At 71.1% G+C, this 55,349-nt stretch carries 54 protein-coding genes, 1 tRNA gene and 2 pseudogenes (1 of these 57 running past the window's edge); 35 read left to right on the forward strand and 22 right to left on the reverse strand.

Annotated elements, in window-relative coordinates; all coding sequences use genetic code 11:
• Positions 1-57 precede the first annotated feature (57 nt).
• From ACGFYH_RS26945 to ACGFYH_RS26960, 4 genes and pseudogenes are all read right to left on the reverse strand, one after another.
• Complete coding sequence (locus ACGFYH_RS26945) at positions 58-837, reverse strand: IS3 family transposase (RefSeq protein ID WP_393805755.1); 780 nt, start codon at positions 835-837, stop codon at positions 58-60.
• 119 nt (positions 838-956) lie between these two features.
• Positions 957-1,250 (reverse strand): group II intron maturase-specific domain-containing protein, encoded by a 294-nt coding sequence (locus ACGFYH_RS26950; RefSeq protein WP_393805756.1) that lies wholly within the window; start codon positions 1,248-1,250, stop codon positions 957-959.
• Positions 1,251-1,362: 112 nt separating this feature from the next.
• Positions 1,363-2,565, reverse strand: a pseudogene (ltrA, locus tag ACGFYH_RS26955) (group II intron reverse transcriptase/maturase); the annotation flags it as partial.
• Between the two features lie 341 nt (positions 2,566-2,906).
• Complete coding sequence (locus ACGFYH_RS26960) at positions 2,907-3,086, reverse strand: transposase (RefSeq protein WP_393805757.1); 180 nt, start codon at positions 3,084-3,086, stop codon at positions 2,907-2,909.
• A gap of 76 nt (positions 3,087-3,162) precedes the next feature.
• Between ACGFYH_RS26960 and ACGFYH_RS26965 the strand changes: the two genes are divergently transcribed.
• The 5 genes from ACGFYH_RS26965 to ACGFYH_RS26985 all read left to right on the forward strand — a co-directional run bounded on the left by ACGFYH_RS26965 (position 3,163) and on the right by ACGFYH_RS26985 (position 5,097).
• A complete protein-coding gene (locus tag ACGFYH_RS26965) occupies positions 3,163-3,582 on the forward strand; it encodes a hypothetical protein (protein WP_393805758.1) in 420 nt (139 codons plus the stop codon).
• A 5-nt stretch (positions 3,583-3,587) separates the two neighbouring features.
• Complete coding sequence (locus ACGFYH_RS26970; protein WP_393805759.1) at positions 3,588-4,022, forward strand: hypothetical protein; 435 nt, start codon at positions 3,588-3,590, stop codon at positions 4,020-4,022.
• A 236-nt stretch (positions 4,023-4,258) separates the two neighbouring features.
• A tRNA-Leu gene (locus ACGFYH_RS26975) sits at positions 4,259-4,333 on the forward strand.
• 69 nt (positions 4,334-4,402) lie between these two features.
• Entirely contained in the window at positions 4,403-4,822 is a 420-nt protein-coding gene (locus tag ACGFYH_RS26980; RefSeq protein WP_393805760.1) for a hypothetical protein, read from the forward strand.
• Positions 4,819-5,097 (forward strand): hypothetical protein, encoded by a 279-nt coding sequence (locus ACGFYH_RS26985; protein WP_393805761.1) that lies wholly within the window; start codon positions 4,819-4,821, stop codon positions 5,095-5,097. Before ACGFYH_RS26980 ends, ACGFYH_RS26985 begins: the two co-directional genes overlap by 4 nt.
• A gap of 67 nt (positions 5,098-5,164) precedes the next feature.
• Here ACGFYH_RS26985 and ACGFYH_RS26990 read toward each other — a convergent pair whose 3' ends face one another.
• Positions 5,165-5,338 (reverse strand): hypothetical protein, encoded by a 174-nt coding sequence (locus ACGFYH_RS26990; RefSeq protein ID WP_393805762.1) that lies wholly within the window; start codon positions 5,336-5,338, stop codon positions 5,165-5,167.
• Between the two features lie 331 nt (positions 5,339-5,669).
• Between ACGFYH_RS26990 and cutA the strand changes: the two genes are divergently transcribed.
• Positions 5,670-5,990: a divalent-cation tolerance protein CutA gene (cutA, locus tag ACGFYH_RS26995; protein ID WP_393805763.1), complete on the forward strand. Its 321-nt coding sequence runs from the start codon at positions 5,670-5,672 to the stop codon at positions 5,988-5,990.
• On the opposite strand, the gene ACGFYH_RS27000 is transcribed toward cutA, so the two are convergent.
• Positions 5,987-7,291, reverse strand: a complete 1,305-nt coding sequence (locus ACGFYH_RS27000) for a helix-turn-helix domain-containing protein (protein WP_393805764.1) — start codon at positions 7,289-7,291, stop codon at positions 5,987-5,989. The genes cutA and ACGFYH_RS27000 overlap by 4 nt on opposite strands.
• A 183-nt stretch (positions 7,292-7,474) precedes the next feature.
• Here ACGFYH_RS27000 and ACGFYH_RS27005 point away from each other — a divergent pair, with 183 nt between their 5' ends.
• From ACGFYH_RS27005 to ACGFYH_RS27040, 8 genes and pseudogenes are all read left to right on the forward strand, one after another.
• Positions 7,475-8,023: a hypothetical protein gene (locus tag ACGFYH_RS27005; RefSeq protein WP_393805765.1), complete on the forward strand. Its 549-nt coding sequence runs from the start codon at positions 7,475-7,477 to the stop codon at positions 8,021-8,023.
• 43 nt (positions 8,024-8,066) lie between these two features.
• On the forward strand, positions 8,067-8,561 hold the full coding sequence (locus tag ACGFYH_RS27010) for an ATP-binding protein (protein WP_393805766.1): 495 nt from the start codon (positions 8,067-8,069) through the stop codon (positions 8,559-8,561).
• 93 nt (positions 8,562-8,654) lie between these two features.
• Positions 8,655-9,770 carry a radical SAM protein gene (locus ACGFYH_RS27015; RefSeq protein WP_393805767.1) on the forward strand — a complete coding sequence of 372 codons (1,116 nt, stop codon included), beginning with the start codon at positions 8,655-8,657 and terminating at the stop codon, positions 9,768-9,770.
• A 5-nt stretch (positions 9,771-9,775) separates the two neighbouring features.
• The gene (locus ACGFYH_RS27020; protein ID WP_393805768.1) at positions 9,776-9,976 is read left to right on the forward strand and encodes a hypothetical protein; all 201 of its coding nucleotides are present in this window, start codon (positions 9,776-9,778) and stop codon (positions 9,974-9,976) included.
• Positions 9,977-10,066: 90 nt separating this feature from the next.
• Positions 10,067-10,939 (forward strand): GNAT family N-acetyltransferase, encoded by an 873-nt coding sequence (locus tag ACGFYH_RS27025; protein WP_393805769.1) that lies wholly within the window; start codon positions 10,067-10,069, stop codon positions 10,937-10,939.
• 32 nt (positions 10,940-10,971) lie between these two features.
• Positions 10,972-12,018 carry an NAD(P)H-dependent glycerol-3-phosphate dehydrogenase gene (locus ACGFYH_RS27030; RefSeq protein ID WP_393805770.1) on the forward strand — a complete coding sequence of 349 codons (1,047 nt, stop codon included), beginning with the start codon at positions 10,972-10,974 and terminating at the stop codon, positions 12,016-12,018.
• Between the two features lie 736 nt (positions 12,019-12,754).
• A pseudogene (locus ACGFYH_RS27035) lies at positions 12,755-12,940 on the forward strand (FAD-dependent monooxygenase); the annotation flags it as partial.
• Positions 12,941-13,197: 257 nt separating this feature from the next.
• Entirely contained in the window at positions 13,198-14,118 is a 921-nt protein-coding gene (locus tag ACGFYH_RS27040) for a Bax inhibitor-1/YccA family protein (RefSeq protein ID WP_393805771.1), read from the forward strand.
• 106 nt (positions 14,119-14,224) lie between these two features.
• Here the strand turns inward: ACGFYH_RS27040 and ACGFYH_RS27045 are convergent, their stop codons facing one another.
• On the reverse strand, positions 14,225-14,455 hold the full coding sequence (locus ACGFYH_RS27045; RefSeq protein WP_393805772.1) for a DUF4287 domain-containing protein: 231 nt from the start codon (positions 14,453-14,455) through the stop codon (positions 14,225-14,227).
• Between the two features lie 133 nt (positions 14,456-14,588).
• Between ACGFYH_RS27045 and ACGFYH_RS27050 the strand changes: the two genes are divergently transcribed.
• Positions 14,589-14,870, forward strand: a complete 282-nt coding sequence (locus ACGFYH_RS27050; RefSeq protein ID WP_393805773.1) for a hypothetical protein — start codon at positions 14,589-14,591, stop codon at positions 14,868-14,870.
• 39 nt (positions 14,871-14,909) lie between these two features.
• On the opposite strand, the gene ACGFYH_RS27055 is transcribed toward ACGFYH_RS27050, so the two are convergent.
• The 3 genes from ACGFYH_RS27055 to ACGFYH_RS27065 form a co-directional block, all read right to left on the reverse strand.
• A complete protein-coding gene (locus ACGFYH_RS27055) occupies positions 14,910-15,728 on the reverse strand; it encodes a hypothetical protein (protein ID WP_393805774.1) in 819 nt (272 codons plus the stop codon).
• Positions 15,729-16,012: 284 nt separating this feature from the next.
• Positions 16,013-17,233, reverse strand: a complete 1,221-nt coding sequence (locus tag ACGFYH_RS27060; protein WP_393805775.1) for an acetyl-CoA C-acetyltransferase — start codon at positions 17,231-17,233, stop codon at positions 16,013-16,015.
• A 223-nt stretch (positions 17,234-17,456) separates the two neighbouring features.
• Positions 17,457-18,479, reverse strand: coding sequence for an SGNH/GDSL hydrolase family protein (locus ACGFYH_RS27065; RefSeq protein WP_393805776.1), 1,023 nt, complete (start codon positions 18,477-18,479; stop codon positions 17,457-17,459).
• A gap of 167 nt (positions 18,480-18,646) precedes the next feature.
• Between ACGFYH_RS27065 and ACGFYH_RS27070 the strand changes: the two genes are divergently transcribed.
• The gene (locus ACGFYH_RS27070) at positions 18,647-20,032 is read left to right on the forward strand and encodes a cystathionine beta-synthase (protein ID WP_393805777.1); all 1,386 of its coding nucleotides are present in this window, start codon (positions 18,647-18,649) and stop codon (positions 20,030-20,032) included.
• Positions 20,033-20,577: 545 nt separating this feature from the next.
• Here the strand turns inward: ACGFYH_RS27070 and ACGFYH_RS27075 are convergent.
• Positions 20,578-21,003, reverse strand: coding sequence for a hypothetical protein (locus ACGFYH_RS27075; RefSeq protein ID WP_393805829.1), 426 nt, complete (start codon positions 21,001-21,003; stop codon positions 20,578-20,580).
• A gap of 163 nt (positions 21,004-21,166) precedes the next feature.
• Here ACGFYH_RS27075 and ACGFYH_RS27080 point away from each other — a divergent pair, with 163 nt between their 5' ends.
• Positions 21,167-22,054, forward strand: coding sequence for a MurR/RpiR family transcriptional regulator (locus ACGFYH_RS27080; RefSeq protein WP_393805778.1), 888 nt, complete (start codon positions 21,167-21,169; stop codon positions 22,052-22,054).
• A 237-nt stretch (positions 22,055-22,291) separates the two neighbouring features.
• Positions 22,292-22,879, forward strand: a complete 588-nt coding sequence (locus ACGFYH_RS27085; RefSeq protein WP_393805779.1) for a hypothetical protein — start codon at positions 22,292-22,294, stop codon at positions 22,877-22,879.
• Between the two features lie 86 nt (positions 22,880-22,965).
• Here the strand turns inward: ACGFYH_RS27085 and ACGFYH_RS27090 are convergent, their stop codons facing one another.
• Positions 22,966-24,396: a diaminopimelate decarboxylase gene (locus ACGFYH_RS27090; protein ID WP_393805780.1), complete on the reverse strand. Its 1,431-nt coding sequence runs from the start codon at positions 24,394-24,396 to the stop codon at positions 22,966-22,968.
• 218 nt (positions 24,397-24,614) lie between these two features.
• On the opposite strand from ACGFYH_RS27090, the gene hutU reads away from it, so the two are divergent.
• From hutU to ACGFYH_RS27115, 5 genes are read left to right on the forward strand one after another with little or no spacing between them, the layout of a single operon-like run.
• Positions 24,615-26,315, forward strand: coding sequence for a urocanate hydratase (gene hutU, locus ACGFYH_RS27095; RefSeq protein WP_393805830.1), 1,701 nt, complete (start codon positions 24,615-24,617; stop codon positions 26,313-26,315).
• Entirely contained in the window at positions 26,312-27,529 is a 1,218-nt protein-coding gene (locus ACGFYH_RS27100) for an allantoate amidohydrolase (protein ID WP_393805781.1), read from the forward strand. The genes hutU and ACGFYH_RS27100 overlap by 4 nt, the downstream gene beginning before the upstream one ends.
• On the forward strand, positions 27,526-28,875 hold the full coding sequence (locus tag ACGFYH_RS27105; RefSeq protein ID WP_393805782.1) for a formimidoylglutamate deiminase: 1,350 nt from the start codon (positions 27,526-27,528) through the stop codon (positions 28,873-28,875). The genes ACGFYH_RS27100 and ACGFYH_RS27105 overlap by 4 nt, the downstream gene beginning before the upstream one ends.
• Positions 28,876-28,916: 41 nt before the next feature.
• Complete coding sequence (gene hutI, locus ACGFYH_RS27110) at positions 28,917-30,092, forward strand: imidazolonepropionase (protein ID WP_393805783.1); 1,176 nt, start codon at positions 28,917-28,919, stop codon at positions 30,090-30,092.
• Between the two features lie 46 nt (positions 30,093-30,138).
• Entirely contained in the window at positions 30,139-30,456 is a 318-nt protein-coding gene (locus ACGFYH_RS27115; RefSeq protein ID WP_393805784.1) for a hypothetical protein, read from the forward strand.
• A gap of 97 nt (positions 30,457-30,553) precedes the next feature.
• On the opposite strand, the gene ACGFYH_RS27120 is transcribed toward ACGFYH_RS27115, so the two are convergent.
• The gene (locus ACGFYH_RS27120) at positions 30,554-31,480 is read right to left on the reverse strand and encodes an RNA polymerase sigma factor SigF (RefSeq protein WP_393805785.1); all 927 of its coding nucleotides are present in this window, start codon (positions 31,478-31,480) and stop codon (positions 30,554-30,556) included.
• 240 nt (positions 31,481-31,720) lie between these two features.
• Between ACGFYH_RS27120 and ACGFYH_RS27125 the strand changes: the two genes are divergently transcribed.
• Together ACGFYH_RS27125 and ACGFYH_RS27130 are read left to right on the forward strand one after the other, a co-directional pair.
• Positions 31,721-32,098 carry an STAS domain-containing protein gene (locus tag ACGFYH_RS27125; protein WP_055417279.1) on the forward strand — a complete coding sequence of 126 codons (378 nt, stop codon included), beginning with the start codon at positions 31,721-31,723 and terminating at the stop codon, positions 32,096-32,098.
• Between the two features lie 196 nt (positions 32,099-32,294).
• A complete protein-coding gene (locus tag ACGFYH_RS27130) occupies positions 32,295-32,879 on the forward strand; it encodes an ATP-binding protein (RefSeq protein WP_393805786.1) in 585 nt (194 codons plus the stop codon).
• Between the two features lie 106 nt (positions 32,880-32,985).
• Here ACGFYH_RS27130 and ACGFYH_RS27135 read toward each other — a convergent pair whose 3' ends face one another.
• From ACGFYH_RS27135 to ACGFYH_RS27150, 4 genes are all read right to left on the reverse strand, one after another.
• Positions 32,986-34,446 (reverse strand): APC family permease, encoded by a 1,461-nt coding sequence (locus ACGFYH_RS27135; RefSeq protein ID WP_393805787.1) that lies wholly within the window; start codon positions 34,444-34,446, stop codon positions 32,986-32,988.
• Positions 34,443-36,011, reverse strand: coding sequence for a GMC family oxidoreductase (locus ACGFYH_RS27140; RefSeq protein WP_393805788.1), 1,569 nt, complete (start codon positions 36,009-36,011; stop codon positions 34,443-34,445). The genes ACGFYH_RS27135 and ACGFYH_RS27140 overlap by 4 nt, the downstream gene beginning before the upstream one ends.
• A 36-nt stretch (positions 36,012-36,047) precedes the next feature.
• Positions 36,048-37,514 carry an aldehyde dehydrogenase family protein gene (locus ACGFYH_RS27145; protein ID WP_393805789.1) on the reverse strand — a complete coding sequence of 489 codons (1,467 nt, stop codon included), beginning with the start codon at positions 37,512-37,514 and terminating at the stop codon, positions 36,048-36,050.
• 251 nt (positions 37,515-37,765) lie between these two features.
• The gene (locus ACGFYH_RS27150; protein ID WP_393805790.1) at positions 37,766-39,262 is read right to left on the reverse strand and encodes an oligopeptide:H+ symporter; all 1,497 of its coding nucleotides are present in this window, start codon (positions 39,260-39,262) and stop codon (positions 37,766-37,768) included.
• Between the two features lie 527 nt (positions 39,263-39,789).
• Here ACGFYH_RS27150 and ACGFYH_RS27155 point away from each other — a divergent pair.
• Positions 39,790-40,467, forward strand: a complete 678-nt coding sequence (locus tag ACGFYH_RS27155; protein WP_393805791.1) for a response regulator transcription factor — start codon at positions 39,790-39,792, stop codon at positions 40,465-40,467.
• A 34-nt stretch (positions 40,468-40,501) separates the two neighbouring features.
• A complete protein-coding gene (gene draK / locus ACGFYH_RS27160; protein WP_393805792.1) occupies positions 40,502-41,776 on the forward strand; it encodes a two-component system sensor histidine kinase DraK in 1,275 nt (424 codons plus the stop codon).
• 30 nt (positions 41,777-41,806) lie between these two features.
• Here draK and ACGFYH_RS27165 read toward each other — a convergent pair whose 3' ends face one another.
• Positions 41,807-42,385: a GtrA family protein gene (locus ACGFYH_RS27165; protein ID WP_393805793.1), complete on the reverse strand. Its 579-nt coding sequence runs from the start codon at positions 42,383-42,385 to the stop codon at positions 41,807-41,809.
• Positions 42,386-42,552: 167 nt separating this feature from the next.
• Between ACGFYH_RS27165 and ACGFYH_RS27170 the strand changes: the two genes are divergently transcribed.
• The 4 genes from ACGFYH_RS27170 (at position 42,553) to ACGFYH_RS27185 (ending at position 46,706) form a co-directional block, all read left to right on the forward strand.
• Positions 42,553-43,692 carry a 5-(carboxyamino)imidazole ribonucleotide synthase gene (locus ACGFYH_RS27170; protein WP_393805794.1) on the forward strand — a complete coding sequence of 380 codons (1,140 nt, stop codon included), beginning with the start codon at positions 42,553-42,555 and terminating at the stop codon, positions 43,690-43,692.
• On the forward strand, positions 43,689-44,231 hold the full coding sequence (gene purE / locus ACGFYH_RS27175) for a 5-(carboxyamino)imidazole ribonucleotide mutase (protein WP_393805795.1): 543 nt from the start codon (positions 43,689-43,691) through the stop codon (positions 44,229-44,231). Before ACGFYH_RS27170 ends, purE begins: the two co-directional genes overlap by 4 nt.
• Before the next feature lie 5 nt (positions 44,232-44,236).
• Positions 44,237-45,457 (forward strand): dipeptidase, encoded by a 1,221-nt coding sequence (locus ACGFYH_RS27180; RefSeq protein ID WP_393805796.1) that lies wholly within the window; start codon positions 44,237-44,239, stop codon positions 45,455-45,457.
• A gap of 118 nt (positions 45,458-45,575) precedes the next feature.
• Positions 45,576-46,706 (forward strand): dipeptidase, encoded by a 1,131-nt coding sequence (locus ACGFYH_RS27185; protein WP_393805797.1) that lies wholly within the window; start codon positions 45,576-45,578, stop codon positions 46,704-46,706.
• 446 nt (positions 46,707-47,152) lie between these two features.
• Here ACGFYH_RS27185 and ACGFYH_RS27190 read toward each other — a convergent pair whose 3' ends face one another.
• A complete protein-coding gene (locus ACGFYH_RS27190) occupies positions 47,153-47,512 on the reverse strand; it encodes a VOC family protein (protein WP_393805798.1) in 360 nt (119 codons plus the stop codon).
• Between the two features lie 99 nt (positions 47,513-47,611).
• Here ACGFYH_RS27190 and ACGFYH_RS27195 point away from each other — a divergent pair, with 99 nt between their 5' ends.
• Positions 47,612-48,121 carry a CGNR zinc finger domain-containing protein gene (locus ACGFYH_RS27195; protein ID WP_393805799.1) on the forward strand — a complete coding sequence of 170 codons (510 nt, stop codon included), beginning with the start codon at positions 47,612-47,614 and terminating at the stop codon, positions 48,119-48,121.
• A gap of 106 nt (positions 48,122-48,227) precedes the next feature.
• Here ACGFYH_RS27195 and ACGFYH_RS27200 read toward each other — a convergent pair whose 3' ends face one another.
• Positions 48,228-49,571, reverse strand: a complete 1,344-nt coding sequence (locus ACGFYH_RS27200) for a UDP-glucose dehydrogenase family protein (protein WP_393805800.1) — start codon at positions 49,569-49,571, stop codon at positions 48,228-48,230.
• Positions 49,572-49,748: 177 nt separating this feature from the next.
• Between ACGFYH_RS27200 and ACGFYH_RS27205 the strand changes: the two genes are divergently transcribed.
• Positions 49,749-50,906 carry an acyl-CoA dehydrogenase gene (locus ACGFYH_RS27205; protein ID WP_393805801.1) on the forward strand — a complete coding sequence of 386 codons (1,158 nt, stop codon included), beginning with the start codon at positions 49,749-49,751 and terminating at the stop codon, positions 50,904-50,906.
• A 150-nt stretch (positions 50,907-51,056) separates the two neighbouring features.
• Positions 51,057-52,097: a vWA domain-containing protein gene (locus tag ACGFYH_RS27210; protein ID WP_393805802.1), complete on the forward strand. Its 1,041-nt coding sequence runs from the start codon at positions 51,057-51,059 to the stop codon at positions 52,095-52,097.
• Positions 52,098-52,196: 99 nt separating this feature from the next.
• Here the strand turns inward: ACGFYH_RS27210 and ACGFYH_RS27215 are convergent, their stop codons facing one another.
• On the reverse strand, positions 52,197-52,763 hold the full coding sequence (locus ACGFYH_RS27215) for an acyl-CoA thioesterase (RefSeq protein WP_393805803.1): 567 nt from the start codon (positions 52,761-52,763) through the stop codon (positions 52,197-52,199).
• Between the two features lie 120 nt (positions 52,764-52,883).
• Here ACGFYH_RS27215 and ACGFYH_RS27220 point away from each other — a divergent pair, with 120 nt between their 5' ends.
• A complete protein-coding gene (locus tag ACGFYH_RS27220) occupies positions 52,884-54,167 on the forward strand; it encodes an LCP family protein (RefSeq protein WP_393805804.1) in 1,284 nt (427 codons plus the stop codon).
• Positions 54,168-54,186: 19 nt separating this feature from the next.
• Here the strand turns inward: ACGFYH_RS27220 and ACGFYH_RS27225 are convergent, their stop codons facing one another.
• Positions 54,187-55,349, reverse strand: the 3' portion of a protein-coding gene (locus ACGFYH_RS27225) for an LCP family protein (RefSeq protein WP_393805805.1). 214 nt of this gene lie beyond the right edge of the window; the window shows 1,163 of its 1,377 coding nt (coding positions 215-1,377); the start codon falls outside the window, past its right edge; the stop codon is at positions 54,187-54,189.

Raw genomic sequence — 55,349 nt, forward strand, 5'->3', positions numbered from 1 at the left:
CGCGCGACGGCGCAGCTCAAGCGGATAACGGGAAGGTCGTGCCATGACTCGATCCTTTCATGAAATCGAGTCTCTACTGGAACCGGTGCGGTTCAAGGTGCGGGTGCCGATCTCTTCTTTGAGCAGGGCCCAGAAGCTCTCCGCGGCGGCGTTGTCGAAACATGACCCGGTGCGTCCGCAGCTCTGCCGCAGCCCGAACTTGCCTATTCTTTCCCGGAACTGGGTCGACGTGGATTCGCTGCCGCGATCGCTGTGAACCACGCAGCCGGGCTCGAGTCCGCCGCGGCCGTGGGCCATGTCGAGGGCGTCGACGACGAGGTCGGCGCGGTGGTGGTCGGCCATGGCATAGCCGACGACCTCGCGGGTGGCCAGGTCAAGCCGGCAGGCGAGGTAGAGCCAGCCCTGGGCGGCGGGCAGGTAGGTAATGTCGCCGACCAGCTTGGTCCCGGGACGCTTGGCGTGGAAGTCACGGCCGATCAGGTCGGGGGCCGGCTTCGCCTTCGCATCCGGCCGGGTCAGCGAACGGCGCTTGCGCCGTGTGACGCCGCGTATGTCGCGCTCGCGCATCACGCGGGCCACACGCTTGCGGTTCACCCGCCGGCCTAGGCGGCGCAGTTCGGCGTGGATGCGCGGGACGCCGTAGGTGCGACGGGAGGCGATGTGCAGCACGGTGATCTCGTGCGCGAGCACGTCGTCGGCGGCCTTTCGGGCACGACGGGTGGCCTCGCCCTCGCACCAGGCGTAGTAGGAGGAGCGGGCGACCTTCAGCACCCGGCACAGCAGGACGATCGGATAGTTCGCCTTCTCCGCGTGGATGAACCGGTACAGCTCGCTCACCGGTCGTTCTCCTTCACGAAGAAGGCCGTCGGTCGGGTGGCCCGGGGGGGGATTTCACCCCCGGACTCCCACAGATCCCGGCGTGACAGTCTCCCGTCACCGGGCTCCTATTATCCTGGTCACCAGATCGAGTGGACCCATTTCCAGTGGGCGAAGAAGAGCGGGTACGCGGTGGTGACCTGCTTCCATCGCCGGTGAAAATTCTTGAAGGTCTTCAGCCTTCGGTATTTCTTACGGACCCAGCGCATCAGGTAGTAGTTGATGCGCTTGAGGAGGGGATACAACTCGGTGCGATAGAAGGCACCGTAGTACTGCATCCAGCCGCGGATGATGGGGTTGAGCCATCGTGCGAACTCGCCGAGGGTGTAGCCGATGTGCATATGGAGCCGCCAGGAACGGACCTCCATGCCCATCTTCTTGAGGGCGTCCTTGCTGGGCGCCGGAAGGAAAGACGTGAAAATCTTCCCGTTCCGGTCTCGCGTTGGGCGACGCCCGGAACGTGAAACCGAGGAAGGTGAACGACGTTGCCGCGACACCGTCGTGACGCCCGTCTCTTCCGCAGTACACGATCCGGGTCTTGGCCGGGTGCAGTTGCAGGCCGACCTCTTCCATCCTGTCCCCGATCGCCTTCAGGACCTCACGGGCCCGGCGCTCGGAGTCGCAGTGCACGACTGCGTCATCTGCGTAGCGTTCGAACTGGACGTCCGGAAAGTTCCGGGAGAGCCACAGATCGAATGCGTAGTGCAGGAACAGGTTCGCCAACACGGGAGAAACCGCTGAACCTTGTGGGGTTCCGCGGTCTCTCTGCCGCAAGGTGCCGTCGGGAAGTTGCAGCGGAGCGGCAAGCCACCGCTTCACATACAACACGACCCACGCGGCATCGGTATGGGTCTCCACCGCCTTGATAACGAGGTCCCAGCGGACGCTGTCGAAGAATTTGGAGACATCGAGATCGACGGCCCACTTCTTCTTCCAACACCGCCGCCGGCATGCTTCGACCGCGTTCAGAGCTGACCTGTTCGGCCGGTAGCCGTAGGAGTCCGGGTGGAACACCGGTTCCACCCGCTTCTCCAAATGAGCGGCCACCACCGTCTGGGCGATTCTGTCCGCGACCGTGGGCACACCGAGCAAACGAACCCCGCCGCCATGCGACTTCGGGATTTCCACGCCTTTCACCGGAGGGGGGAAGTAGCTTCCTGAGGACATTCGATTCCAGATCTTATAGAGGTTCCTCTTCAGATCCTTCTCGAAATCCTCGATCGTGCACCCATCCACCCCCGGAGCACCCTGATTGGCCTTGACCTTCAGGTACGCCTCCCAGACCTCCGTCTTTGAGATCTCGAACGACTTGATCTGTGACTTCAGCTCGCCCACGCAGCTCCTCCCAGGGAACTCCTGGTTGACCGAACAAACGAACCACGGACAATCCGGTCCCTTCGCTCCGCTCCCATCGCGCCCAGCAGGAAATTCACCGCTACTACGAACCGGTCCGCCAACACACTTCGCATCGGTACTCAGTTCCTCACGGGTTGTCCGCTTGGAAGGCTCCCTTTCACAACACTGCATGAAGAATGCAGAGTTGAGGCATCGAAGTGTGTCTTCCCGCGTTCCGCACGAAAGCAGCAGACCAGATTCACGTCGCCTCCACGCCGGACACCACCTGGCCAGTAAACGGGTTTCCGCCAGACTCATCCCGGGCCAAAAAGTAACACCCGGTTCTGATGCCATTTAATCAATAACGACGCGTCAACAGCGCTCCCCTGCAAGGGAACTGCGCTCCGTCTCTCTGATCCCCACCTGACGCCTCACGGACGCCTTTCCACAGTCGCTCACCATGGTCGCGTCACCGCTTCCGCAGCATGTGGCGGTTTGAAGCCTCCCCCCGCAGGGCGACTCCGAAGGGCCGAAAGTCCTTCATCTCTCGTGCAGCACCGCGTTCAGCTACTCAACTACCGCAAGCAGCCTCCCGCGTTCGTGGCACACCTTTTTTCAGCATCTCGATCGTCTGCTGCTGTTCACGGACCTCCTTGCGCAGTCGCTTGAGCTCCTCGCGCTCGCCGCTGGTCAGCTCACCGGACTCGCCCTCGCCCCGGTCCGCCTTCGCCCGCCGGGTACCAGCCCCGCAGAGACTCGGAGCTGATGCCGAGCTCCCGGGCGACGGCAGTGACCGTCCTGCCCGAGGAGTCGACGAGCGCGATCGCATCCCGCTTGAACTCCTCGGTGTACCGCTTCGTGTACTTGCTTCCCACCTGGTGCTACTTCCTCTGGAACCTCGAGGTCCCAGTCTCCAGGTGTCCACGATCAAGGGGAAGGTTCACCCCTACCGTGACCCCTGAGTACGTCAACCTCGGCCTTGCCCGCTCCTACCAGCTCGCGCCGGACCTGTGGGACGACGTCGAGTTCACCACCGAGTGGAACGACGAGCCCGACGATCACGCCCTCAACTCGCCGACCTTCGTGAAGGGCGCCGCCCGGTTCACCGGCTCGCTCAGCCTGCGGTTCGAGGGCCTGGCCGTCGGCGAAGTCGTCCAGGTCCGCATGAGCGAACACGACGACGCCGGACAGCAGCAGCACACCCATCCACCCCACGAGGTCATCGGCACCTCTGGCGGGACGTACTCCTGTGTCCCGCTGACCAAGCGCCTGGGCGCCGGGCGGACCATGCGGGTGCAACTGCTGAACCAGGGCGCCGACAGCATCGAGGTCGCCAGCGCCGTCCTGACCGCGCTCGTGTGGGGGGAGTAGAGGCGATGGGCAGCGTCTCCACAGGCAACACGGCTGTGGACATGGTGATGCTGTACGGCGGAGCGGTATCGCTCGCTCTGGGCCTCGGGACGGCCCTGTGGCGTGTGGGCCGGTCCGTCATGCACCTGTTCCGGCGCGCGAGCCAGTTCTTCGACGACTGGTACGGAGAAGACGAGCGTCCAGGAGTTCCTGCGCGGCCCGGAATCATGGTGCGGATGGCCGGGATGGAGACACGGTTGAGCCAGGTCTGGTACGAGGTGTTCCCCAACGGCGGCGGAAGCCTCCGCAACGCCGTCGACCAGGCGAACGGACGCTTGGCCGTCCTGTGCCCCGACGTCGACCCGTGTACGCCTCAGCCTCCCGCCGACCCGCCCGGACCGTCCGGCCCACCGGTGGTGCCGCCTCAGCCGGATCCACCGGACGAGCCGTCCGGCCCCTGATCGGATGCCCGCCCCCGTGCGCCGGGACGGGCGTCCTCCCCTTTGCGTCAACCGTTGACCGATTTCGCCCCTGTGTCAGCGGCGTTCGCACGAGAGGCTATTACCGCCGGGCCTGACGGCTCGGTGAACGGCAGAGCGCACGCCCGGGTGCGGCACGGACGATCCGCCCCTTCTGGCGGAATGTGAGTGGCCGTCACCTGATCTCGGTAGTGTCGTCCGTGCACGTCTCCGTTCTGGCCCGGGTGGCGCAACTGGCTAGACGCAGCCGCCTTAAACGCGGTCAAGTGTGGGTTCGACTCCCACCCCGGGCACCGGCCCGCCCCCAGGGGCGGGCTCTCCTGTTTGTGGCATTCTGTCCGCCGCCTGAGACGGAGGACACCGTGACCACCGACACTGACCTTGACGCCATGCTCGCCCAGCTTCCGCAGCGCTCGACGCGCGAGTGTTTCGCCGAGATCGAGGCCGCCCGCCGGACCGAGATGGCCCGCCCGCCCGTACGAACGATCATCCCGGAACCGGAGCTGCCGCCCCTGTGGCCGCACCCGGACAGCGGCACCGTCCGCTTCCGCTGCGCTCTCGGGCCGGCCACCTGCCTGTGGGCGTACGAGCACAGCATCTACGACGACGACACGGAGCCCCTCAGCGTGCCGCTGAGCGCTGACACGGGCGAGATCGGACGGCTACTCACCGAGCGGGCCGAGCGCCGCTCTACAGAGCTGCGAGCACGCGTCGAACAGGCCGTCCGCGACCACTTCGCCCAGGCGCACCCCGGCCAGAGCATCCCGGAGCGGACCGTATGACCTGTCCCGGTTGCTGGCACCCGGTCACCGGGCACGCCATCCAGGGCGGGCACGCGGTATGCACCCGCGGCGTGGGCCGGGTTTCCTGCCGGGAGTGCGCGCACGCGATGGCGAACCTGTCGCTGGAGCGGTACGGGAAGAACGTCGCCGAGGGCATCGCCGCTGGCCTGCGGCGTGGGCAGGGGCTGCGCGTGCCGCGCAGTTACGCCCTTGCACGGCCTGTCGTCGCCGGATGGTCACCTGCGGGCGGTACGGTCGGACCGTCCACAGCTTGAGTGTGCTACTCGCGGAGTCCTGGACACGAGGCCCCACCCGAACCGGCCCGGCACGGGTGGGGCTTCGTCATGCCGCCCGCTCGAAGTCGCCCCGGGTCGCCTCCGCCCACAGGGCGAGGAGACGCTCGTACTCAGTGGTCCGGCTGCGGCTGGCTGGCTTGCCCATCAGCAGGCGAATCAGGGCGTTGATCTTCTGGGCATCTGGGCGCGAGGTATCACGGATCGGGATGGGCCGGGGCATATGTGTAACCGTACGGGCTGACAGTGACAACGCGGACTGACCGGCATCGTTCTATTCTCGTTCGAGAGGGCGGCTGCTCCCCGTCCGGAAAGGGAACTCACGATGACGACTGCTGTGCCCCCGGTGACCGAGCCGGACACCTCGGCTCGCACGTGCCCGGGGACCAGATCGGTCCCTGTGCGAAGTGCCGAAGGCCGACCCACAAGTACGGGGTCGGCGCGCGCAGCCCTCTGTGCGAGTACTGCGACGCCGAGGCCGTGACGACGTGGGGCAGGGCCCTGCGCGCGGTTCGCCCCTCCCCGTGAGCGGACGCGATGGCTAGTCTCGCGGCATGACTGACTTTGTGCAGGTGTCCACCGCTACCCCGGAACGTGAGCAAGCCGTCGCCCTCGCCCAAGGGGCCGTGCGCGCACGCCTGGCCGCAGGTGCGCAGATCACCGGCCCCGTGGTGTCGGTGTTCTGGCACCTCGGCGAATTCGGGGAGGGCGAGGAGTGGAAGCTCCAGCTCACCACGACCCGGGACCGGTACGCGGAACTGGAGAAGCACCTCTTGGACAACCACCCGTGGGACAACCCGGAGGTGATCGCTGTTCCCATCGAGGGCTCAGCCGGCTGCCTCAAGTGGATCAAGGACTCCGTCGAGCCGGTCTAGGCACCGGCCGCCTGGAGGACGTTCTGGACAGCGCTGACGCTCCGGTACTGGTGAAGCTCTCGCAGTACCGGGGCCAGGCGCTGTCGAGGCCGTACGGACGCCACCCCGGACGCCAGGGTCAACGCGCGGCCGGTCACCGCCGCGGCCTCCTCCACCTCCCCGGCCGCAAGGTAGGAGTCCGCCAGCCACGACAGGTAGAGGGCCTTGTCCCGGGCGTGGTGGTCGTCGTACTGGGTGAGCGCCCGGATCAGCACGGGGACCGCCCGCAGCGGGCGGCGCAGTTCCGTCCAGCAACGCCCGCTCATGATGTCCAGCTCCGTCTCGTCGACCCACGCGGCCCAGTCGGGCTGCGGCTCGTCGGCCGGCTGTTCCTCCAGCGCGGCCCGCGCCGCGCTGAGCGCACGCTCTGTCCCGGAGGCGTGCCCTGCGACCGCGCAGGCCCACGCCAGACGCTCATGGAGGAGGGCGCGGACACCGGCAGGCGAGCCGGGGCCGATCCCTTCGCAACTGCTCGCCGCGATCTCGACCGCCACCCGCGGGTCGGGTGCCTGGTAGGCGAGGAACGCGAGGGCGTTGCCGTGGAGGTCTGGGTCACCGGCTTCGAGGGCTGCCTCCTTGCTCTCCTTGTACAGGCCCTCGGCGTCGGCCTGCCTGCCGCCGTCGAAGGCGGCCCATCCTGCCTGCTGGGCTTGCTCGGCGAGCAGCGCGACCAGCCTGAGCCTGGAGGACGGCGTGAACGTAGCGTCGCGCAGCAGACCCTTGGTGGCCTGGTATTCGCCCAGGTAGACCCGGTAGGTGTCGCCGCCGCCGAGGATCTCGTCCAGACGCCGAAGCCGTGCGGTGCGCTGCCGTAGCTCGTCGACGTAGCCGTTCGCCACATGGAGCGGGGCGGCAGGTCGGTGCAGGGCTGGGAGCGCAGCAGCGAGGCCAGCAGTCGAAGCGGCTTGAAGGACGGTACGGCGGCGCACGGTGGATCCGTTCTCTGGAGCGTGCTCGTTCCCAGGAGAGCCGCTGTCCTCCCACGGGCGGGGCGACAGCCCGACCATGCGTCCCGGCACGCGCAGCGCGTCGGCGATGGCGACGACCTTCGCGAACGACGTGATCCGGCCCTTACCTCGCGCCACCTCGCCGACCCGGATCGGCTTGATGTCGCATTCCTCGGCGATACGCGCGTACGAGATGCCAGCACGGCTCCGTGCGATACGGAAGACGGCCCCGAAGTCGTGTTCTCGGAGGGCGCGTTGCAGCTCCTCGTCGTTGAGGAGATGTGCGGGCAGGGCTGTCGGTGGCTGGTAGGGCATGCGGCACTTCCTGCTGGCCTGAGTGTGCGCGACTGCTCATCAAGTCGAGTACCCATCATGGGTATACCCGTGACTGGGATGTGCAGACTTCGGCGAGATTCCACCCTGGTCGGCGTTAGAACCCCGGGCGGCCGTGTCGTGTCGGCCGGCCCGGGGTCGGACGACTGTGGAGGAGTCGCCACCGTGGTGGAGCGTACCCAAGAACCGTCGAGAACAGTGGCGTTGAGTAACTCGTCTGGCACTGGTGCGGTAGTCACTGGGGCGGAGCGCCAGCATGCCATCGAGCAGTGGCTATTGGCGGCGGCCGACGATGAGCTAACCGCCCGGCAGCAGTGGCGCAAAGGCGGCATCGCCCTGTTGCGCTGCGGCAAGTCGTTCGACGCTGTCCGCGTCCCCCTGGTGATCGTCGAGGCCGCCGCAGGCATGACGGAACACATCATGATCGCGGCCTACTTGCACGAAGCGCTCCTCGGCGGGCCGGCCTTCGTGGACGCGTCGTCGAACCTCGTCTACTGCCTCGTCGTACCCTCGACGGGCCACTGGCGGGAGCCCGACACCGAGTACCTCGGCGCCGACAGCTATCTGGGCGTTCCGGTGCTTCGCGCTCCGAGCAGCGCCCGATCGTGCTGGTTCCTCGAACCGGACTGGCCCGGCATGGTGTGCCGGCCGGACGCCGTGAAGCAGATGGTGACGTTCGGGCGCTTCCGCGCGGCGATGGGGACCAGTGCTTGACGTCCTGGCGGGCCGCCGAACGTTAGGCGAAGACGGTTCGCTCATGGTGACGAAGTCCTTCCTGAGGGACGCCGCATCGGTGGCGGAAGCCCGCGAGTTCGTACGCGCGGCTCTCGACGACTGGAACCTGCCCAGCCTCACCGACACGGCCGAGCTGGTCGCCTCCGAGCTGGCCACGAACGCGGTCCTGCACGCGCGCTGCGCCGCATACCGGGTGACCGTCACCCGGCCGCAAGGCGACCAGGTGCGCGTCGCGGTCACCGACCGCAGCCGCGCCCTGCCCAGGGTGGCCGACCCGGGTGACGAGGACGATCACGGGCGGGGCCTGGCCCTCGTCGACGCGGTCGCCGAGAAGTGGGGCACCGACCGGCTGAACTGGGGTAAATGCGTGTGGGTCGACCTGGAGGCTCCGCCGATCCCGGAACCGCCCGTGACGGAGGCGTCGATGTACGGCAGGCGTCACGCCCAGCTCGTCTACGCCCTGATACTCGCCGCGGTGGCCGGTGCCCTCGCCGTCGGCATGTTCGCGTCGCGCTGACGGCGCACCCCCAAGACCCCGCCCCGGCCTGGACCAACACTCCAGAGGTCTCCCCCTCGGCCGGGGCGGTCCAATTCCGCGACTGGAGACGCCATGCATGTCATCGCCAGCCCGTTCCTGGAACAGCACGTCCTCGTCCGGCCGGGCAGCCGGGGCGGCGCCCTGCTGCCCGAGGCCAGGTACGAGGAACTCCGCGCCCTCGACACGACCGAGCCGCCCCCGGCCTGGCTCGCCGACGCCCTCCGGGCCCAGTGGGAAGACCTGGACGTCACCGTCCGCCTGGTCGACGACTTCCTCCTCGTCCGCCAGCCCTCGTCGTGGGGCTACAGCAAGGCGAGCTGGGAGATCAATCTCGGCTGCAACTACGACTGCAAGCACTGCTACCTCGGCCAGAAGATGAAGGCCGGGATGCCGTGGGAGGACAAGCGGCGCTGCCTGGACATCATGGCCGAGGCCGGGGTGCTGTTCCTCCAGATCACTGGCGGCGAGCCGACCATCGACCGGGACTTCATGCGCGCCTACCGATACGCGTGGGAACTCGGCATGATGATCACGGTCTCCACGAACGGATCGCTGCTGTGGCGTGAGAACGTCCTCCGCCTGTTCCGGGAGTGCCCGCCGTACCGCGTCACCGTCTCGATGTACGGGGCGACGAAGGCCAGCTACGACGAGCTGACGCAGCGCCCCGGCGCCTGGGACCAGTTCGTGCAGGGAATGAACGCCGGCCGCCACGCCCGTCTGCCGCTGCGGATGAGCATCGTCGTCACCGATGACAACGGGCACGAGGAACAGGCCATGCAGGACCTGTGCGAGTCGTGGGCCGTCGAGTACGAGGTCTTCACGAACATGACGCCCACGATCTACGGCGGCGGTGAGGTCCTCACCGCACAGTCCAAGGAGCACCTGCGGGTGCGCAAGCAGTTCACGGGCTGCAACGCCGGACACACCTTCTTCCACATGGACCCCTTCGGGCTGGTGTCTATCTGCAAGATCGGCCGCGACGACCAGATCAGCCTCCCCCACGAGGGGATCGAGGGCCTTGCCCGGCTGGGTGCCATCGCGGACCGCCTCATGCTTCGCACCGGCGGCTGCTCGGGATGCAGCATCGCTGGCACCTGCCGCGTGTGCAGGCCCCTGGCAAAGCACTACCAGGAGGCGAAGGCCCCGCTGGCGGCTTACTGCCAGCACGGAGACAAGAAAGCAGGGTGATCTGAATGACCGCTGTAGCTGTCGAGATCTCGCCGAGGCGCCCGCTGCCGAGCGACGGGCCCGGTGACAACGGGCTGCCGTACCTGACGCGGCCGGTCCTGGAGCCGGCGCAGCCGGTGACCGTCATCACGAGCGTCCCCGACATGGACACCGTCATGGACAGCGCGAAGTGCTCGTGCGCGGCCGGAGACGACAACCCGCACTAGTCCGCGCGGTTGATCGGTGAGTGATCCGTAGGCCCCGGCTTCTTCGTGCCGGGGCCTGCGGCGTGTGGTCGACGTGAGTAGCGTGCGGCTATGCGCTTCTCCTGGGACCTGATCGAGCCCGTGATGCCTGTGCCGTACGTGCCTACCCTCGGCCCCCTTCGCCGGGACGATCCGGTGCGAGACCTCTTCGAGGCCGTCGTCGAGACCGCGGGCACCGACCGCTTCCTGCCCTACGACAAGGACCAGCGATGGTTCGAGAGGAAGACCGAACGCGTCATGGTCGACGCCATCGAGCATGACCGGCACCTGACCCTGATCCCCACGCTCGCCGAGCGCGCCGGGGGCGTCGTCAAGGTCCACGTGTACGGGTCGGCCCCGGACAGCCTGTCGGCCGGCTCCGACCTGGCGCGTAAGCTCGCCGCTGCCCACGGTGCGCAGAAGGCGCGGCTCGTGTGGTTCCTCGGCCCCGACCAGCCCGAGGCGTACGCCCGTGGGGTCGGAACCCGGGTCCAGCTCAAGGAGTTCACCGGCGACCCGGGCGACGCCCCGGACGTCCAGGTCGTGGAGTACGAGCAGCTCGACGAGCCAGAGCGGTTCGGGGTCTTCGCGGACCTGATGGCGGCGGACGGCTTCGCGTTCCTGTACGAGCAGATGGTCGACGGGGCCGTGGGCCCGGTCCTCCTCGTCCTCGACGAGGGCGCGGTGGCCGGCGCCATCGGTCCGATGGAGACGATGACCGACGCGGCCGGGCGGGAGCGGCTGCTGCCGCAGTACTTCGGTGTCCTGCCGCAGTACCGGGGTGTCGGCTATGGGCGGACGTTGTGGCGGGCGGCAATGCGGTGGGGCCACGAGCACGGCGCCGACTACCAATTGCTCCAGACCGAGGTCGGCGGCGCCTCCGACCGGCTGTGCGCCGCCGAGGGCCTCACGTCACTCGGGTTCGTCAACCAAGCGGCTGCATGACCGAACAGAACAGTGGGATGGCTTTGGGATGCATGACCAGTCGTGTCGCTGTCTACGGAGCCGGATCGTGGGGGACCGCGTTTTCCCTCGTCCTCGCCGACGCCGGACGCGAGGTGACGCTGTGGGGGCGCCGCCCCAAGCTGGTCGACGCAATCAACGCCACGGGCGTCAACGGCGACTATCTGCCGGACGTCCAGCTCCCCGACAGCGTGCGGGCGACCGCCGACCCGGCCGAGGCCGCGCGGGAGGCGGACATCGTCGTCCTGGCGGTGTCCGCGCAGTACGCGCGCCCGCTGCTGGAGTCGTGGCGGGAGCTGTGGACGCCGCGCACGGTCTTCGTGTCCCTGATGAAGGGCGTCGAGCTGGGCACCAACCAGCTGATGAGCGAGGTCATCGCCGAGACGACCGGCGCGGGCCCCGACCGTATCGCCGTTCTGTCCGGCCCGAACCTCGCCCGGGAGATCGTGCAGCGGATGCCGGCGGCGAGCGTCGTCGCCTGCGCCAAGGAGGCCACCGCGGCGCGCGTCCAGGACGCCTGCCACACACCGTACTTCAGGCCGTACACGAACCACGACGTCGTCGGCTGCGAGATCGGCGGCGCCATCAAGAACGTCATCGCGCTCGCGGTCGGCGTCACCGACGGCATGGGACTCGGCGACAACACCAAGGCGGCCCTGGTCACCCGCGGCCTCGCCGAGGCCACCCGACTCGGCGCGGCGATGGGCGCCGACCCTCTGACCCTCGCCGGCCTGGCTGGGATGGGCGACCTGGTCGCGACCTGCTCCTCGACGCTGTCGCGGAACCACTCCTTCGGCTACCGGCTCGGGCGGGGCCTCACCGTGGACCAGGCGCGGGAGCAGACCAGGCAGACGGCCGAGGGCGTCGCCTCCTGCAAGTCGATCCGCGCGCTCGGCCTGCGGCACACGGTCGAGCTGCCGATCACGGAGGCCGTGGTCGACATCATCCACGGCGGCCAGACCCCGAAGGACGTCGTCGAGGCCCTGATGTCCCGCGCGACCAAGCCCGAGGGCCTCGGACGTGGTGGGACGGTCGAGGCGGGCCGGGGAAGCGACGCGTGACGTGTCGAGCCTAAGAGCTAATGATGCGGCCTGACTTGCAGTGGAGACTCACCCACATCGAGTGCCTTGGGCAATGAAGTTGCCCCGGCGGTAAGGCGCACGGCTTAGGGTTGCTCCCGGGGGTGCGCCCGCGCACTTCCGGCGCATGAACTCGCTGCCGTCTGTCCCAGGCGGCGGCGAGGCGGCTCCGGTCCCTTGCTCCGCAGGCAGGTGCCGGAGCCGCCGGGCGAGCGGCCTCCCTTGCTCCGCAGCAGGGCAGCCGGCTCGCCGGTGGGCCCGACAGACCTGCTGTCGGGCCCACCTCTTATTCGACGCTGAGAGCGCTTCAGATTCCCTCGGCCGGGGATCTGGCCAAGATCGCGCGGATTCTGTCCAGAAGCGCTCGAACGCGTCGGCGGTGCGCATCCTGGCAGGCCATCAGGGGGTGCGCCAGACTGTGCGCCAGTGGCGCACGGAGTACGGGGCGAGGCGCGAAGAAGCGGGCGGATGCGTGAAGATCCGGGACCGTTTACCGAGGTCACGGCATCGCCGCAGGTCAGAGGCCCTTTCGGGTCAGGTTCAAGTCCGGCTCCGGGCACAACCACCGGTACGTCGTCGGCCCCTCCCTTGGATCCCTCCGAACCAACCGTTGACAGCGGCATGCGGCCGACCGGAAACTCATACCACTTGGTGAAGGATATTTCACCAGGCGAACGGCAGTGATCAAGGCAGCGCCGCCGATCGAAGGGAACGACCGATGCGCACCACCGTCGGCATCATCGGGGCAGGGCCCGCCGGACTCCTGCTCGCCCGGCTGCTCCACAACGCCGGGATCGACTCGGTCGTCCTGGAGAGCCGCGACCGTGCCTACGTCGAGCGCAGGGAGCGCGCCGGGATTCTGGAGCAGGGCACGGTGGACGCGCTGCGCCCTTCGAGGACCGGCTCCAGCTGGCCCGGCTGGACCGGATCGCCTCCTCGCGCGCCGCCGAGACCGACCTCGCCGAGGCCTACACCGGCTTCCCGATCGGGTGAGCGGGACCCGGCGGCGCATGGGACCCCGGCCGTGAGGGGAATCACTGACCGGCGTAGCGTGTTGAGCCGCAGGCAGAGGGAAAGATCCTCCCCAAGCAGTAGGGTCATCCCTTTGCCGTTCCATTACTCTTGAGCCAAGGCCGCGTCGTGTGGCCATGGAGGAGTGAAATGAGGAGCAGAAACCCGGTCTTCTCGCGACGGGGGTTCAGCCGCGACAACGGCTACGCGGGCTTCAACGCCGCGCCGCAGGCCGGGGGACCCGCCGTCGCCACGCAGGGCAACCCGTACGCGCAGGGCGCCCAGGGCACCCCGTACGCGCAGCCCGCCGGCAACCCGTACGCGCAGAACCCGTACGCCCAGCAGGACCTTCAGTACGGCACGCCGCCGCAGGCGCCCGCCACCACCGGCCGGATGACGATGGACGACGTCGTCATCCGTACGGCGAGCACGCTCGGCGTGCTCGTGGTGACGGCCGCGCTCGCGTGGGCGCTGCTGCCCGTGGACGACGCCAACATCAGCCGCTCGTACGGCATCGGTATCGGTGCCGCGCTGATCGGCATGGTCCTGGCCCTCGTCCAGTCCTTCAAGCGCAAGCCCACGCCGGCGCTGATCCTGCTCTACGCGGCGTTCGAGGGCGTGTTCCTCGGTGTCGTCTCCAGCGTCGTCGACAACCGCATCGCCGACGGCGCCGCCATGCAGGCCGTGATCGGCACGATGGCGGTCTTCGCCGGTGTGCTGATCGCCTACAAGGCCGGCTGGATCCGGGTCAACCGACGCTTCTACGGCTTCGTGATGGCCGCCGCGCTCGGCTTCGTCTTCCTGATGATGGTGAACCTGCTGTTCGCCGTCTTCGGCGGCGGTGACGGCCTCGGTTTCCGCAGCGGTGCGCTCGGTGTGGTCTTCGGCATCGTCGGCATCATCCTCGGCGCCTGCTTCCTCGCCCTCGACTTCAAGCAGGTCGAGGACGGGCTCGCCTACGGCGCCCCGCGCGAGGAGGCCTGGTTCGCCGCCTTCGGCCTCACGCTGACGCTGGTCTGGATCTACCTGGAGTTCCTGCGCCTCATCGCGATCCTGAACAGCAGCGACTAGTCGGCCCCCGGCCGGTCCGCAGGGACCGGCCGGGCAGTACGGCCAGTGAAGGGGTCCCGGGGTTACGTACCCGGGGCCCCTTCGTCGTCATGGAGCCGGCGACCGCTCACAGCAGCCTGCGCGCGGCCCTTCTCAGGTCGTACTCGTGGACGATCGCCTTCGCGTGGCCGTACGCGAGGTCGTGTTCGTGGCGGAGCCAGCTGACCTTCTCCTCGAAGCGGAAGAGCGCGGGGCCGTCCTCGACGGCGCGCAGCCAGTCGGAGATCTCACGGCCGGTGCACTGGGGGATGCGGGCGAGCAGATTGCGGTGGGTCTCCTCGGAGAAGACTTGGGACATCGGCGCCTCCGGACGAATGGGGATGTAAGCCGGTCCTTCAGGTCACCGTGCCTGAGCGTTCGCCCGTTGGCAACAGTCCCGGACGGCCGCGTACGCTCGCGCCGTGGTTGATACGACGCCTTTGATCCGTGCCGTGGACGACTTCGCCGACCGCCTGCGGGCCGCCCCGCAGAGCAGGCTGCAACGCGGTGCGGCCGCCGAGGCACTGGGCCTGGCCAGGGAGTTGGCCAGGCGCGCCCAGCTGGCGGAGGAACCCGGGGCAGAGCCCCGTCAGATGCCGGACGCGGGCATGTTCGCCGCCGCCGACCAGATCGCCGTCGCCGCACACGACTTGGCCCTCGTGCTGAAGGACGAGGGCCAGGTGGAGGAGGCGGCGGGGCTGGTGGAGGAGGCCCGTAGACGGGCAGGCGTCTGAAGCCCCGTGAGGCGGCCCGGCCCGTCGGCCCGGAGGTGACTAGAGGGACGCGATGACGCGGTCGGCCAGGATGTACACGTTCTCCTCGCCGCAGGCGAAGGTCAGGGTGTAGGCGCCGGAGATCCCGGAGCCGCCGAGCAGGTACGGCGTCTGGCCCGCGCCCAGCGCGGCGGCCAGGCGGTCCGCGGTCTCGCGGTGGCCCGGGGTCATGCACAGGGTGGTGCCGTCGGCGAAGACGTACACGTCGAGGGTGCCCAGCGGGCCGGGACGGACGTCCGCCAGCGCGATACTCGCCTCGGCCAGCTCCTCCAGGGCCGCCACGGTGCGGTCGTGGTCGTTCACGGCCGGTGACGGGTTCGGCACGAAGTCCGGGTGCGAGGGATGCCGGCGGCGCGCGGCGGCCAGCTCGGCGGACTCCCTGGGGCCCGTGTGACCCGCGTGACCCGCGTCCTGCGAGGACGGCTCGTCACAGTCCGCGACCGGCTCGACCACGGGCTCCAGGCCGAGGAGGTCGGCCTGGCGGGGCAGGAACAGCTCACTGTCGGACAGGCCGAGCAGCAGGGGCGCGTCGGAGGCGTCCCGGGTCTCCTGGGCGGCCCAGAAGGCCCGCGCCTCGGCGAGTTCCCGCTCGCGCTCCTCGGCGAGCGCCTCCGCGACGGCGGCGCGTATCTCCTCGGCATCGGCGGTGGTGCGGGCGGCGGGCACACGGCCCCGCGCCGCGGTGGCCCGGCTCTCGGCCAGCTCGGCGCGCAGGGCGGTCACCTGCCCGCGCAGCACCAGAATGCTGCGCAGGACGGCGACACCCACGGCGCCGGTGGCGGCCGTGGTGAGCAGCAGGGCGATCGGCATGGCGCTCACTGACGTACTCCCGGTTCAAAGTCGACCCCCGACTTCCTACATCAGCTTGAAGGGAGGACTAACCGTCTGTCAGTGCGTAACGTCACGAAACGGACAGGACTTTGGGCCCGGAAGGCAGGGGGGTAGCTGGTCTGACCTGCGTTGATCAGGGGGACGGGAGAGGTAGGTCACATCCTGGGGGAGTTTGGGTCACAGAACGGCCCGGAGCCCCGGGGTGAACGGGGTCCGGGCCGTGGTGTCACACCGCGTCCACGAGATGCTACTGACGGTCCCTCAGGGGTGGATCAGCTCAGGCGCTCGATGACCATGGCCATGCCCTGCCCGCCGCCGACGCACATCGTCTCCAGGCCGAACTGCTTGTCGTGCGTCTGGAGCGAGTTGATCAGCGTGCCGGTGATGCGGGCGCCGGTCATGCCGAAGGGGTGGCCGACGGCGATGGCGCCGCCGTTCACGTTCAGCTTCTCCAGCGGGATGCCGAGGTCGCGGTAGGAGGGGATGACCTGCGCGGCGAACGCCTCGTTGATCTCGACCAGGTCGATGTCGCCGATGGTCAGCCCGGCGCGGGACAGCGCCTGCTTGCTGGCCTCCACCGGGCCGAGGCCCATGATCTCGGGGGAGAGACCGGAGACGCCGGTGGAGACGATGCGGGCGAGCGGGGTCAGGCCCAGCTCGCGGGCCTTGGTGTCGCTCATGATCACGAGAGCGGCGGCGCCGTCGTTGAGCGGGCAGCAGTTGCCCGCGGTGACCAGGCCGTCGGGGCGGAAGACGGGCTTGAGGCCCTGCACGCCCTCCAGGGTGACGCCGGCGCGGGGGCCGTCGTCCTTGCTGACGACGGTGCCGTCGGGGAGGGTCACCGGGGTGATCTCGCGCTCCCAGAAGCCGTTCTTGATGGCCTCCTCGGCGAGGTTCTGGGACCGGACGCCGAACTCGTCCATGTCCCGCCGGGTGATGCCCTTGGCGCGGGCGAGGTTCTCGGCGGTCTGGCCCATCGCGATGTACGGGTCGGGGACGAGGCCGTCCTCGCGCGGGTCGTGCCAGCTGGTGCCCTCCTGCTCGGCGACGGCGGCGGTACGGGCCTCCGCCTCGGCGAACAGCGGGTTGTGCGTGTCCGGCAGGCTGTCGGAGTTGCCCTTGGCGAACCGGGAGACCATCTCGACACCGGCCGAGACGAAGACGTCCCCCTCACCGGCCTTGATGGCGTGCAGGGCCATGCGGGAGGTCTGCAGGGAGGAGGAGCAGTACCGGGTGACGGTGCAGCCGGGCAGGTGGTCCATGCCCATCTCCACGGCGACGATCCGGCCGAGGTTGTTGCCCTGCTCGCCGCCGGGCAGGCCGCAGCCGAGCATCAGGTCGTCGATGTCCCGGGGGTCCAGCCCGGGGACCTTGGCGAGGGCCGCCTGGATGATCGTGGCGGCCAGGTCGTCGGGGCGCAGGTCCTTCAGGGAGCCCTTGAAGGCGCGGCCGATGGGGGAACGGGCGGCTGAGACGATCACGGCTTCGGGCATCACGGCTCCAGGGGCGAGTCGGTGTGGGCACGGGCGGGGCTGGTTGGGAAGTTACCCGGCCGTATGGCCTGGGTCACGGGTGTGGCGGTGTGACATGGACCGCAACTGTCTAAGCGCTTGCTTTTTCCTCTGTCGGTTGGGCGGGCCTCCGCGCGGGGGCGTCGTGGCGGGCGTGCCCGGGGGCCGCACCCCCGAACCCCGGTCGGCCTGAACGGCCTCGTCCTCAGACACTGGACGGGCTGGCCGGTTCGGCCTCCGCGACCCGCCGGCGCCGCCGGCGCTTCAGCAGTGCCCAGGGCCCCCGCGGCCCCGACGGCATGGCGGCCGCGACCTCCGTGCCCGCCTCGGACGCGGCCTCCGCCGCCGCCCTGGCCACCGGCAGGAAGCCCTCGCGGCGCAGGGCGTCGGGGCGCTCCTCCTCGGCCGGCCACAGGCCGAGCGCGGCGCACACCGACGGCAGTACGGCCATCGCGGCGGTGGCGTACCCCTCCGCGGAGGGGTGGTAGTTGTCCGGCCCGAACAGCTCCCGCGGGTTCTCCGCGAACTCCGGGCCCAGCAGATCGCCCAGCGACACCGTGCGCCCGCCCTGCTCCACGACGCCGATGGTCTGCGCCGCCGCCAGCTGCCGCGAGGCCCGCCGGGCCAGCCAGCGCAGCGGCTGCCGCACCCGCTCGATCGTGCCCAGGTCCGGGCAGGTGCCGACCACCACCTCCGCGCCGGCCGTGCGCAGCCGCCGTACGGCCCCGGACAGATGCCGCACCGAGCGGGTCGCCGGCATCCGGTGGGTGACGTCATTGGCGCCGATCATGATCACGCAGATGTCGGGCACCCGGCCCGGGTCCGCGAGCACCAGTGCCACCTGCCGGTCCAGGTCGTCCGAACACGCTCCCGGCGCCGCCACCGACCTCAGCCGCACCGGCCGCTCCGCCACCGCCGAGAGCCCCGACGCCAGCAGCGCGCCCGGCGTCTGCCCGGCCCGGTGCACGCCCTGCCCGGCGGCCGTGGAGTCGCCCAGCATCACCAGCCGCAGCGGCGGGTCACCGGCCGTGGGCAGGGTGCCGCCGTACAGCCCCTGCGCGTTCGGCACCCGGTCGGGCGTGCCGATGCCCACCCGGCGCCTGGCCAGCTGGACCTCCGCCACCACCAGGCCGACCGCCGCCGCACCCGCCAGCCCGATGCCGCCGCCGCCGTACGCCGCGCCGGCCGCGATCCGCCGGGCCACCCGCGCCCTCGCCATGCTCGTCATGCGTCGCCGCCACCTCCTCCAACCCGTACACCCACTCCTTGCCCCGTACGGACGGTCGCCCAATCTCAACCCTGGGTGAACGACCTTCACGGGGCATCCCCGGACCGGCAGGCCATAGGCTGGCCGTACCGATATCGACCATTCATTTGCGGCATCCGGAGACCACGGTGCAATTCCACGACTCGATGATCAGCCTCGTCGGCAACACCCCGCTGGTGCGGCTCAACAGCGTGACCAAGGGCATCAGGGCGACCGTCCTGGCCAAGGTGGAGTACTTCAACCCCGGCGGCTCGGTGAAGGACCGCATCGCCCTGCGCATGATCGAAGCCGCGGAGAAGAGCGGAGAGCTGCGGCCCGGCGGCACCATCGTCGAGCCGACCAGCGGCAACACGGGCGTGGGCCTCGCCATCGTGGCCCAGCAGAAGGGCTACAAGTGCATCTTCGTCTGCCCTGACAAGGTGTCCACCGACAAGATCAACGTGCTGCGGGCGTACGGCGCCGAGGTCGTGGTCTGCCCGACGGCGGTCGACCCCGAACACCCGGACTCCTACTACAACGTCTCCGACCGGCTGGTCCGCGAGACGCCGGGCGCCTGGAAGCCGGACCAGTACTCCAACCCGAACAACCCGCTCTCGCACTACCACTCCACGGGCCCCGAGCTGTGGGAGCAGACCGAGGGGCGGATCACCCACTTCGTGACCGGCGTCGGCACCGGCGGCACCATCTCCGGCACCGGCCGGTACCTGAAGGACGCCAGCGACGGCGCGGTCAAGGTGATCGGCGCCGACCCCGAGGGCTCGGTGTACTCCGGCGGCTCCGGGCGGCCGTACCTGGTCGAGGGCGTCGGCGAGGACTTCTGGCCGACGGCGTACGACCGCGACATCGCGGACGGGATCGTCGCCGTCTCCGACAAGGACTCCTTCCAGATGACCCGCCGCCTCGCCAAGGAGGAGGGCCTGCTGGTGGGCGGCTCCTGCGGCATGGCGGTCGTCGCGGCGCTCGAGGTGGCGGCCCCGCTCGGCGAGGACGACGTCGTGGTCGTCCTGCTGCCGGACAGCGGACGCGGCTACCTCAGCAAGATCTTCAACGACGAGTGGATGGCCGACTACGGCTTCCTGGAGGACGCCGGCCCCAGCGCCCGCGTCGCCGAGGTCCTGAACCACAAGGAGGGCGGTCACATCCCCTCCCTCGTCCACATGCACCCGGACGAGACCGTCGGCCAGGCCATCGAGGTGCTGCGCGAGTACGGCGTCTCGCAGATGCCGATCGTCAAGCCCGGCGCCGGCCACCCGGACGTGATGGCCGCCGAGGTCGTCGGCTCGGTCGTGGAACGCGAGCTGCTGGACGCGCTCTTCACCAAGCGCGCCGCACTGGAGGACCCGCTGGAGAAGCACATGTCCGCCCCGCTGCCCCAGGTCGGCTCCGGCGAGCCGGTCGCGGACCTGATGTCGGTGCTCGGCGGCGCCGACGCGGCGATCGTGCTCGTCGAGGGCAAGCCGACCGGTGTGGTGAGCCGGCAGGACCTGCTGTCCTTCCTCGCCCGGGGGAGGTAGAACCGGCGGTGTCCACGGCGTGAACCGCCGGTGCCCGCCGCCGGGTTGATCCCCCCGGTGATCTCCGTGGACTTCGCGGAAGTGGTACGCGCACGTCACGTGCGCGCAGCAGCCGCTTAACACGGGACCGGCAGAGTAAGGGGTGTCGGCACGGACCGGTGGGGCTCCTCCCGGGCGTTGAGCCAGGGGGAGGCTCCCAGGTCCCGCCGGCGCCGAACGGCGTCACGGACTCTCCGGAGCGGCTCCCGGACCTCCAAGGACGCCATGGGCGCGCCGCCCCGGCCGTGCGGCCGGGACCGCGCGCGTCCCCCGCGGGGACCGCCGTCGTCCCGCCCCTCAGCGATGGGGGTGCGGCGGTCCCCGCGCAGTCTTGTCCCGGGCCTCCCGCCGTCAGGTTCCGTGCCCGCGGCCTTCGGGTCCCCGGCCGTCAGGTTCCGTGCCCGCGGCCTCCAGGCCCCCGGCCGTCAGGTCCCCGGCCCCCGGCCCCCGAGTGGCAGCCCGGGCCGCCCGGCCGCGGCCCGGGTTCCGGGCGCTCGGGCGGTCACTCAGTCGTCCCAGGCGTCGTCCTCGCCGGCGCGGCGGTGACGTCCGAACAGGTCCGGGTTGGTGCGGGCGACCTGGACCACGTTGACCCCGACGATGCCGACCCAGGCGACCAGCATCCCGGGGAGGTGCGCCACGCCGCCGCCGATCGCGGACAGCGGGATCGCGAGCACCAGCGAGACGATGCCGAAGCCGAAGCGCTCGCCGAAGGAGTCCGTGGGTCCCGGCGACCGGCTGTCCCGGGCCGCCGTCATCTGCTGCTCGGCGAGCTGCCGGCGGACCCGGCGCTCGACCGCCCCGTCGATGCGCTGGTCGACCTTCTCCAGGAACGAGTCGACCAGCGCGGACTCGTACTCCTCACCCAGCTCCCCGCGGGTCCGCAGGGTGGCGTCGAGTTCCTTCTTGAGTTCGGCGTCGCGCGCGTCCATTCCCGTCATGGCCTCCACGGTAGGCAGCCGGGGCGGCTCCGGCACTGGGGAAAGCCCCCGTTTCCGGTGGGGGCCGGCCGGTACGGGCCGACCGGCGGGCGCCGGTGCCTGTATAACGGTATGCAGAATCCGGGGAGCGTGAATAGGTCGAGGGGGCCACGTCATGAACGGGACCGGCGGCACCAGTGGGACGGGCGGTACGAGCCGCACCGGCGCGACCGACACCCCCGCCGCGCGGCTGCAGGCCCTCTTCGAAGGGCACCGCCTGACACCGACCCAGCGGCGCATCGCGCACAGCATGGTTCGCCGCGCCTTCGACGTGCCCTTCCTGTCGAGCGTGGAGCTGGCCGAGCTGGCGGGGGTCAGCCAGCCGTCGGTGACCCGCTTCGCCGTCGCCCTCGGCTTCGACGGTTACCCGGCGCTGCGCCGCCACCTCCGCGAGGTCGCTCCCGCGGAGCCGGTCGCGGACACCGGCTCAGGCAACGAGTACCAGCAGGCCGTGGCCGCCGAGATCCAGAACCTGCGGCACCTGGCGGAGGTGCTGGCCGACCCGGGGCCGGTGCGGGAGGCGGGCCGCCTGCTCGCCGGAAGCCGGCCACTGCCGGTGCTCGGGCTGCGGGCCGCCGCGGCCCAGGCGCACGGCTTCGCCTACTTCGCCGCCAAGGTGCACCCGGACGTCCGGCTGCTCGGCGAGGGCGGCACCATGCTGCACGACCGCATCGACGCCGCCGTCCGGGCCGGGGCGAGCACCCTGCTCTGCTTCGCCCTGCCCCGGCATCCGCGCGAGGTCGTCGAGGCGCTCGCCCACGGCAAGGAGGCGGGGCTCACCGTCGTGACCGTCGCCGACTCCGCGTTCGCGCCGGTCGCCAAGGTGTCCGACCTGCTGCTGCCCGCCGCCGTCGGCACCGGCCTCGCCTTCGACACCGCCTGCGCGCCGATGCTGCTCGGCCGGGTGCTGCTGGAGGCGATGTGCGACGACCTGCCGGACGCGCAGGCCCGGCTGGAGGAGTTCGACGCGAAGGCCGCGGCGCGGGGCCTCTTCGTCGAGTGAGCCGGAGTGCCCCGGAGTGCCCCGAGGTGCCCCGGAGTGCCCCGAGGTACCCCCGAGTGCCCCGAGGTACCCCCGAGTGCCCCCGAGTGCCTCCGAGTCATCTGAGCGCCTCGGAAGTGACCGGCCCGGAACTGCGGACACGTTCTCAGATTCGTCTCAGCTTGCCCCGTTACAGTGCGGCTCCTGACACACCCTTCAGACGCATCGCACAGGCAGGAACGGAACGGGAGGCAGGACGTGGCGCGCGGAGGACAGGTGGGGCTGGCTCGGGTCGCCGTGGTCGTACGGGCGGGCGCGGCGCCGCTGTGGTGGCTGGGCGTTTTCGCGGCGGGCATCGGCGTGCTGGTGCCGGGACTCACCGGACGCCGGATCGGGGTACTGTCCGGTGCCGCGCTCTTCGTCGTCGCCGCGGCGGTCGTGGCGTACGCGCGCCGACGGCGCTACACCGCCCTGGCCGGTTCGGCCGTCCGCGCGGGCAGGCACGACGTGCTCCAGGACCGCCGGGTGACCCTGCGCAACTGGCGCAGGGGCCACCGCTGGTGGCTGCTCCTCGCCTTCCTCGCCGCCCTCGGCAGCGCCTTCGCCGTGCCCGCCGCGGCCGGACTGCTGATGGCCGGCTGCGGTGCCGGGCTGTGGCTGAAGTCCGCCTGGATCGGCCGCCGCGAGCAGTCCCGGGACGCCCTGCTGTGGGTCCGCGTGGACTGGCTCGCCGGCAACACGGGCCGCCCGGCGGGCAAGGCGGTCAGGGCCTACCGCAGCACGGGCATCGCGGCGGGCGACGCGGCGCCCGGCGGGGCGAGGCGAAAGACGGCGGCACTGGCCTGACCGGCGGGGGCACGGTGCGGTGGCGAGGCGCGCGGCACCCGCCGAGGGCGTGGGAAACCGCGCGCCCGCCACGGCGAACGCGCGGCCTACTCACCACCCGCGCCCTCACGGCGGAAGGCTCCGGTCAGCGCGTCGACGTACTCCCCTCCCGCCTCGGCCACGATCTCCTCGACGGCCTGCGCCCCGCGCACAGTGGCGAAGGCGACACCCGCCGCCCCCTGCGCGGCGAAGCCGTGGACCGCCGGCCGCGCCAGCGAGTTGTACGCGTAGTGGTGCGCGAAGTAGTACGCGCCCGTGTCCAGCGCCGCCGCGTAGTCCCCCTGCTCAAGCAGGGGCACGGCCCTGCCGACGGCCAGCAGGTCGCCCGCGAAGCACGCGGGTCCCGCCACGTCCTGCACCACGTCGGGTCCCTCCTTCGGCCGCCCCTCGGCGCTGTACGCGGCGATCCGCAGCGGCCACGCCCCCGGCGCGTACACCGTCCGGGTGGCGACCTGCACGCCCGCGTGCGTGACCGCGACCGGCCGTCCCCCGGCGCTCTTGGCGTACTCCACGCGCGCCACGATCGTGCCGTGCTTGGCCAGCAGCGACCGCCCGAACTCGGTGACCAGCCCGTACCGTCCGTCGAACAGCCCCGGCACCGCCTCGCTCAGCACGCGCGCGTACTCGGCGTACGTCGGTGTCGTCTCGTCCGACCCGAAGTTCACCGGGAGACCGCCGCCGATGTCGAGCGTGTCGACCTGCCGGCGGCCGGCCCGCTCGTTGATCTCCTCGGCGAGCGCGTACGTCTCGCGCACCCCCTCGGCCATCAGGGCCAGCGGGATGCCCTGGGACCCGGTGTGCGCGTGCAGCCGGGTCAGCCACGGCCGGTCCAGGTACGCCCGCACCACCCACGCGCGCGCCCCCTCGTCCCGCAGGGCCACCCCGAACTTCGAGGTCGCCGTCGCCGTCGACAACGCCTCGATGGAACCTCCGCCGATCTGCGGGTTCACCCGCATCCCCAGGGGCGAGGAAACGGCGGGGGACGACTTCACGAGGGCGTCGAGGCGCTCCAGCTCCTGCGGACTGTCCGCGTTGACGGCGATGCCGAGCGACAGGGCCTCCCGCAGCTCGCCCGGCGTCTTGGCGGGCGAGTCCAGCACCGTCCGCCCGGCCGGCACCCCCGCCGCCCGCGCCAGCGCCAGTTCACCCGGACTCGCCACCTCGGCGCCGATGCCCGCCTCGTGCAGCAGCCGCAGCACCGGCACCAGCGGAGAAGCCTTCACCGCGAAGGCGTGCAGCACGGGCGTCCCGGGCGCCGTCACCGCGTCGAAGGCCGCCCGCAGGGCCGCCGCCGACTCCCGTATCCCGGTGACGTCCAGCAGCCCGACGAGCGGGATCTCCGGTCCGAGCAGCCCCTGCTCGACGGCCGCCCGCACCGCCGCGTCCCGACGCGCCGCCCGCACCGCCGCGTCCCGCCGCGCCGCCCGCCCCGTGCCGGTGCCGCCGAGGCCACCGCTCGTGTCCGTGCCGTCGCTCACGCGCTCCTCCTTGCCGTCGTCGCCCGTCCCGGCTGCCTGTCCCGCGCATCCAGCCAAACACTCGCACGCGTCCGAGGCGGGACACGAACGTATTGACTAGTTCTATTCACAAAGCGAGGATATGAATATCCGCAGTAACAAATCCGTCGGGAGCAGCCACCAGGAGGCAGACCATGTCCGGACCTCGCCCGCCCGTCTCCGGCCACCACCCTCGACCGATGCCCTCCGGGTCGCTCCCTCGACCCGTCCGAGCGCCACGCGGTACCGAGCCGAGCGCCCTGGGCTGGCAGCAGGAGGCCGCCCTGCGGATGCTGCAGAACAACCTGGACCCCGAGGTCGCCGAGCACCCCGACAAACTCGTCGTCTACGGCGGCACGGGCAAGGCGGCCCGCGACTGGCGCTCCTTCGACGCCATGGTCCGCACCCTGGAGACCCTCAAGCAGGACGAGACGATGCTCGTCCAGTCCGGCCGCCCGGTCGGCGTCATGCAGACCCACGAGTGGGCCCCGCGCGTCCTCATCGCCAACTCCAACCTCGTCGGCGACTGGGCCAACTGGGAGGAGTTCCGCCGCCTGGAGGCCCTCGGCCTGACCATGTACGGGCAGATGACGGCCGGCTCCTGGATCTACATCGGCACCCAGGGCATCCTCCAGGGCACCTACGAGACCTTCGCCGCCGTCGCAGCGAAGAAGTTCGGCGGCACCCTCGCCGGGACCATCACCCTCACCGCCGGGCTCGGCGGCATGGGCGGCGCCCAGCCCCTGGCGGTCACCATGAACGACGGTGTCGTGATCTGCGTCGACTGCGACCCGCGCGCCATCGACCGCCGCATCGAGCACCGCTACCTCGACGTGAGGGCCGACTCCCCCGACCACGCCCTCCAGCTGGCCACCGAGGCCCGCGACCGGCGCGAGCCGCTGTCCATCGGCGTCCTCGGCAACGCCGCCGACCTGGTCCCGCGGCTGCTCGCCATGAGCGCCCCCATCGACATCGTCACCGACCAGACCTCGGCCCACGACCCGCTGGCCTACCTGCCCACCGACATCGCCTTCGAGGACATGGCCGACGCCGCCGCCAAGGACCCGGCCGGCTTCACCACCCGGGCCCGCGAGTCCATGGCCCGGCACGTCGAGGCCATGGTCGGCTTCCAGGACGCAGGCGCCGAGGTCTTCGACTACGGCAACTCCATCCGCGGCGAGGCCCGGCTCGCCGGGTACGACCGGGCCTTCGCCTTCCCCGGCTTCGTCCCCGCCTACATCCGCCCCCTGTTCTGCGAGGGCAAGGGCCCCTTCCGATGGGCCGCCCTGTCCGGCGACCCCGCCGACATCGCCAAGACCGACCGGGCGGTCCTCGACCTCTTCCCCGAGAACGAGTCGCTGGCCCGCTGGATCAAGATGGCGGGGGAGCGGGTCCACTTCCAGGGCCTGCCCGCCCGCATCTGCTGGCTCGGCTACGGCGAGCGCGACAAGGCCGGTGAGCGGTTCAACGACATGGTCGCGAGCGGCGAACTGGCCGCCCCGGTCGTCATCGGCCGCGACCACCTCGACTGCGGCTCCGTCGCCTCCCCGTACCGCGAGACCGAGGCGATGCTCGACGGCTCCGACGCCATCGCCGACTGGCCGCTGCTCAACGCCATGGTCAACGTGGCCTCCGGCGCCTCCTGGGTCTCCCTCCACCACGGCGGCGGCGTCGGCATGGGCCGCTCCATCCACGCCGGGCAGGTCACCGTCGCCGACGGCACCGCGCTCGCCGGGGAGAAGATCCGCCGGGTCCTCACCAACGACCCCGGGATGGGCGTCATCCGGCACGTCGACGCCGGGTACGACATCGCCGAGTCGGTGGCGGCCGAGCGCGACGTGCGGGTGCCGATGCGCGAAGGCCGCGAGGGCGGCGCCGCGCGCGAGGGTGACGGCGCGTGAGCTTCCACAGCATGTGGACGGAGCTGCTGCCGGTCGGCCGCAGCTCCGCCTCCGGCGGCTACCGCCGCCACGCCTGGACCGGCGCCGACGCCGACTGCCGGACCTGGTTCCAGGAGCAGGCCGAGGCGCGGGGCCTGGCCCACGAGACGGACCGCAACGGAAACCAGTGGGCCTGGCTCGGCGACCCGGCCGCCGGGAACGCCGTCGTCACCGGCTCCCACCTGGACTCCGTGCCCGACGGCGGCGCCTTCGACGGGCCCCTCGGCGTGGTTTCCGCCTTCGCCGCCCTGGACGAACTGCGCGGGAGGGGAGCGCGCTTCACCAGGCCGCTCGGCATCGTCAACTTCGGCGACGAGGAGGGCGCCCGCTTCGGTCTCGCCTGCGTCGGCTCCCGGCTCACCGCGGGCGCGCTCACCGCCGAGCAGGCCCGCCGCCTCACCGACGGCGACGGCATCACCCTCCCGCAGGCCATGGAGTCCGCCGGGTACGACCCGGACACCCTCGGTCCCGACCCCGAACGGCTCGCCCGCATCGGCGCCTTCGTCGAACTCCACGTCGAGCAGGGCCGGGCCCTCGACCTGTCCGGCGACCGCATCGGCATCGCGTCCGCCATCTGGCCCCACGGACGCTGGCGGTTCGACTTCCGCGGCGAGGCCAACCACGCCGGCACCACCCGCCTCGCCGACCGGCACGATCCGATGCTGTCGTACGCCCGGACCGTCCTCGCCGCCCGCCGCGAGGCCGAACTCGCCGGTGCCGTCGCCACCTTCGGCAAGGTCGGCGTCGAGCCCAACGGCGTCAACGCCGTCCCCTCCCTCGTGCGCGGCTGGCTCGACTCCCGCGCCGCCGACCAGGCGAGCCTGGACACCGTGGTCACGGGCATCGAGAAGGCCGCCCGCGAGTACGCCGCCGCCCACGGCGTCGACCTCGACGTGGAGCGCGAGTCCTTCACGCCCGTCGTCGAGTTCGACCACGCCCTGCGCGACGAACTCGGCCGCATCCTGGGCACCGGCGCGGAACTGAACGTCCCCGTGCTCGGCACCGGCGCCGGACACGACGCCGGAATCCTCTCCGGCCGCGTCCCGACCGCCATGCTGTTCGTACGCAACCCCACCGGCGTCTCGCACTCCCCGGCCGAGTACGCCGCCGAGGACGACTGCGTGGCCGGGGTGAACGCACTCGCCGACGTACTGGAAGGGCTGGCCTGCACGTGACCTCCACCGAGCGGACCCGGACGTACTGGCTGGAGCACGCGTGGCTCGGCACGCGTGTCGAGCCGGACGTCGCCCTGGACGTACGGGACGGCCGCATCACCGCCGTCCGCGAAGGTGCCGCCGCCCCGCCGCCCGGTGCCGAGATCCTGCGCGGACTGACGCTGCCGGGACTGGCGAACGCCCACTCGCACGCCTTCCACCGTGCCCTGCGCGGCACCGTCCAGATCGGCTCGGGCACCTTCTGGACCTGGCGCGAGGCCATGTACTCCGTCGCCGACCGGCTGACCCCCGAGACGTACCTCGACCTCGCCCGTGCGGTCTACGCCGAGATGGCGCTGGCCGGCATCACCACCGTCGGCGAGTTCCACTACGTCCACCACGCCCCCGGGGGCACCCCCTACACCGACCCCAACGCGATGGGTGACGCCCTGATCGAGGCCGCCGCCGACGCGGGCATCCGCATCACCCTCCTCGACACCTGCTACCTGTCCTCCGGCTTCGGCGAGCCGCCCGACACCCACCAGCACCGCTTCTCCGACGGCACGGCGGACGCCTGGGCCGAACGCTGTTCAGTTCTCAAGGAACGGGATCACGCACGGATCGGGGCCGCGATCCACTCCGTACGGGCTGTGCCCGCGGAGCAGCTGGCAACCGTGGCGCGCTGGGCCGAGGAACGGCGGGCCCCGCTGCATGTGCACCTGTCCGAGCAGACCGCCGAGAACGCCGCCTGCCGGGACGCCCACGGCCGCACACCCGCCCGGCTCCTCGCCGACCACGGCGTGCTCGGACCCCGCACCACCGGTGTCCACAACACCCACCTCACCGACGATGACGTCGCACTGCTCGGCGGCAGCCGCACCGGCACCTGCATGTGCCCCACCACGGAACGGGACCTCGCCGACGGCATCGGACCGGCGGCCGCGCTCCAGCGGGCCGGCTCGCCGCTCTCCCTCGGCTCGGACAGCCACGCCGTCGTCGACCTGCTGGAAGAGGCGCGCGCGATGGAGCTGAACGAGCGCCTGCGCACCCGCACCCGCGGCCACTGGACCGCCGCCGCGCTGCTGCGCGCCGCCACCGCCGACGGCCACGCCGCCCTCGGCTGGAACGACACCGGCCGCATCGAGACGGGAGCCCGCGCCGACCTGACGACGCTCGCGCTGGACTCGGTCAGAACAGCGGGGCCACCGCCCGGGCTCGGCGCCGAGACGGCCGTATTCGCCGCGACGGCGGCGGACGTACGGCACACGATCGTGGGCGGGCGGCACGTCGTGCGCGACGGGGCGCACACCCTCGTACCCGACGTGCCACGGGCCCTGGCGCGGGCCGTCGAAGCCCTGCGCGCGTGACCACCGCCCGATCCCGCCCCCACGAGGACGCAACGGACATCATGAGCAGCAGCACCGTCATCACCAACATCGCCGCACTCGTCACCAACGACCCCTCCCTCGGCGACCACTCCCCGCTCGGTCTGGTCCGGGACGCGGCCGTCGTCATCGACGGCGACCGCGTCGCGTGGACCGGTGAATCAAGCAAAGCACCCGCCACTGACAACCGGGTCGACGCCGCCGGCCGGGCGGTCCTCCCCGGCTTCGTGGACTCCCACTCCCACCTCCTCTTCGCCGGCGACCGCACCGAGGAGTTCAACGCCCGCATGTCCGGCCGCCCCTACAGCGCCGGCGGCATCCGCACCACCGTCGCCGCCACCCGGGCCGCGAGCGACGCGGAACTGGAGGCCGGCCTCACCCGTTACCTCGCCGAGGCCCTGCGCCAGGGCACCACGACCTTCGAGACCAAGTCCGGCTACGGCCTGACAACCGGCGACGAGTCCCGGGCCCTGCGCGTCGCCGCCCGCCACACCGACGAGGTCACCTTCCTCGGCGCCCACATCGTCGCCCCCGAACTCGCCGACGACCCGGCCGCCTACGTCGACCTCGTCACCGGCGAGATGCTCGACGCCTGCGCCCCGCACGCCCGCTGGATCGACGTCTTCTGCGAGCGGGGTGCCTTCGACGGCGATCAGGCCCGCGCCGTCCTCACCGCCGGCAAGGCCAAGGGCCTGCACCCCCGCATCCACGCCAACCAGCTCTCCTACGGCCCCGGCGTCCAGATCGCGGTCGAACTCGACGCCGCCAGCGCCGACCACTGCACCCACCTGACCGACGCCGACGTGGACGCCCTCGCCGGCGGCCGTACGGTCGCCACGCTGCTTCCCGGCGCCGAGTTCTCCACCCGCGCCCGGTGGCCGGACGCCCGGCGCCTCATCGACGCCGGTGCCACGGTCGCCCTCTCCACCGACTGCAACCCCGGCTCGTCCTTCACGTCCTCCGTGCCCTTCTGCATCGCGCTCGCCGTACGGGACATGGGCATGACGCCGGACGAGGCGGTCTGGTCGGCCACCGCGGGCGGCGCCGCGGCCCTGCGCCGCGACGACGTCGGCCGCCTCACCCCGGGCGTCTACGCCGACCTGACCCTCCTGGACGCCCCGAGCCACGTCCACCTGGCCTATCGGCCGGGTGTGCCGCTGGTCGCGGGCGTGTGGCGGCGGGGCGTGCGTAGGGTGTGAGCGCGCGTGGGCGCACGAGCGCCGACGGGAGCGGGGGACGGGACGGATGGCGAAACACTGGTGGGCGCCGTTCCTGGTGAACCTGCTGCTCGGCGTCCCGGCCGTGGTGCCGATCTGGCTCGTGTGGTACCTGCTGGTCAACTGGCCGCTGGCCGAGCCGGGGTGGACCATGCGCGAACCGACGGAGAACGACGGCATGGCGCTCTGGCTGGTGATCGTCGTCCCGGTGGTCGCGGTGTTCGGGCTGATCTGGTGGCTCGTCAACGCGCCCCTGCGGCGCCGGACCGCGCTCGCCCCGCGCTCGTTCTGGCTGCTGTGCGTCCTGGTCCCGTTGCTGCCGACGGCCGCGCTGCTCGTCGTCTGAGCCGGCGAACACCCGCCGGGAACCCCCGGGAGATCCCGAAGGGGGGCGGCCCGGTCTCGGACCACCCCCCTGGAGGGCAAGCGTCACCCGGTGAGGACTACTCCTCGACCGTGAGCCCCTTGCGCAGCCGTACGAGTGTGCGCGACAGCAGCCGCGAGACGTGCATCTGGGAGATGCCCAGCTCCTCGCCGATCTCCGACTGGGTCATGCCCGCGACGAATCGGAGGGAGAGGATCTTCCGGTCCCGCGAGGGAAGTTCGGCGATCAGCGGCTTCAGCGACTCGACGTACTCGATGCCCTCGAGCCCGTGGTCCTCGTAGCCGATGCGGTCGGTGAGCGCGCCCTCCGCGTCGTCCTCCTCCGGCTGGGCGTCCAGCGAGGAGGCGGTGTAGGCGTTGGACGCCGCCATGCCCTCGACGACCTCGTCCCTGGACAGCCCGAGGTGCTCGGCCAGCTCGGCCACCGTCGGGGCGCGGTCGAGGCGCTGGGCCAGCTCGTCACCGGCCTTGGCCAGGTCGAGCCTCAGCTCCTGGAGGCGGCGCGGGACGCGCACGGACCACGAGGTGTCGCGGAAGAAGCGCTTGATCTCGCCGATGATGGTCGGCATGGCGAACGTGGGGAACTCCACACCACGCGACATCTCGAAGCGGTCGATCGCCTTGATCAGGCCGATCGTGCCGACCTGGATGATGTCCTCCATGGGCTCGCTGCGCGAGCGGAAGCGGGAGGCGGCGAACTTGACCAGCGCGAGGTTGAGCTCGACGAGCGTGTGGCGTACGTACGCGTGCTCGTGGGTCCCTTCCTCCAGCGCTTCCAGCCGCTCGAAGAGGGTCTTGGACAGTGCCCTGGCGTCCGCCGGAGCGACCTCGTCGTACGCGGGGATGTCCGGAAGCCCGGCGAGTGCGCCGTCGTGGTCGACGACCGCGTCATGGTGCTCGATGGGATCCAGATGTTCCGGAAGGAGTGCCGACGTCGCTTGGTGGGTACGCGATCCGTCGAGCCGGGGTGACATGATGTCCTCCATCGTTCTCGGCATACGGCTGCCGAAGCCAAATACGTGCACTGCGGTGTGCGGCGCCTCCAAAGCCGGCCGTGTCGGTTTACGTGTCCTACTAGGCCTACCGGGTTTACCGAGCCGACCGCAAGTGTGTTCTGTGCGGGTATGTCCGTTTGTGTGCGGTTGTTCGGGTGTCGGAGTGCCGTGGGAAGGCGTAGTGTTCGAGGGCGTCAGTAAGCAGTCACGACCTCGGGAGAGAGAAACGGCATGGACCGCGGGACGGTCGGCAGTGCCCAGTCGGGCCGGCTTCTGGTCGAGGTGAGGGAAGAGGGCCCCAGCGCCGTCGTGACCCCGGCGGGTGAGTTGGATCACCACACCGCCGATCTGTTGCGCGAGCCGCTGGAGGACTGCCTCGCCAAGGGATTCAACCGGCTCGTCGTGGACTGCTCACGACTGGAGTTCTGCGACTCCACGGGGCTCAACGTCCTGCTCGGCGCCCGGTTGAAGGCGGAGGCCGCGGGGGGCGGAGTGCATCTGGTGGCCATGCAGCCGGTGGTGGCCCGCGTGTTCGAGATCACGGGGGCCGAAGCGGTCTTCACCCTTCACGACACGCTTGAGGCCGCGCTGGCCGACGAATCCGACTGAGCCGGTCCTTGTCCGGCCGACTGAGGGTTTCGTGCGCCTTCCGGGGCGGGCGTTCTCGCCCGCCCCGTGTTTCGTGCCGAATACAGGGGTGTTCGTACGGTCCGGTCGGGCAGGAGACACCCTGAACCGACTGTGTACGACTTTGCTGTGTACGAATTTGAAACCTGAACTGGTGAATCGGTGAGGTGAAGCGCTGATGAGCACCACCCGGCCCTACCCGCCGGGCGACCGCGGTCCGGAGCCCAGCGGCGCTTCCGGGGCGTCCCAGGGGGGCGTGCCCGCGACCGGGGAGTCCGAAGGGGACGTGTCCGCCGGGCGGGCTGCCGTGCCGGGGGAGTCCGCGCCCGCGGCTGCGTCCGAGGGCGGCGGCGGGCGGCAGGTCCGCAGACTGAGCTTCGAGGACGCGAGCGGGGTCGTCCCGCTGGCCCGTGACTTCACCCGGGAGGCGCTGCACGCCTGGGGCTGGCTGCCCTCCGCCACCGCGGACCAGCGTGCCGCCGCGGAGGACGTACTGCTCGTGGTGTCCGAGTTGGTCACCAACGCCTGTCTGCACGCCGAGGGGCCGGACGAGCTGTGGCTCGCCTGCGAGAAGAAGGTGATCCGGCTGGAGGTCTCCGACCGGGGCACGGGGCAGCCGGCACCGCGGACTCCGCACCGTGCGGGAAGGCCGGGCGGTCACGGCATGTTCATCGTGCAGCGGCTGTGCCTGGACTGGGGCGTCGTACGGACGCCGGGCGTCGCGGGGAAGCGGGTGTGGGCGGAGCTCGGGGCACCGGCGTAGCACGGGCATCCCGGCCCGGCGGACCGTACCGGCGCAGTACGGCCCTCCCGGCCCGGCAGGTCGTACCGGCCCCGGGAATCCGTCCCACCAGCGCGGACGGGTCCGTCTAGTCCGGGATCGCGATCCCCGCCGGCGCGTCGCTTCGGCCGTAGTGGTGGGTGGTGAACATGTACAGGAGCCCCACCGCCAGCACGACGCCGCCGCTGAGCAGCACGATCCAGTTGTCGTACCAGGAGACGTCCGGCGTGCGTGGCCAGGAGATGTTGATGATGGCGAAGAGACCGTAGGCGAGCGCCCCGGCGTTCACCAGCAGGCCCCAGCGCCCCAGCCGGAACTCGCCGCCCGGCCGCCATCCCTTGAGACGGGCCCGCAGCGCGGCGAGGACCACCATCTGGAACGCGGCGTAGATGCCGAGGATCGCGAACGAGACGATCTTGGTGAGGGCGTCCTCGGAGATCAGCGAGCCCACCGCGATCAGCGCGGGGATGACCGCGGCGAGCAGCAGCGCGTACTCCGGCACCGCGCGCTTCGGTGAGAACTTCCGCAGTACCCGGTGACCGATGATCATCTCGTCCCGGGCGTACGAGTAGATCAGCCGGCCCGCCGCGGCCTGCAGACTGACCGTGCAGGACAGGAAGGAGATCAGGACCACGGCCATCACCAGCCGCGCGCCGGCCTCCCCGAGGGCGTCGAAGAGCACCCGGACGACCGGGTCGGTGTCCTCGCCCCCGATCACCGCCCGGTAGTCCACGACGGCCAGCAGCAGCGTCAGACAGGTGAACGTCGCCGCCGCCCCGCCGACGTAGATGGTGCGGCGCATCGCCTTGGGGATGACCTCGCCGGGGTGCGCCACCTCCTCGGCGACGTCCCCGCACGCCTCGAAGCCGTAGTACTGGTAGAAGCCGATGATCGCCGCTCCCAGGAAGACGGGCAGATACGAGCCGTCACCGGCGGCGCCGTAGTCGTCGAAGAGGACACCGAGGCCGTGGAAACGGTGCGTGGTGAGCAGGATGACGCCGACGACGAGCGCTCCGATCAGCTCCGCGCTGAAGCCGATCAGCGCGGCCCAGGACAGGGCCTTGGTACCGGCGTAGTTGATGAGCACGGCGATGAGGATCAGCGCGATCGTGCACAGCACCGTGGTGTGCACCGTGGCGCGGTAGCCGAGCAGGATGGCGATGTAGGGCCCGGCACCGTAGGCGACCGAGGTGATCGTGACGAGCAGTGCCCACAGGTAGACCCACCCGGTCATCCACGCCCAGCGCTTGCCCCACAGCCGTCGTGCCCACGGGTAGACCCCGCCCGCGATGGGATACTGCGCGACGACCTCGCCGAAGACCAGGGCGACGAGGAACTGACCGCAGCCCGCCAGCACGAACGCCCAGATCATCGGTGGACCGCCCTCGGCGAGAGCCGTGCCGAAGAGGGTGTACGTGCTCACGACCGGGGACAGGTAGGTGAATCCGAGGGCGAAGTTCGCCCACGGGCTCATCTCCTTGCGGAACTCCGACTCGCCCTCCTGGGGGCCCGCGTCCGCGGCGCCGCCAGGCGGTCCGGGAAGAGTCACCGGTCCTCTCCTTCGGCCGGCCCGGGCCGCGGGGCCGGCCGTGCGGTGATGAGGTCGGCCGCGCGTTCGGCGGCGAGCAGGACCGTCACCATCGGGTTGATGCTCGGCATGGTGGGAAAGACGGAGGCGTCCACGACGCGCAGCCCGTCGTGCCCGCGCAGCCTGAGCTGCGGATCGAGCACCGCGAGCGGATCGTCCTCGGCGCCCATGCGGCAGGTCCCCGCCGGGTGGTACACGGTGTGCGCGGCGCGGCGCCCGTACTCGGACAGGTCCGCGTCCGAGGTCACGTCCGGGCCGGGCGCGACCTCGCGCAGCAGCCAGTCGCTGAGCGGGGCGGTGGCCGCGACCTCACGGGCGATCCGCAGCCCGTCGACGATCGTGCGCTCGTCGTGTCCGTCCGGGTCGGTGAAGTAGCGGAAGTCCAGGGCCGGTCTGGCGTCCGGGTCGGCGTTGCGCAGCCACATGCGGCCCACCGAGCGGGCGCGCGGCACGTTCGGGGTCATGCAGACGCCGTACTGGGGGACGGGGTAGCCCAGCCGTTCGGTGTTGACCGTGAACGGCACCTGGTAGAAGTGGAACATCAGGTCCGGCCGGGGGCCGCCCGCCGGGTCGCGGCGCACGAAGAGGCCGGCGTCGGAGTCCATGGCCGAGTTGGGCGGCAGCGGGCCCCGCGTCTCCCACACCATCACCGACTCGGGGTGGTCCAGCAGGTTCTCGCCGACCCCGGGCAGATCCGCGCGGACCTCGATGCCCAGGTCGCGCAGGTGGTCGGCGGGGCCGATGCCGGAGAGCATGAGCAGCCGCGGCGTGTCGATCGCCCCGGCGCACAGCAGGACCTCCGCCTCGGCCTGCAGCGTGGCGGAGGAGCCGTCCGGGTTGCGGACCTGTACGCGGGTGAAGCGTCCCTCGCCGTCGGGCAGCAGCCGGTACGCCCAGGTCTCCAGACGCAGCGTCAGGTTCGGCCGGTCCAGGACGGGGTGCAGGTAGGCGACGGAGGCCGAGGAGCGGATGTTGGTCTCCGGGTCGTACGCCAGAGAGAAGAAGCCGGCGCCGTCGGTGAAGGGACGGGCGTTGAAGTCCTCCACGACCGGGACGCCGAGGCGCGTGGCGGCCGCGGTGACGAAGTCCTGGGCGATCGCGTTGCGGTCGGCGGCGCCCACGGGAACGATCGTGTTCTGCAACCGCTGCCGGTACGGCAGGATCGTGTCGGGTCCCCAGCCGTCGCAGCCGCGGTCCACCCACTCGTCGAGGTCCTGCGGGAACGGCAGGAAGCTGATCAGCGTGTTGTGCGAGGAGCAGCCGCCGAGCACACGGGCGCGGGAGTGCAGGATGTGCGAGTTGCCACGCGGCTGTTCCTCGGTGGTGTAGCCGTAGTCGAACTCGGAGCCGAGCAGGTTGATCCAGTTGCGCAGCCGCAGGATGCGCTCGTCGCCGACATCGCTGGGGCCGCCCTCCACCACGCACACCCGGCAGGCCGGGTCCTCGCTCAGCCGCGCGGCCAGCACCGAGCCCGCCGTGCCGCCGCCGATGATCAGGTAGTCGTAGGTCGTCGTCTCGTCGTCCATGCGTCGTCCTCTCGCGCCCTTTCCCGCCCTGCCCGGTCAGCCCTTGAACCAGCCGGAAGGGGCCGGCCGCAGGTTCTGGTAGATGTGCTTGGCCTCCTGGTACTCGCGCAGTCCGGTGGGCCCGAGTTCCCGGCCGAACCCGGAGCGGCCGAAACCACCCCACTCCGCCTGGGGTACGTAGGGGTGGAAGTCGTTGATCCACACGGTGCCGTGCCGCAGCCGCTCCGCGACCCGCTGGGCGCGGCTCGCGTCGCTGGTCCAGACGCCGCCGGCCAGGCCGTACCGGGTGTCGTTGGCGAGTTCCACGGCCTCGTCCTCGGTGCGGAACCGTTCCACCGTGACGACGGGACCGAACACCTCCTCCCGCACGATGCGCATGGAGCGGTCGCAGTCGGCGTAGACGGTGGGCAGCAGGAAGAAGCCGCCGGAGAGGTCCGGGTCGTCCGGACGGCGTCCGCCGCAGACCAGGCGGGCTCCCTCCGCGCGGGCGACCTCCAGGTACCCCTCGACCTTCGCGCGGTGCTCCGCCGAGCTGAGCGGCCCGCTCTCGGTCGCCGGGTCCAGGCCGCTGCCGAGCCGGATGGCCCGCGCACGGGCGGCCAGCCGCTCCACGAAACGGTCGTGCAACCCGTCCTGCACGATCAGCCGCGAGCCGGCCGAGCAGACCTGGCCCGAGTGCAGGAACGCGGCGTCGAGCGCGTAGTCCACGGCGGCGTCGAAGTCGCAGTCGGCGAAGACCACGTTGGGGTTCTTGCCGCCCAGTTCCAGCGCGAGGTTCTTCACGCCCGGTGCGCACGCCTCCATGATCCGGCGCCCGGTGGCCAGGCCGCCGGTGAAGGAGACCAGGTCCACGTCCTCGTGGGCGGACATCGCCGCGCCCACGGTGGAGCCGGGGCCGAGCACCAGGTTGGCGACTCCGGGCGGGGCCCCCGCCTCGGCGATCAGACGGACCATGTGGATCGTGGACAGCGGGGTCGTCTCGCTGGGCTTGAGCACGAACGTGTTGCCCGCGGCCAGGGCCGGGGCGACCTTCCAGGACGCCTGGAGCATCGGGTAGTTCCACGGTGCGATCAGTGCGCAGACCCCGACCGGGTGGTAGGTGACCCGGCTGAGCACGTCCGGGCCGACGTCCACGACCCGGCCGCCGTCCTTGTCGGCGATCTCGGCGAAGTAGCGGAACGCGTTCGAGACGTCCTCCACGTCGATCCGCGCCTCTTTGAGGGTCTTGCCGGTGTCGAGCGACTCGACGTGAGCGATCTCCTCCTGGTCCCGCAGCAGGAACCGCGACACCCTGAGCAGCACGTCGGCCCGCTCCCGGGTGGGGGCCGACGCCCACCCGCCCCGGTCGAAGGCCCGCCGGGCGGCCCGTACGGCGAGGTCCACGTCGGCCTCGCCCGCCTCGTCGACCCGCTGGATGACGGACGCGTCGAACGGGTTGACCACGTCCCGTCGCGCCCCGCCCACGGCGCCGGTCCACTCTCCGTCGACGAACAGTTCCGACATCGCGGCTCCCTCGCTCTCGCACCCGTCCGGCGCCGCCGCGCCCCATCGGCACGGCACGCGCCGGTCACCAACATCGTCCGTACGGCGCGCATCGGCCGCGTGGACGCACCGGAGGGAGCAGGGGGCGGGCGGCGATCAGACCTGGTTGGGCTACAGGAACGCCGCCGGGAGGGCGTCGGGAAAGGCCGAAGGGTCACCGCGTCCACCCGGGACGCGGTGACCCTTCACAGATGAGACTGGGCCGGCGGGCCTCAGCGCACGTCGCCCATGAGTTCCTTGACGCGCTTGCGGTACATCCAGATCGCGAGGCCCGCGACCACGGCGAGCGTGGCCTCCGCGGCGACGATGCCCGTCCTGTTGAGGTCGACGCCGGCGATGGAGAGCAGGCCGGTCGTGGCGTCACCGGCGGTGACGGCCAGGAACCAGACGCCCATCATCTGCGAGGCGTACTTCACCGGCGCCATCTTCGTCGTCACCGACAGGCCGACCGGGGAGAGCAGCAGCTCACCGCAGGTCTGGACGAAGTAGATCGCGACCAGCCACAGGGCCGCCGCCTCGTGTCCGCCCTCCGCGATGCCCAGCGGGGCCAGGAAGAGGAAGAAGGACGCGCCGACCAGGACCAGACCGAAGGAGAACTTGACGATCGTGCTCGGCTCCTTGCCGCGGCGGGCGAGCGCCAGCCACAGCGTGGCGAAGAGCGGGGCCAGGGCCATGATGATGACCGGGTTCACCGACTGGTACCAGGAGACCGGGAAGTCCCAGCCCAGGACGCTGTTGTCGGCCGAGGAGTCGGCGAAGAGCGACAGGGTCGAGCCGCCCTGGTCGTAGATCATCCAGAACACGGCCGCGGCGACGAAGAACCAGATGTACGCCGACATCTTGGACTGCTCGGCGCGGTCCAGGGCCTTGTCGCGCTTGATGTTGGTCAGCACCAGCACCGGGATGATCACGCCGAGCAGGGTCAGCGGGACCAGGATCCAGTTCAGGGTGTAGCTGCCGGAGAAGCCGACGATCGCGTAGAAGACGACGGCCAGCGCGGCCCAGAAGGCGGCCTTGCGCAGGGTGGCGGTCTTCTCCTGGACCGACAGGGGCTTGGGAACCGTGCTGGAGCGCGGGGCCAGGTGGCGGCTGCCGAGCAGGAACTGGATCACGCCCAGGCCCATGCCGACCGCGGCGAGCGCGAAGCCCAGGTGCCAGTTGACGCTCTCACCGACGGTGCCGATGGTCAGCGGCGCGGCGAAGGCACCGAGGTTGATGCCCATGTAGAAGACGGTGAAGCCACCGTCGCGGCGCGGGTCGTCGGGGCCGTCGTAGAGCTGGCCGACCATCGTCGAGATGTTGGCCTTCAGCAGACCCGAGCCGAGGGCGACCAGGCCGAGGCCCGCGTAGAACGTGCCGGAGGTGGGCAGCGCCAGCGTGAGGTGGCCGAGCATGATCACACCGCCGGCGATGGCGACGGTCTTGCGGGGCCCCCAGACGCGGTCGCCGAACCAGCCGCCCGGCATCGTGAGCAGGTACACCAGCGAGAGGTACACCGAGTAGATCGCGGTCGCGGTGCCGGCGCCGAGGCCGAGGCCGCCCGGGGCTACGAGGTACAGCGGGAGCAGAGCCCTCATGCCGTAGTAGGAGAACCGCTCCCACATCTCGGTCATGAAGAGTGTGGCCAGTCCGCGGGGGTGGCCGAAGAAGGTCTTCTCGGAGCCGGGGGTGCCCGGGGAGACCGAGTCCTTCGTCAGGCTGGACGCCATGGTCGATCCTTGCTGGTCGGGACGCGCTCACAAGGCGGTGCGCGCCCGGTGGGGGCGGCCGGCACCGGCGGCCTTCCCCGCCCGTCCCACGCCTGAGGGATCCGCTCCGGATTGCGAAGCGGTGGGCGGCGGCCACCGGGATCCACGCCTCTGCGCGCGTCACTGCACGCGGTGAGGCCCGGCCACAGGTCATTCCTTTCGAGGCCGGCCGTGGGGGCCGGCCCGCACACAAAAGAGACCTTCAGCGTCGAACTGTCGCCAAAGGTCCGCTGGGTGCTACAGGCGCTGATTCACCATACGGCAGGACACCGCCCGGTATGGAAGGACTTGAGACGCGGATCACAGGTAATCATGGAACCGCGAACGATCTTTCGAAGGTCCATTCCAGGATGGCACCCCACAGACGCAGGTTCGAACCCGGGGTCGACGTGGCAGGTCACAGGGCGGGTGCCCGGCTTGTCCGTAGGTAAGAGGCCCCCGGGGCGATCTTGCCCCGGGCGTTGGGCCGAGCGGTCTACCATCAGCTCATGACCCGTGTACTGCTCGCCGAGGACGACGCGTCCATCTCGGAGCCGCTGGCCCGCGCACTGCGCCGGGAAGGGTACGAGGTCGAGGTGCGTGAGGACGGACCGACCGCACTCGACGCGGGGCTGCAGGGCGGCATCGACCTGGTCGTGCTGGACCTGGGCCTGCCGGGCATGGACGGTCTCGAGGTCGCCCGCCGGCTGCGGTCCGAGGGCCACGCCGTGCCCATCCTGATCCTGACCGCGCGCGCCGACGAGGTGGACACCGTCGTCGGTCTGGACGCGGGCGCCGACGACTACGTCACCAAGCCCTTCCGCCTCGCCGAGCTGCTCGCCCGGGTCCGGGCCCTGCTGCGGCGCGGTGCGGTCGAGCCCGCGCAGCCGCCCGCCACCCACGGTGTGCGCATCGACGTCGAGTCGCACCGGGCCTGGATGGGCGAGGAGGAGCTCCAGCTCACCGCGAAGGAGTTCGACCTGCTGCGGGTGCTGGTGCGCGACGCGGGCCGGGTCGTCACCCGCGACCAGCTGATGCGCGAGGTCTGGGACACCACCTGGTGGTCGTCGACCAAGACCCTCGACATGCACATCTCCTGGCTCCGCAAGAAGCTCGGTGACGACGCGGCCAACCCCCGCTACATCGCCACCGTGCGCGGTGTGGGCTTCCGTTTCGAGAAGAACTGAGCGGGTCCGCGAGGGCCCGCCCGGGTAAGAGGACATGCGCCGTCGACTGATCCAGTCCACGCTCGCCGTGGTGCTCGTCGTGATCGCCGTCTTCGGCGTCTCCCTCGTCATCGTCGAGACCCGGACGATCAGCAGCACCGCCCAGGAACGGGTCGACCTGGAGGCCGTGCGGCTGGCCAGCATCGTCGACAGCCGGCTCATCGGTACCGGCTCCGTCGACGAGCGGTTCCTGCGGGAGCAGATCCGCGACGCCCGCTACGCCGTGATCCGCATCCCGGGCGAGCCGGTCATCGAGGTCGGCGGCAAGCCCTCCGGCGACGTCCTCCGGGGCAGGGCCACCGGTGAGGAGGGCGAGACGGTCCTGGTCGAGGAGCCCAGCTCCTCGGTGACCCGGGAGATCGGGCGGACCCTGCTGGTCATCGGGCTGGTGGCGCTGCTCGCGGTGATCGCCGCCGTACTGCTGGCGATCCGGCAGGCCAACCGCCTCGCCTCCCCGCTCACCGACCTCGCCGAGACCGCCGAACGCCTCGGCTCCGGCGACCCCCGTCCCCGGCACAAGCGGTACGGCGTCCCCGAGCTGGACCGGGTCGCGGACGTACTGGACTCCTCCGCCGAGCGCATCGCCCGGATGCTCACCGCCGAGCGCCGCCTGGCCGCCGACGCCTCCCACCAGCTGCGTACGCCGCTGACCGCGCTGTCGATGCGGCTGGAGGAGATCACCCTCACCGACGAGCCGGAGACGGTGAAGGAGGAGGCGACGATCGCGCTGTCGCAGGTGGAGCGGCTGACGGACGTAGTGGACCGGCTGCTCACCAACTCCCGCGACCCGCGCAGCGGCTCCGCCGTCACCTTCGAGCTGGACGACATCATCCAGCAGCAGATCGCCGAGTGGCGCCCGGCCTACCGCGGAGAGGGACGGGCCATCGTCAGCTCCGGCAAGCGCCATCTGACGGCCGTGGGCACCCCGGGCGCCGTGGCCCAGGTACTGGCCGCGCTGATCGAGAACTCCCTGATGCACGGCGGCGGCACCGTGGCCCTGCGGACTCGGGTGACCGGCAACCAGGCCGTGGTCGAGGTCACCGACGAGGGTCCCGGCGTCCCGGGCGACCTGGGGGCGCGGATCTTCGAGCGGGCGATCAGCGGGCGCAACTCCACGGGCATCGGTCTCGCCGTCGCCCGTGACCTGGCCGAGGCGGACGGCGGCCGCCTGGAGCTCCTCCAGGGACGTCCACCGGTCTTCGGCCTGTTCCTGTCCCGCACGCCGCCCTCGAAGAGGCCCTCCGGCGGCGCGGAGGACACGGTGCGCTGACCGCGGTCGGCGCACCGCCGGACGCGGCCGTCAGCGGCGGCCCGCCGGTGCGCCGTCCACCGGAGTGCCGTCCACCCTGCGCACCGCGGCCGGGCGCCCGTGCTCCAGGAACGTCTCCGCCCGTGTCACCGGCTCACGCTCGGGCAGCGCCCGGAAGACCCAGCTGCGGTACGACCAGAAGCGGAACAGTGTGCCGATCCCGATGCCGAGGAACTTGAAGATGTTGCTCTGCAGCGAGCTGTCCCAGCCGAAGCCGTACGTCGCCGTGTAGAGCACACCGTTCTCGATCACCAACCCGATCACGCTGAACAGCAGGAACAGCGACATCTCGCGGGTCCGGCGGCTCTTGTCGCGGTCGCGGTAGGCGAAGTAGCGGAAGCCCAGGTAGTTGAAGACGATCGCCGCGATGGTGGCGACGATGCTGGCCCGCACCACCTGGAGGTCGGTCACCTGCCGTACGAAGTTGAAGACGACGAGGTTGACCAGCACCCCCACGCCGCCCACGGCGCCGAATTTCGCGACCTCCCGAACCAGTCGGCCGATCCGCTCCCGCATCCCGGCGCGGGGCGCGGGGGGAGCCGTGTGAGCACCCGAGGAACCATGTCCCATGGCTGTGCAGGCCCCCGTCCGTCGGTTGGCGTCAATCTGTTCATGCTAACCACCCGGACGCGCGATCTTCCTGCGGACGGACTCGGGGGAGGCCGGAGCGGGCGTCCGGGACCGGCGGGAAACGGCCGGTAAACAGGTGGGCTCCGCACGGCCGATACGCTAGGGGTGTGACGTTCCCCGTAGTCGGTATGGTCGGCGGTGGCCAGCTCGCTCGTATGACACACGAGGCGGGCATCCCGTTGGGCATCAGGTTCAAGCTCCTCAGTGACACTCCTCAGGACTCAGCGGCGCAGGTCGTGAACGATGTCGTCATCGGCGACTATCGCGATCTGGACACGCTGCGCGAGTTCGCGCGCGGCTGTGACGTGATCACCTTCGATCACGAACACGTGCCGACCGAGCACCTCAAGGCCCTGGAGGCGGACGGTGTCCCCGTGCGCCCCGGCCCCGAGGCGCTCGTGCACGCCCAGGACAAGGGCGTGATGCGCGCGAAACTCGTCGCGATCGGCGTGCCCTGCCCGCGGCACCGGATCGTGAGCGATCCGGCCGACGTGGGTGCCTTCGCGGCCGAGGGCGACGGCTTTCCCGTCGTTCTCAAGACGGTCCGCGGCGGATACGACGGCAAGGGCGTGTGGGTCGTGGACTCCGTCGAGGAGGCCGCCGAGCCCTTCCGCGCCGGTGTGCCCGTGCTGGCGGAGGAGAAGGTCGACTTCGTCCGCGAACTGGCCGCCAACGTGGTCCGCTCCCCGCACGGCCAGGCGGTGGCCTACCCCGTCGTCGAGTCCCGGCAGGTGAACGGCGTCTGCGACACGGTGATCGCCCCGGCGCCCGGTCTGGACGAGACGCAGGCGCTGCGCGCCGAGGAGATGGCGCTCGGCATCGCCAAGGAGCTGGGCGTCGTCGGCCACCTCGCCGTCGAGCTGTTCCAGACCCGCGACGGCCGCGTCCTCGTCAACGAACTGGCGATGCGCCCGCACAACTCCGGCCACTGGACGATGGACGGCGCGATCACCTCGCAGTTCGCCAACCACGTCCGCGCGGTCCTCGACCTCCCCCTCGGCGACCCGCGCCCGCGCGCGAAGTGGACCGTGATGGTCAACGTCCTGGGCGGCGACTACCCGGACATGTACTCCGCGTACCTGCACTGCATGGCCCGCGACCCGCAGCTCAAGATCCACATGTACGGCAAGGACGTGAAGCCCGGCCGCAAGGTCGGCCACGTCAACACCTACGGCGACGACCTGGACGACGTGCTGGAGCGCGCCCGTCACGCTGCCGGCTATCTGAGAGGGACGATCACCGAATGAGCCCGGCAACCCCGGTGAGTCCAGTCGTCGGCGTCGTCATGGGGTCGGACTCCGACTGGCCCGTCATGGAGGCCGCCGCCAAGGCGCTCGACGAGTTCGAGATCCCCTACGAGGTCGACGTCGTCTCCGCGCACCGCATGCCGCGCGAGATGATCGCGTACGGCGAGCAGGCGGCCGGACGCGGGCTGAAGGCGATCATCGCCGGGGCCGGGGGCGCCGCCCACCTGCCCGGGATGCTCGCCTCCGTCACCCCGCTGCCGGTCATCGGCGTCCCGGTGCCGCTGAAGTACCTCGACGGCATGGACAGCCTCCTGTCCATCGTGCAGATGCCGGCCGGTGTCCCCGTCGCCACGGTCTCCGTCGGCGGTGCGCGCAACGCCGGCCTGCTGGCCGCCCGCATGCTCGCCGCCCACGACGAGGAGCTGCTCGGCCGGATGCGCGAATTCCAGCAGGACCTCAACGACCAGGCCACCGAGAAGGGCAAGCGGCTGCGCACCAAGGTCGAGGGCTCGGCGGCCGGCTTCGGATTCGGGAAGTGACGCCCATGACCTCCACGACCCCCACCGCCTCCCTCGACCGGGCCCGCGAACTGCTGCGCGAGTTCCCCGTCGTCGACGGCCACAACGACCTGCCCTGGGCACTGCGCGAGCAGGTCCGCTACGACCTCGACGCCCGGGACATCGCCGCCGACCAGTCCGCCCACCTGCACACCGACCTGGCCCGGCTGCGGGCCGGTGGCGTCGGCGCGCAGTACTGGTCGGTGTACGTCCGTTCCGACCTGCCCGGAGCGGTGACGGCGACGCTGGAGCAGATCGACTGCGTGCGGCAGCTGATCGCCCGCCACCCCGGGGAGCTGCGGGCCGCGCTGAGCGCCGCCGACATGGAGGCCGCGCGCGCCGAGGGCCGTATCGCGTCCCTCATGGGCGCGGAGGGCGGCCACTCCATCGACAACTCCCTCGCCACTCTCCGCGCGCTGTACGCGCTCGGCGTGCGCTACATGACGCTCACCCACAACGACAACAACGCGTGGGCGGACTCGGCGACCGACGAGCCCGTCGTCGGCGGCCTGTCGGCCTTCGGCCGCGAGGTCGTGCGGGAGATGAACCGCGAGGGCATGCTGGTCGACCTCTCGCACGTGGCGGCGACGACGATGCGCGACGCGCTGGACACCTCGACGGCGCCGGTGATCTTCTCGCACTCCTCCGCGCGGGCCGTCTGCGACCACCCGCGCAACATCCCGGACGACGTCCTGCAGCGGCTGCCCGCCAACGGCGGCGTGGCGATGGTGACGTTCGTGCCGAAGTTCGTGCTCCAGGCGGCCGTGGACTGGACGGCCGAGGCCGACGAGAACATGCGCGCGCAGGGCTTCCACCACCTCGACACCAGCCCCGGGGCGATGAAGGTCCACGCCGCCTTCGAGGAGCGCACCCCGCGCCCGGTCGCCACCGTCTCCACGGTCGCCGACCACCTCGACCACATGCGCGAGGTGGCCGGCGTCGACCACCTCGGCATCGGCGGCGACTACGACGGCACCCCCTTCACCCCGGACGGTCTCGGCGACGTCTCCGGCTACCCGAACCTGATCGCCGAACTGCTCGACCGCGGCTGGTCCCAGGCCGACCTGGCCAAGCTGACCTGGAAGAACGCGGTCCGCGTCCTGGACGCCGCCGAGGACGTGGCCCGCGGACTTCAGACGACGCGGGGGCCGTCCAACGCGACCATCGAGCAACTGGACGGCCGAGCCGTCGGGCAGCCGGGCGGCTGAGCCGCCCCGCTTCCGGCCGGGTGGGGCGCCCGTACCCCCGAACGCCCCACCCACCAGGAAGCCCTTTCCGCTCCGTGCGACGGTGGCCGTACGTCACGACGACCGTACGGAGCCCGCCATGGCAGACCTCCAGGACGACCTGCACACCGGTACCGAGGCCGGCGGGCTCGACGATCTGCCCGTGCCGCTCACCGCGGAGGTCGTTCCGACGGAGCCCTACGCGCCCGTGTCCGACCCCGACGACGAGCCGCTGACCCGGGCACTGGCCGTGCTGGCCGCCCATCCCGTCGCCGACGGCTGCAGCGGCCTGCCCTGGGCGCTCAGGCATCTGCCCTGGTACGACCTGGAGCTGGGCGAGAGCGCCGTCGACACCGACGTGCCGCGGCTGCGCGAGGGGCACGTGGGCGCGTTGCTGTGGTCGCTGCACCTGCCCGAGTCCATCGACGGGGACCGAGCGGTCGGCGCCACGCTGGAGCAGCTCGACCTGGTCAAGACGGTCGTGCGCGCCCACCCGGAGGGGCTGCGCCTGGCCTACGACGCGGGGCAGGCCATCGACGCCCGCAACTGCGGCCGGGTCGCCGTGCTGCCCGGCCCCGCGGGCGCCGCCGCCCTCGGCGACTGCCTCGGCATCCTGCGGTCCCTGCACGCCCTCGGCCTGCGCGTGCTGACGCTGTCCGGGGTGACGTGGGCGAGCGAGGCGGGGCTGACCCGGTTCGGCGAGGAGGTCGTCCGGGAGATGAACCGGCTCGGTGTCGTCGCCGACCTCTCCGGCGCCTCCGCCGAGACCGTCCGCCGCACCTTCGCGGTGTCCAAGGCGCCGGTCCTGTGCACCCGCTCAGCCGCCCGCGCCCTGCGTCCGCACCCCGCCAACCTTCCCGACGACCTGCTGGTGGAGCTGGGCGCGGCCGGCGGCCTGTGCATGGTGCCGCTGACCGCCGAGCAGACCGGTCCGACCGTCCGGGACGTCGCCGACCACCTCGACCACGTCCGCACGGTGGCCGGCCCGCAGAGCGTCGGCCTGTCCGGCACCTACGACACCGGCACCGCCCACCCGCTGGAGCTGGGCGACCCCTCCTGCTACCCCCGGCTCATCGCCGAACTGCTCCGCCGGGGCTGGGACGAGGCGGACGTGGCCCTGCTGACCTGGGGCAACACCCAGCGCGTACTGCGCGCCGCGGCCTTCACCGCCCGGGCCGCCCAGCTGCGCCGGGAGCCGTCCACGGCGACCATCGCCGACCTGGACGGCTGACCCCCGGCGAGGCCGGGGGGCAGGAGTGCCCGATCCGGCACAGGCGGACGGAAGGGACGCCCCGCCGGACCGGCGTCCACCGAGCCCTCCTTCCCCCGGTCTCCGGGTCCGGCGGCCGGGCGTCCGGCGCGAGCACCTTCTCGTGCGCCGGGTCCGTCTCCGCCCGGGCCGCCCCGCCGTCGAAGCCGTTGTGGAACTGCTGGGCGTTGCGGCCGGAGCGCGGCCACCGGGGCGGGGTGAGATCCGGCGCCCGCCGGGAGGACGGGCGCGGGCCCTCCGGCACCCGGAGGACCACCCGGTCCGGGTCCGCCTTTCGGGCGTGCCGCCCCCACCGACGCGTGGAAGCGGGCCGGCCCACGGTGGGGCTCGGGAAAGCCGACGACGACGGCGGAACGGAAGCGGGCCGCAGGCGCCATGGGGGCCTCCCGGTGCCGGTGGGGCGTTGCTCAGCAGGCGCAGAGGCAGAACGGATGCCCGGCCGGGTCGGAGTAGACCCGGAAGGTGCGGGTGCGGTCCTCCGCGTCCAGCGGCCTCGCGCCCAGTTCGAGCACGGCTTTCTCGGCCGCGTCCAGGTCCTTCACCTCGAGGTCGAGGTGGAACTGCTGCGAGCCGTCGGGCGCGGGCCACTTCGGCGGTACGAACCCGGGGGCGGCCTGGAACGCCAGCGCCTGTCCGCCCGGCAGCTTCAGATCGACCCAGTCGCCCTCGCCCTCCACGGTGCCGCCGAGCACGTCGGCGTAGAAGCGGGCCAGTGCGCGGGGGTCGGGACAGTCCAGGACGACGACACCCAGTTCGGCGACAGCCATGACTTCCTCCTTGAAGCAAGCGGTCTGCGGTTACCCGCACAGCGCGGGTAACCGGTAACGGTTACCGCATGCTGCCGTATGGGGGGTAACGTCGCAAGCATGAGTGAGAGACCGCCCGCACCCGGCGGCCTGGAGCTGGTCGAGGCCCTGGTGAACACGCTGCTGGACGTCGAGACGGGCGCCGACTCCCTGGACACCCCGGAGGCCCGGGAGCGTTTCGGGCTGACGGAGGGCGAGGTGCCCGGGGCCCGCGAGCTGCGCGAGTCCCTGCGGGCGGCCCTGCTGGCCCACGCCGGTCATCCGCCGCATGCCGCGGTGACCCCGCTGGGCCGGCTGCTGGCCGCCGTCCCCCTGGTCGTCACCGTCGACCCGGCCGACGGCTCCGCCGCCCTCGCCCCGGTCCGCGACGGCTCCCTCACCGCCCGCGTCGCCGCCGCCGTCGCGGAGGCGCTGGTGGCCGGCACCTGGAGCCGCTTCAAGGCCTGCGAGGCCGCCGACTGCCACTGGGCGTACTACGACCGCAGCCCGGCCGGACGCGGCCGCTGGTGCTCGATGCAGGTGTGCGGAGCGCGCGCGAAGATGCGCCGGTACCGGGCCAAGGGCGGGTAAACCACGGAGGGTTCACCGGCCGCCGCCCCGCCCGGTCGGGCAGAATGCGGACGGCGCCGGTTCGGCCGACTGAGCCTCGGCCGAACCGGCGCCGCCTTCAAGGCCCTCAGGCGGTGGGGCGGCCCATCGCCCGGTACGTCCAGCCGGCCTTCCGCCAGAGCGCCGGGTCCAGGGCGTTGCGCCCGTCCAGGATCACCCGGGCCGCCGCCGCCTCGCCCAGCGTCTCCGGGTCCAGCTCGCGGAACTCCCGCCACTCCGTCAGGTGCAGGACGACGTCGGCCCCCCGCACCGCCTCCAGCGCCGAATCGGCGTAGCCGAGCGTGGGGAAGAGCCGCCTGGCGTTCTCCATGCCCTTGGGGTCGTACACCGTCACCTGGGCGCCCTGGAGGTGGACCTGCCCGGCGACGTTCAGCGCGGGGGAGTCCCGCACGTCGTCCGAGTCGGGCTTGAAGGTGGCGCCGAGCACCGCGACCCGCTTGCCGAGGAAGGGGCCGCCGCCCAGCGCCTGCCGGGTCAGCTCCACCATCTGGCCGCGCTGGCGCATGTTGATGGAGTCGATCTCGCGCAGGAAGGTCAGTGCCTGGTCGGCGCCCAGCTCACCGGCGCGCGCCATGAAGGCCCGGATGTCCTTCGGCAGACAGCCGCCGCCGAAGCCGATCCCCGCCCGCAGGAACTTCCGGCCGATCCGGTCGTCGTACCCGATCGCCTCCGCCAGCTTGGCGACGTCGCCGCCGGCGGCCTCGCACACCTCCGCCATCGCGTTGATGAAGGAGATCTTGGTGGCGAGGAAGGAGTTCGCGGCGGTCTTCACCAGCTCGGCCGTGGGGAAGTCCGTGACGACGAACGGCGAGCCCTCCTCGATCGGCGTCGCGTACACCTCGCGCAGCAGCCTCTCCGCCCGCTCGCTGCGCACGCCGACCACGAGCCGGTCGGGGTGCAGGGTGTCCTCCACGGCGAAGCCCTCGCGCAGGAACTCCGGGTTCCATGCCAGCTCGGCGTCGTCACCGGCCGGGGCGTGCTCGGCGAGGTAGGCGGCCAGCCGGTCGGCGGATCCCACGGGCACGGTGGACTTGCCGACGACGAGCGCGGGGCCGGTCAGGTGCGGCGCCAGCGAGGCCAGCGCGGAGTCGACGTACGACATGTCGCAGGCGTACTCGCCGTGCTTCTGCGGTGTGTTCACGCACAGGAAGTGCACGTCGCCGAAGTCCGCGACCTCTGCGAAGTCGGTGGTGAAGCGCAGTCGGCCGGTCGCGCCCCCGATGCCGGCGACGTGCCGGCGCAGCAGCTCCTCCAGGCCCGGCTCGTACATCGGGACCTCGCCGCGCTGGAGCATCTCGATCTTCTCGGGCACCACGTCGAGACCCAGTACCTCGAAACCGAGCTCGGCCAGGGCCGCCGCGTGGGTCGCGCCGAGATAGCCGGTACCGATCACGGTGATCTTCAGGGCCATGGGTGCTCCAGAGGTGTACGGCAGGTGCGCGCCGAGCATATCCGGGACGCGGGGAAAGCCCTCCGGCCGGCTGTCGTCAAGCTCACCTATCCACGAACGCGGGCGGGCTCTAAAATTTGGGTTACTTAACGGTAGTTAGCGTGCCCAGCAGCACAGCGTTTTGGAGCGTGAGAGACCTTGGCCGGATCGGCTGACTTCGACCTGTACCGCCCGTCCGAGGAGCACGACATGCTCCGCGACGCCGTCCGCTCGCTGGCCGAGGCGAAGATCGCGCCGTACGCCGCCGCGGTGGACGAGGAGGCCCGCTTCCCGCAGGAGGCCCTCGACGCCCTGACCGCGAACGACCTGCACGCGGTGCACGTCCCCGAGGAGTACGGCGGCGCGGGCGCCGACGCCCTCGCCACGGTCGTCGTGATCGAGGAGGTGGCCCGCGCCTGCGCGTCCTCCTCCCTCATCCCTGCGGTGAACAAGCTCGGCTCCCTGCCGGTGATCCTCTCCGGCTCCGAGGAGCTGAAGAAGAAGTACATGACCCCGCTCGCCAAGGGCGACGGCATGTTCTCCTACTGCCTCTCCGAGCCCGACGCGGGCTCGGACGCGGCAGGCATGAAGACCAAGGCGGTCCGCGACGGCGACTTCTGGGTCCTCAACGGCGTCAAGCGCTGGATCACCAACGCCGGCGTCAGCGAGTACTACACGGTGATGGCCGTCACCGACCCGGCCAAGCGCTCCAGGGGCATCTCCGCCTTCGTCGTCGAGAAGTCCGACGAGGGCGTCTCCTTCGGCGCCCCGGAGAAGAAGCTCGGCATCAAGGGCTCCCCGACCCGCGAGGTCTACCTCGACAACGTCCGCGTCCCCGCCGACCGCATGATCGGCGCGGAGGGCACCGGCTTCGCCACCGCGATGAAGACGCTGGACCACACCCGCGTCACCATCGCCGCCCAGGCCCTCGGCATCGCCCAGGGCGCCCTCGACTACGCCAAGGGCTACGTCCAGGAGCGCAAGCAGTTCGGCAAGCCCATCGCCGACTTCCAGGGCATCCAGTTCATGCTCGCCGACATGGCCATGAAGATCGAGGCCGCCCGCCAGCTCACGTACGCGGCCGCCGCCAAGTCCCAGCGCGGCGACAGTGACCTCACCTTCCAGGGCGCCGCCGCCAAGTGCTTCGCCTCCGACGTGGCGATGGAGGTCACCACCGACGCCGTCCAGCTCCTCGGCGGCTACGGCTACACCCGCGACTACCCGGTGGAGCGCATGATGCGCGATGCCAAGATCACCCAGATTTACGAAGGCACGAACCAAGTGCAGCGGATCGTGATGGCGAGGAACCTGCCGTAACGGTTGGTGGTCCACCGCGGTCGAAGGGCGCCCGTCGCGGGGCGCCCTTCGCTCTTTCCGGCCGCCGTCCGTCCGGCCTCCCGGCCGGGCCCCGTTGTCAGTGGCGGGTGAGACGGTGGGAGCGTCGAGTCGGAAAGAGGGGGAGCTGCCTTGTCCGGAAAGCAGAACTACATCAATCACGTCGCTCTCGTGCTGGACGCCAGTTCGTCCATGTCCCGCCTGAGCGGCAAGGTCGTCGAAGTCGCCGACGAGCAGATCGCCTATCTGGCCCGCCGGTCGCAGGAGCTGGACCAGGAGACCCGCGTCACGGTGTACGTCTTCGCGGACAGGGTGCAGTGCGTCATCTACGACAAGGACGTGCTGCGGATGCCGTCGCTGAAGCAGATGTACCGGGTCGGTGGGATGACGGCGCTGCTGGCGGCCACGCTCAAGTCGCAACGCGAGCTGGCGCAGACGGCGCAACTGTACGGAGACCACAGCTTCCTGACGTTCGTGCTCACCGACGGACAGGAGAACGTGAGTCACCGCTGCCCGGACGCTCCCGCCAGGGATCCGCGTGAACTGGTCGAGGCCGTGGCCGCGATGATCGAGACCCAGCAGGACAACTGGACGCTGGCCGTCCTGGTGCCGGACCAGATGGGCAAGCGCGAGGCCATGCAGTACGGGTTCCCGAAGGACAACATCGCCATCTGGGACGCCACGAGCACACAGGGTCTGCAGGAGGCCGGGCAGGTCATCCAGGAGGCCACCGAGAAGTTCATGGTGGGCCGCGCTCAGGGCATCCGGGGGTCGCGTGCGGTGTTCTCCACCGGTGCGGAGGCGGTCAACAAGGACACCATCGAGGCGGCCGGCCTCACGCCCGTGGATCCGTCGAGGTACGAGCTGGTCGCGGTCTCCCGTGACGCGGCGATTCGGGACTGGGTCGTCGCATGCGGGCACACCTACCGCACCGGCGGTGCGTTCTACCAGCTGAGCAAGTCGGAGAAGGTCCAGCCGAAGAAGCAGATCTCGGTGCTGGAGAAGAAGACGGACCGGGTGTACACGGGGCCCGAGGCCCGAACCCTGCTCGGCCTTCCCGACGTGGAAGTCCGCATCAAGCCGGACCACAACGACGACTTCACGATATTCGTGCAGAGCACCAGCGTGAACCGGAAGCTCGTACCGAACACGCGACTGCTGCTGATGCTCTGAGGTCTCGGGAGCCCGGGACGATCGGCTCCGAAAGAGCGGGCGCTTCGGCCGCCGCCGCACGGCTCCCGCCCCGCCGGACGCGGGCGGCGGGGCGGCCGGTCAGTCGTCGAAGCCCTCCGCCACCCGCCGCTCCCGCAGCTCCATGATCGCGCGGCGCCGTGCCAGGCGGTGGGTGCGGCGGATCTGGGCCTCCTGGTAGCGGCGCTTGTCCTTCTCGCTCTCGGGGAGCACCGGCGGGACCGTGCGCGGCTTGCCGTCGGCGTCCACGGCGGCGAAGACCAGGTAGGCCGAGCCGACCTGGGTGGCCGGGGTGGACTCGTTCCAGCGCTCGGCCAGCACCCGGACGCCGACCTCCATGGAACTGCGGCCGGTCCAGTTGACCTGGGCCTTCACATGGACGAGGTCGCCGACGCGGACCGGTTCGAGGAACGCCATCTCGTCCATGGACGCGGTGACGGCGGGTCCGCCGGAGTGCCGTCCGGCCACGGCGCCCGCCGCGTCGTCGACCAGCTTCATGATCACACCGCCGTGCACCGTGCCCAGAAGGTTGGTGTCGCTGTGCGTCATGATGTGACTGAGGGTGGTGCGGGACGCCGAGGTCGGCTTGCCCGGGATCTCCGGTGCCGTCGACTGCGCGGCCGAGGCCTGTTCTGCCTGGTCTGTCATGGCCTCCACCTTATGCCGGGGCCACACCGCCGTGATTTTGTGTCAGCTTCGCAACAGCGCCGACCCTATTTTCCGACGACCCTTGTATGGCCCGTAGGGCGGGCCTGCACACTGGTGCGCATGAATGATTGGCCCGAGGGATGGTCCGGTGACGACCGCGGCAGCGGATACGGACGCGGCGGCGCGAGCGCACGGCCCGAGAGCGCACGCGTGATGCGGCAGGTCCGCCGCGGCGCGACGCCGCCGCCCGGCCCCGGCCAGTCGGCCCCGCCGTACGGCGCCGGGGTACCGCAGCAGCCGTCGTACACCGACGGTCAGGGGTACGGCGGCGACGGGTACGACAGCGGCTACAACACCGGCCAGGTCTACGGCGGCGGTGGCGGCCAGGGCTCCGGCCCCGGCGGCCCGCGTCCGGGCAGACCCGCGCCGGACTGGCGCCGCCGGATCAAGTGGACCGCGATCACGGTGGTGACCGTGCTGGTCGTCACCACCGTCGGCACCTACTTCTGGGCCGACTCCAAGCTGAACCGCGAGGTCGACCTGTCCAAGGTCATCGACCGGCCCGAGGCCGGTGAGGGCACGAACTACCTGATCGTCGGGTCCGACAGCCGCGAGGGCATGACCGACGAGCAGAAGAAGGACCTGCACACCGGCTCCGCCGAGGGCAAGCGCACCGACTCGATGATGATCCTGCACACCGGGGACAACGGGTCGACGCTGATCTCCCTGCCCCGCGACTCGGACGTGGAGATCCCGAGCTTCGTCGGTTCCGAGTCCGGCAAGACCTACAAGGGCACCGGCCGGCACACCAAGCTGAACGCCGCGTACGCCGAGGACGGCCCCGAGCTGCTGGTGCGCACCGTCGAGTACAACACCGGCCTGCGCCTCGACCACTACGTCGAGATCGGCTTCGCCGGCTTCGCGAACATCGTGGACGCGGTCGGCGGCGTCGAGATGGACATCCCGCAGGACATCAAGGACAAGAAGTCCGGCGCCGACTTCAAGAAGGGCAAGCAGACCCTGAACGGCGAGGAGGCCCTCGCCTTCGTCCGCACCCGGTACGCCCTGCCCGGCTCCGACCTGGACCGCACCAAGAACCAGCAGAAGTTCCTGTCGGCGCTGGCGAGCCAGGTGGCCACCCCGTCGACCGTCCTCAACCCGTTCAGGCTCTACCCGACCATGGGCGCCGGCCTGGACTCCCTCGTCGTCGACAAGGACATGGGCCTGTTCGACCTCGCCGGCATGTTCTGGGCGATGAAGAGCGTCAGCGGCGGCGACGGCACCTCGATGAACATGCCGGTCTCCGGCAGTGTCGGGAGCAACCTCAAGTGGGACGACGCGAAGGTGAAGAAGCTCGTCCAGGAGCTGAGGAACGACGACGAGGTCACCGTCTCCGGCAACTGACCCGGCACCCCGCCGCGCCTCACTCCTTGCCGCAGACCACCTCGTCGCCCCGCACCACGGTGCCCGACTCCTGCGGCGGATCCGCCGGACGCACCTTCACGGCCTTCTCGAAATCGGCGCCCGCGATCACCTTCAGCAGCGCCCCCTGCCCCTTCACCGGCTTCAGTTCACTGCCGGGCAGGGCGGCGGCCAGCGACTTCGCCGACTGGTCCCAGCGCGGGTCGTAGGCGACGACGGTGCGCGCGACGGCCCGGTCGGCGGCGTTCCTGGGTGCTCCGGTGGTGCGGAACCCGGTCGCGGCCAGCGCGTCGTCCACGCGCTTGCCGAGCCCGGCGGTGCGGGTGCCGTTCTCCACCTGGACCCGGATCTGCCGCGGGTCCACCGGGACCCGCACCGGCGCCGGGCCCTTCGGCTTCGGTCTCGGCGCGGCCAGCGGCTCGTCCTCGCGCAGGGCGGCGAAGATCCGCTCGGACTTCGCCGGGTCCCACTTCAGGGTCGATCCGACGCCCTCGACGGCGTAGCCCATCTGCCCGATCGGCACGGTGGTGAACTCGGACGAGGACGGCGAGAAGTTCCGCATCGCCCGCCCCAGCGTCAGCAGCTCGTCCGTGCCGAATCCCTGGTCGGCCCGGACCGAGCCCAGCACGGCCCGGGTGACGTCACGGAACTTCAGCGGGTTCAGCAGGATCCCCGAGGAGGTCGCCCGGTCGATCAGGGCGGCCAGGAAGCGCTGCTGGCGCTTCATCCGGCTCAGGTCGGAGGCGCCGTCGAGATGGCGGGACCGGACGTACTGGAGCGCCTGCCCGCCCATCAGCGTGTGGGTGCCCGGGGCGAGGTCGAGCCCGGTGTAGCCGTCCTTGAGCGGCTGGACGGTGCAGATTTTCACACCGCCGATGACGTCCACGGTCTTCATGAAGCTGGTGAAGTCGACCTCCAGATAGTGGTCGATCTTCACGTGGGTCATGTTCTCCACGGTGCGGATGGTCAGCTGCGGGCCGCCCTCGGCATAGGCCGCGTTCAGCTTGAGCGGGTGCCCCTTGTGGTGCTCGCCGGTGGTGCGGTCGGTGTGGCCGGGCGTCTCGGCGTACGAGTCGCGCGGCAGGCTGACCACGCTCGCGCGCTCCCGGTCCTCCGAGATGTGCACGATCATGATGGTGTCGGTGCAGTGGCAGGGGGCGCCGC

Origin of the sequence: Streptomyces sp. NPDC048392 (assembly GCF_043200575.1) — a bacterium.
Taxonomy (GTDB): Bacteria; Actinomycetota; Actinomycetes; order Streptomycetales; family Streptomycetaceae; genus Streptomyces.

Bases quoted from the DNA above. Each gene is read 5' to 3' on its own strand.
- ACGFYH_RS26950 (WP_393805756.1), bottom strand. From the start codon at position 1,250: ATGGGCATGGAGGTCCGTTCCTGGCGGCTCCATATGCACATCGGCTAC.
- ACGFYH_RS26970 (WP_393805759.1), top strand. From the start codon at position 3,588: ATGGGCAGCGTCTCCACAGGCAACACGGCTGTGGACATGGTGATGCTG.
- ACGFYH_RS26985 (WP_393805761.1), top strand. From the start codon at position 4,819: ATGACCTGTCCCGGTTGCTGGCACCCGGTCACCGGGCACGCCATCCAG.
- ACGFYH_RS26990 (WP_393805762.1), bottom strand. From the start codon at position 5,338: ATGCCCCGGCCCATCCCGATCCGTGATACCTCGCGCCCAGATGCCCAG.
- cutA (WP_393805763.1), top strand. From the start codon at position 5,670: ATGACTGACTTTGTGCAGGTGTCCACCGCTACCCCGGAACGTGAGCAA.
- ACGFYH_RS27000 (WP_393805764.1), bottom strand. From the start codon at position 7,291: ATGCCCTACCAGCCACCGACAGCCCTGCCCGCACATCTCCTCAACGAC.
- ACGFYH_RS27010 (WP_393805766.1), top strand. From the start codon at position 8,067: ATGGTGACGAAGTCCTTCCTGAGGGACGCCGCATCGGTGGCGGAAGCC.
- ACGFYH_RS27015 (WP_393805767.1), top strand. From the start codon at position 8,655: ATGCATGTCATCGCCAGCCCGTTCCTGGAACAGCACGTCCTCGTCCGG.
- ACGFYH_RS27020 (WP_393805768.1), top strand. From the start codon at position 9,776: ATGACCGCTGTAGCTGTCGAGATCTCGCCGAGGCGCCCGCTGCCGAGC.
- ACGFYH_RS27025 (WP_393805769.1), top strand. From the start codon at position 10,067: ATGCGCTTCTCCTGGGACCTGATCGAGCCCGTGATGCCTGTGCCGTAC.
- ACGFYH_RS27030 (WP_393805770.1), top strand. From the start codon at position 10,972: ATGACCAGTCGTGTCGCTGTCTACGGAGCCGGATCGTGGGGGACCGCG.
- ACGFYH_RS27040 (WP_393805771.1), top strand. From the start codon at position 13,198: ATGAGGAGCAGAAACCCGGTCTTCTCGCGACGGGGGTTCAGCCGCGAC.
- ACGFYH_RS27045 (WP_393805772.1), bottom strand. From the start codon at position 14,455: ATGTCCCAAGTCTTCTCCGAGGAGACCCACCGCAATCTGCTCGCCCGC.
- ACGFYH_RS27060 (WP_393805775.1), bottom strand. From the start codon at position 17,233: ATGCCCGAAGCCGTGATCGTCTCAGCCGCCCGTTCCCCCATCGGCCGC.
- ACGFYH_RS27065 (WP_393805776.1), bottom strand. From the start codon at position 18,479: ATGACGAGCATGGCGAGGGCGCGGGTGGCCCGGCGGATCGCGGCCGGC.
- ACGFYH_RS27075 (WP_393805829.1), bottom strand. From the start codon at position 21,003: ATGGACGCGCGCGACGCCGAACTCAAGAAGGAACTCGACGCCACCCTG.
- ACGFYH_RS27080 (WP_393805778.1), top strand. From the start codon at position 21,167: ATGAACGGGACCGGCGGCACCAGTGGGACGGGCGGTACGAGCCGCACC.
- hutU (WP_393805830.1), top strand. From the start codon at position 24,615: ATGCCCTCCGGGTCGCTCCCTCGACCCGTCCGAGCGCCACGCGGTACC.
- hutI (WP_393805783.1), top strand. From the start codon at position 28,917: ATGAGCAGCAGCACCGTCATCACCAACATCGCCGCACTCGTCACCAAC.
- ACGFYH_RS27115 (WP_393805784.1), top strand. From the start codon at position 30,139: ATGGCGAAACACTGGTGGGCGCCGTTCCTGGTGAACCTGCTGCTCGGC.
- ACGFYH_RS27120 (WP_393805785.1), bottom strand. From the start codon at position 31,480: ATGGAGGACATCATGTCACCCCGGCTCGACGGATCGCGTACCCACCAA.
- ACGFYH_RS27125 (WP_055417279.1), top strand. From the start codon at position 31,721: ATGGACCGCGGGACGGTCGGCAGTGCCCAGTCGGGCCGGCTTCTGGTC.
- ACGFYH_RS27130 (WP_393805786.1), top strand. From the start codon at position 32,295: ATGAGCACCACCCGGCCCTACCCGCCGGGCGACCGCGGTCCGGAGCCC.
- ACGFYH_RS27140 (WP_393805788.1), bottom strand. From the start codon at position 36,011: ATGGACGACGAGACGACGACCTACGACTACCTGATCATCGGCGGCGGC.
- ACGFYH_RS27145 (WP_393805789.1), bottom strand. From the start codon at position 37,514: ATGTCGGAACTGTTCGTCGACGGAGAGTGGACCGGCGCCGTGGGCGGG.
- ACGFYH_RS27150 (WP_393805790.1), bottom strand. From the start codon at position 39,262: ATGGCGTCCAGCCTGACGAAGGACTCGGTCTCCCCGGGCACCCCCGGC.
- ACGFYH_RS27155 (WP_393805791.1), top strand. From the start codon at position 39,790: ATGACCCGTGTACTGCTCGCCGAGGACGACGCGTCCATCTCGGAGCCG.
- draK (WP_393805792.1), top strand. From the start codon at position 40,502: ATGCGCCGTCGACTGATCCAGTCCACGCTCGCCGTGGTGCTCGTCGTG.
- ACGFYH_RS27165 (WP_393805793.1), bottom strand. From the start codon at position 42,385: ATGGGACATGGTTCCTCGGGTGCTCACACGGCTCCCCCCGCGCCCCGC.
- purE (WP_393805795.1), top strand. From the start codon at position 43,689: ATGAGCCCGGCAACCCCGGTGAGTCCAGTCGTCGGCGTCGTCATGGGG.
- ACGFYH_RS27180 (WP_393805796.1), top strand. From the start codon at position 44,237: ATGACCTCCACGACCCCCACCGCCTCCCTCGACCGGGCCCGCGAACTG.
- ACGFYH_RS27185 (WP_393805797.1), top strand. From the start codon at position 45,576: ATGGCAGACCTCCAGGACGACCTGCACACCGGTACCGAGGCCGGCGGG.
- ACGFYH_RS27190 (WP_393805798.1), bottom strand. From the start codon at position 47,512: ATGGCTGTCGCCGAACTGGGTGTCGTCGTCCTGGACTGTCCCGACCCC.
- ACGFYH_RS27195 (WP_393805799.1), top strand. From the start codon at position 47,612: ATGAGTGAGAGACCGCCCGCACCCGGCGGCCTGGAGCTGGTCGAGGCC.
- ACGFYH_RS27200 (WP_393805800.1), bottom strand. From the start codon at position 49,571: ATGGCCCTGAAGATCACCGTGATCGGTACCGGCTATCTCGGCGCGACC.
- ACGFYH_RS27215 (WP_393805803.1), bottom strand. From the start codon at position 52,763: ATGACAGACCAGGCAGAACAGGCCTCGGCCGCGCAGTCGACGGCACCG.
- ACGFYH_RS27220 (WP_393805804.1), top strand. From the start codon at position 52,884: ATGAATGATTGGCCCGAGGGATGGTCCGGTGACGACCGCGGCAGCGGA.